This is a genomic window from Desulfitobacterium sp. LBE, from assembly GCF_007830365.1.
Classification (GTDB): Bacteria; Bacillota; Desulfitobacteriia; order Desulfitobacteriales; family Desulfitobacteriaceae; genus Desulfitobacterium; species Desulfitobacterium hafniense.
Window position 1 is genome coordinate 4,695,027 of the sequence record NZ_VLKD01000001.1, and the last position, 49,633, is coordinate 4,744,659.

57 protein-coding genes (1 of these 57 running past the window's edge) are annotated in these 49,633 nt (G+C 49.7%); all 57 read left to right on the plus strand.

Annotated features, from left to right (window positions below; genetic code table 11):
• Positions 1 to 225: the 3' portion of a chemotaxis protein CheA gene (locus DESLBE_RS22105; protein ID WP_144678220.1), read on the plus strand. Its footprint begins 1,965 nt before the window's first position; 225 of the gene's 2,190 nt are visible here — the last part of the coding sequence; its start codon lies beyond the left edge, outside the window; it ends in the stop codon at positions 223 to 225.
• 65 nt (positions 226 to 290) lie between these two features.
• Positions 291 to 734 (plus strand): chemotaxis protein CheW, encoded by a 444-nt coding sequence (locus tag DESLBE_RS22110; RefSeq protein ID WP_014795285.1) that lies wholly within the window; start codon positions 291 to 293, stop codon positions 732 to 734.
• Positions 721 to 1,899 carry a chemotaxis response regulator protein-glutamate methylesterase gene (locus tag DESLBE_RS22115; protein WP_018212569.1) on the plus strand — a complete coding sequence of 393 codons (1,179 nt, stop codon included), beginning with the start codon at positions 721 to 723 and terminating at the stop codon, positions 1,897 to 1,899. Before DESLBE_RS22110 ends, DESLBE_RS22115 begins: the two co-directional genes overlap by 14 nt.
• A 5-nt stretch (positions 1,900 to 1,904) precedes the next feature.
• The gene (flgC, locus tag DESLBE_RS22120; protein ID WP_144678221.1) at positions 1,905 to 2,435 is read left to right on the plus strand and encodes a flagellar basal body rod protein FlgC; all 531 of its coding nucleotides are present in this window, start codon (positions 1,905 to 1,907) and stop codon (positions 2,433 to 2,435) included.
• Positions 2,436 to 2,442: 7 nt separating this feature from the next.
• A complete protein-coding gene (gene fliE / locus DESLBE_RS22125; RefSeq protein ID WP_144678222.1) occupies positions 2,443 to 2,787 on the plus strand; it encodes a flagellar hook-basal body complex protein FliE in 345 nt (114 codons plus the stop codon).
• 128 nt (positions 2,788 to 2,915) lie between these two features.
• On the plus strand, positions 2,916 to 4,517 hold the full coding sequence (gene fliF, locus DESLBE_RS22130; protein WP_172625479.1) for a flagellar basal-body MS-ring/collar protein FliF: 1,602 nt from the start codon (positions 2,916 to 2,918) through the stop codon (positions 4,515 to 4,517).
• A gap of 1 nt (position 4,518) precedes the next feature.
• The gene (fliG, locus tag DESLBE_RS22135) at positions 4,519 to 5,523 is read left to right on the plus strand and encodes a flagellar motor switch protein FliG (protein ID WP_011460758.1); all 1,005 of its coding nucleotides are present in this window, start codon (positions 4,519 to 4,521) and stop codon (positions 5,521 to 5,523) included.
• On the plus strand, positions 5,507 to 6,376 hold the full coding sequence (locus DESLBE_RS22140) for a FliH/SctL family protein (RefSeq protein WP_144678223.1): 870 nt from the start codon (positions 5,507 to 5,509) through the stop codon (positions 6,374 to 6,376). The genes fliG and DESLBE_RS22140 overlap by 17 nt, the downstream gene beginning before the upstream one ends.
• Complete coding sequence (fliI, locus tag DESLBE_RS22145) at positions 6,360 to 7,661, plus strand: flagellar protein export ATPase FliI (RefSeq protein ID WP_144678224.1); 1,302 nt, start codon at positions 6,360 to 6,362, stop codon at positions 7,659 to 7,661. Before DESLBE_RS22140 ends, fliI begins: the two co-directional genes overlap by 17 nt.
• An 18-nt stretch (positions 7,662 to 7,679) precedes the next feature.
• Positions 7,680 to 8,123, plus strand: a complete 444-nt coding sequence (locus tag DESLBE_RS22150) for a flagellar FliJ family protein (RefSeq protein WP_144678225.1) — start codon at positions 7,680 to 7,682, stop codon at positions 8,121 to 8,123.
• Positions 8,120 to 8,347, plus strand: a complete 228-nt coding sequence (locus DESLBE_RS22155) for a flagellar FlbD family protein (RefSeq protein WP_018212576.1) — start codon at positions 8,120 to 8,122, stop codon at positions 8,345 to 8,347. The genes DESLBE_RS22150 and DESLBE_RS22155 overlap by 4 nt, the downstream gene beginning before the upstream one ends.
• The gene (locus DESLBE_RS22160; RefSeq protein ID WP_018212577.1) at positions 8,332 to 8,760 is read left to right on the plus strand and encodes a flagellar basal body-associated FliL family protein; all 429 of its coding nucleotides are present in this window, start codon (positions 8,332 to 8,334) and stop codon (positions 8,758 to 8,760) included. Before DESLBE_RS22155 ends, DESLBE_RS22160 begins: the two co-directional genes overlap by 16 nt.
• 105 nt (positions 8,761 to 8,865) lie before the next feature.
• Positions 8,866 to 9,861, plus strand: a complete 996-nt coding sequence (gene fliM, locus DESLBE_RS22165) for a flagellar motor switch protein FliM (RefSeq protein ID WP_026183958.1) — start codon at positions 8,866 to 8,868, stop codon at positions 9,859 to 9,861.
• Positions 9,854 to 11,113, plus strand: coding sequence for a flagellar motor switch phosphatase FliY (fliY, locus tag DESLBE_RS22170; protein WP_144678226.1), 1,260 nt, complete (start codon positions 9,854 to 9,856; stop codon positions 11,111 to 11,113). Before fliM ends, fliY begins: the two co-directional genes overlap by 8 nt.
• A gap of 52 nt (positions 11,114 to 11,165) precedes the next feature.
• Positions 11,166 to 11,528, plus strand: a complete 363-nt coding sequence (locus DESLBE_RS22175; protein WP_018212579.1) for a response regulator — start codon at positions 11,166 to 11,168, stop codon at positions 11,526 to 11,528.
• A gap of 1 nt (position 11,529) precedes the next feature.
• A complete protein-coding gene (gene fliO / locus DESLBE_RS22180; protein ID WP_144678227.1) occupies positions 11,530 to 12,027 on the plus strand; it encodes a flagellar biosynthetic protein FliO in 498 nt (165 codons plus the stop codon).
• Complete coding sequence (gene fliP / locus DESLBE_RS22185; RefSeq protein WP_018212581.1) at positions 12,024 to 12,803, plus strand: flagellar type III secretion system pore protein FliP; 780 nt, start codon at positions 12,024 to 12,026, stop codon at positions 12,801 to 12,803. The genes fliO and fliP overlap by 4 nt, the downstream gene beginning before the upstream one ends.
• Before the next feature lie 17 nt (positions 12,804 to 12,820).
• Positions 12,821 to 13,093 (plus strand): flagellar biosynthesis protein FliQ, encoded by a 273-nt coding sequence (gene fliQ, locus DESLBE_RS22190; protein WP_005816214.1) that lies wholly within the window; start codon positions 12,821 to 12,823, stop codon positions 13,091 to 13,093.
• An 18-nt stretch (positions 13,094 to 13,111) separates the two neighbouring features.
• Positions 13,112 to 13,894, plus strand: coding sequence for a flagellar biosynthetic protein FliR (gene fliR, locus DESLBE_RS22195; RefSeq protein ID WP_005816212.1), 783 nt, complete (start codon positions 13,112 to 13,114; stop codon positions 13,892 to 13,894).
• On the plus strand, positions 13,891 to 14,943 hold the full coding sequence (gene flhB / locus DESLBE_RS22200; RefSeq protein ID WP_144678228.1) for a flagellar biosynthesis protein FlhB: 1,053 nt from the start codon (positions 13,891 to 13,893) through the stop codon (positions 14,941 to 14,943). The genes fliR and flhB overlap by 4 nt, the downstream gene beginning before the upstream one ends.
• A gap of 18 nt (positions 14,944 to 14,961) precedes the next feature.
• Entirely contained in the window at positions 14,962 to 17,028 is a 2,067-nt protein-coding gene (gene flhA / locus DESLBE_RS22205; protein WP_144678229.1) for a flagellar biosynthesis protein FlhA, read from the plus strand.
• Positions 17,018 to 18,256 (plus strand): flagellar biosynthesis protein FlhF, encoded by a 1,239-nt coding sequence (gene flhF / locus DESLBE_RS22210; RefSeq protein WP_144678230.1) that lies wholly within the window; start codon positions 17,018 to 17,020, stop codon positions 18,254 to 18,256. Before flhA ends, flhF begins: the two co-directional genes overlap by 11 nt.
• On the plus strand, positions 18,249 to 19,130 hold the full coding sequence (locus DESLBE_RS22215) for a MinD/ParA family protein (protein WP_144678231.1): 882 nt from the start codon (positions 18,249 to 18,251) through the stop codon (positions 19,128 to 19,130). Before flhF ends, DESLBE_RS22215 begins: the two co-directional genes overlap by 8 nt.
• Positions 19,131 to 19,135: 5 nt before the next feature.
• The gene (locus tag DESLBE_RS22220; protein WP_144678232.1) at positions 19,136 to 19,780 is read left to right on the plus strand and encodes a flagellar brake protein; all 645 of its coding nucleotides are present in this window, start codon (positions 19,136 to 19,138) and stop codon (positions 19,778 to 19,780) included.
• A 2-nt stretch (positions 19,781 to 19,782) separates the two neighbouring features.
• A complete protein-coding gene (locus DESLBE_RS22225; RefSeq protein ID WP_144678233.1) occupies positions 19,783 to 20,379 on the plus strand; it encodes a chemotaxis protein CheC in 597 nt (198 codons plus the stop codon).
• On the plus strand, positions 20,376 to 20,858 hold the full coding sequence (locus tag DESLBE_RS22230) for a chemotaxis protein CheD (RefSeq protein ID WP_018212587.1): 483 nt from the start codon (positions 20,376 to 20,378) through the stop codon (positions 20,856 to 20,858). The genes DESLBE_RS22225 and DESLBE_RS22230 overlap by 4 nt, the downstream gene beginning before the upstream one ends.
• A gap of 3 nt (positions 20,859 to 20,861) precedes the next feature.
• On the plus strand, positions 20,862 to 21,245 hold the full coding sequence (locus tag DESLBE_RS22235; RefSeq protein WP_144678234.1) for a hypothetical protein: 384 nt from the start codon (positions 20,862 to 20,864) through the stop codon (positions 21,243 to 21,245).
• Between the two features lie 26 nt (positions 21,246 to 21,271).
• Positions 21,272 to 22,018, plus strand: coding sequence for a FliA/WhiG family RNA polymerase sigma factor (locus tag DESLBE_RS22240; RefSeq protein ID WP_144678235.1), 747 nt, complete (start codon positions 21,272 to 21,274; stop codon positions 22,016 to 22,018).
• Between the two features lie 122 nt (positions 22,019 to 22,140).
• On the plus strand, positions 22,141 to 23,757 hold the full coding sequence (locus DESLBE_RS22245) for a flagellar hook-length control protein FliK (RefSeq protein ID WP_144678236.1): 1,617 nt from the start codon (positions 22,141 to 22,143) through the stop codon (positions 23,755 to 23,757).
• Positions 23,758 to 23,766: 9 nt separating this feature from the next.
• Positions 23,767 to 24,330 carry a flagellar hook capping FlgD N-terminal domain-containing protein gene (locus DESLBE_RS22250; RefSeq protein ID WP_144678237.1) on the plus strand — a complete coding sequence of 188 codons (564 nt, stop codon included), beginning with the start codon at positions 23,767 to 23,769 and terminating at the stop codon, positions 24,328 to 24,330.
• Positions 24,331 to 24,370: 40 nt separating this feature from the next.
• Positions 24,371 to 25,516 carry a flagellar hook protein FlgE gene (locus tag DESLBE_RS22255; protein WP_144678238.1) on the plus strand — a complete coding sequence of 382 codons (1,146 nt, stop codon included), beginning with the start codon at positions 24,371 to 24,373 and terminating at the stop codon, positions 25,514 to 25,516.
• Between the two features lie 86 nt (positions 25,517 to 25,602).
• Entirely contained in the window at positions 25,603 to 26,592 is a 990-nt protein-coding gene (locus tag DESLBE_RS22260; protein ID WP_144678239.1) for a flagellar hook-basal body protein, read from the plus strand.
• A 5-nt stretch (positions 26,593 to 26,597) separates the two neighbouring features.
• Positions 26,598 to 26,999, plus strand: coding sequence for a flagellar basal body rod protein FlgB (gene flgB, locus DESLBE_RS22265; RefSeq protein WP_144678240.1), 402 nt, complete (start codon positions 26,598 to 26,600; stop codon positions 26,997 to 26,999).
• 40 nt (positions 27,000 to 27,039) lie between these two features.
• Positions 27,040 to 27,795, plus strand: a complete 756-nt coding sequence (gene flgF / locus DESLBE_RS22270; protein ID WP_144678241.1) for a flagellar basal-body rod protein FlgF — start codon at positions 27,040 to 27,042, stop codon at positions 27,793 to 27,795.
• A gap of 18 nt (positions 27,796 to 27,813) precedes the next feature.
• Positions 27,814 to 28,269: a chemotaxis protein CheW gene (locus DESLBE_RS22275; protein WP_144678242.1), complete on the plus strand. Its 456-nt coding sequence runs from the start codon at positions 27,814 to 27,816 to the stop codon at positions 28,267 to 28,269.
• 19 nt (positions 28,270 to 28,288) lie between these two features.
• A complete protein-coding gene (locus DESLBE_RS22280) occupies positions 28,289 to 29,122 on the plus strand; it encodes a lytic transglycosylase domain-containing protein (protein WP_144678243.1) in 834 nt (277 codons plus the stop codon).
• A gap of 172 nt (positions 29,123 to 29,294) precedes the next feature.
• The gene (locus DESLBE_RS22285; RefSeq protein WP_282433893.1) at positions 29,295 to 30,341 is read left to right on the plus strand and encodes a sulfate ABC transporter substrate-binding protein; all 1,047 of its coding nucleotides are present in this window, start codon (positions 29,295 to 29,297) and stop codon (positions 30,339 to 30,341) included.
• Positions 30,342 to 30,351: 10 nt separating this feature from the next.
• Positions 30,352 to 31,200 carry a sulfate ABC transporter permease subunit CysT gene (gene cysT / locus DESLBE_RS22290; protein ID WP_144678245.1) on the plus strand — a complete coding sequence of 283 codons (849 nt, stop codon included), beginning with the start codon at positions 30,352 to 30,354 and terminating at the stop codon, positions 31,198 to 31,200.
• Between the two features lie 14 nt (positions 31,201 to 31,214).
• Positions 31,215 to 32,063 (plus strand): sulfate ABC transporter permease subunit CysW, encoded by an 849-nt coding sequence (gene cysW, locus DESLBE_RS22295; RefSeq protein WP_144678246.1) that lies wholly within the window; start codon positions 31,215 to 31,217, stop codon positions 32,061 to 32,063.
• Positions 32,060 to 33,133, plus strand: coding sequence for a sulfate/molybdate ABC transporter ATP-binding protein (locus DESLBE_RS22300; RefSeq protein WP_144678247.1), 1,074 nt, complete (start codon positions 32,060 to 32,062; stop codon positions 33,131 to 33,133). Before cysW ends, DESLBE_RS22300 begins: the two co-directional genes overlap by 4 nt.
• 54 nt (positions 33,134 to 33,187) lie before the next feature.
• Positions 33,188 to 34,423: an ROK family transcriptional regulator gene (locus tag DESLBE_RS22305; protein ID WP_144678248.1), complete on the plus strand. Its 1,236-nt coding sequence runs from the start codon at positions 33,188 to 33,190 to the stop codon at positions 34,421 to 34,423.
• A 60-nt stretch (positions 34,424 to 34,483) separates the two neighbouring features.
• On the plus strand, positions 34,484 to 35,224 hold the full coding sequence (locus DESLBE_RS22310; RefSeq protein WP_144678249.1) for a phosphoadenylyl-sulfate reductase: 741 nt from the start codon (positions 34,484 to 34,486) through the stop codon (positions 35,222 to 35,224).
• On the plus strand, positions 35,221 to 36,102 hold the full coding sequence (gene cysD, locus DESLBE_RS22315) for a sulfate adenylyltransferase subunit CysD (protein WP_144678250.1): 882 nt from the start codon (positions 35,221 to 35,223) through the stop codon (positions 36,100 to 36,102). Before DESLBE_RS22310 ends, cysD begins: the two co-directional genes overlap by 4 nt.
• Position 36,103: 1 nt before the next feature.
• Complete coding sequence (locus tag DESLBE_RS22320) at positions 36,104 to 37,900, plus strand: GTP-binding protein (protein ID WP_144678251.1); 1,797 nt, start codon at positions 36,104 to 36,106, stop codon at positions 37,898 to 37,900.
• 13 nt (positions 37,901 to 37,913) lie between these two features.
• On the plus strand, positions 37,914 to 38,162 hold the full coding sequence (thiS, locus tag DESLBE_RS22325; protein ID WP_018212604.1) for a sulfur carrier protein ThiS: 249 nt from the start codon (positions 37,914 to 37,916) through the stop codon (positions 38,160 to 38,162).
• On the plus strand, positions 38,159 to 38,968 hold the full coding sequence (gene moeB / locus DESLBE_RS22330) for a molybdopterin-synthase adenylyltransferase MoeB (protein WP_058491116.1): 810 nt from the start codon (positions 38,159 to 38,161) through the stop codon (positions 38,966 to 38,968). Before thiS ends, moeB begins: the two co-directional genes overlap by 4 nt.
• A 12-nt stretch (positions 38,969 to 38,980) precedes the next feature.
• Positions 38,981 to 39,397: a M67 family metallopeptidase gene (locus tag DESLBE_RS22335; protein WP_058491114.1), complete on the plus strand. Its 417-nt coding sequence runs from the start codon at positions 38,981 to 38,983 to the stop codon at positions 39,395 to 39,397.
• A gap of 3 nt (positions 39,398 to 39,400) precedes the next feature.
• Positions 39,401 to 40,273, plus strand: coding sequence for a 4Fe-4S binding protein (locus DESLBE_RS22340; protein ID WP_058491112.1), 873 nt, complete (start codon positions 39,401 to 39,403; stop codon positions 40,271 to 40,273).
• The gene (locus tag DESLBE_RS22345; protein WP_005816171.1) at positions 40,263 to 40,505 is read left to right on the plus strand and encodes a sulfurtransferase TusA family protein; all 243 of its coding nucleotides are present in this window, start codon (positions 40,263 to 40,265) and stop codon (positions 40,503 to 40,505) included. The genes DESLBE_RS22340 and DESLBE_RS22345 overlap by 11 nt, the downstream gene beginning before the upstream one ends.
• A gap of 248 nt (positions 40,506 to 40,753) precedes the next feature.
• Entirely contained in the window at positions 40,754 to 41,353 is a 600-nt protein-coding gene (locus DESLBE_RS22350) for an HD-GYP domain-containing protein (RefSeq protein ID WP_058491110.1), read from the plus strand.
• 167 nt (positions 41,354 to 41,520) lie between these two features.
• Positions 41,521 to 42,024: a hypothetical protein gene (locus DESLBE_RS22355; protein WP_242869899.1), complete on the plus strand. Its 504-nt coding sequence runs from the start codon at positions 41,521 to 41,523 to the stop codon at positions 42,022 to 42,024.
• Positions 42,021 to 43,124: a DUF362 domain-containing protein gene (locus DESLBE_RS22360; RefSeq protein ID WP_058491106.1), complete on the plus strand. Its 1,104-nt coding sequence runs from the start codon at positions 42,021 to 42,023 to the stop codon at positions 43,122 to 43,124. The genes DESLBE_RS22355 and DESLBE_RS22360 overlap by 4 nt, the downstream gene beginning before the upstream one ends.
• Positions 43,125 to 43,261: 137 nt before the next feature.
• Positions 43,262 to 43,843, plus strand: a complete 582-nt coding sequence (locus tag DESLBE_RS22365; protein ID WP_058491104.1) for an adaptor protein MecA — start codon at positions 43,262 to 43,264, stop codon at positions 43,841 to 43,843.
• Between the two features lie 575 nt (positions 43,844 to 44,418).
• A complete protein-coding gene (locus DESLBE_RS22375; protein WP_058491101.1) occupies positions 44,419 to 45,693 on the plus strand; it encodes an LCP family protein in 1,275 nt (424 codons plus the stop codon).
• Positions 45,694 to 45,729: 36 nt separating this feature from the next.
• Positions 45,730 to 47,526: a FapA family protein gene (locus tag DESLBE_RS22380; RefSeq protein WP_058491099.1), complete on the plus strand. Its 1,797-nt coding sequence runs from the start codon at positions 45,730 to 45,732 to the stop codon at positions 47,524 to 47,526.
• 37 nt (positions 47,527 to 47,563) lie between these two features.
• Positions 47,564 to 48,778 (plus strand): gephyrin-like molybdotransferase Glp, encoded by a 1,215-nt coding sequence (gene glp / locus DESLBE_RS22385; protein WP_026183963.1) that lies wholly within the window; start codon positions 47,564 to 47,566, stop codon positions 48,776 to 48,778.
• Positions 48,779 to 49,270: a molybdopterin-guanine dinucleotide biosynthesis protein B gene (gene mobB, locus DESLBE_RS22390; protein ID WP_058491097.1), complete on the plus strand. Its 492-nt coding sequence runs from the start codon at positions 48,779 to 48,781 to the stop codon at positions 49,268 to 49,270.
• Positions 49,271 to 49,633 lie beyond the last annotated feature (363 nt).

Here is a 49,633-nt window from a genome sequence, read left to right on the forward strand (position 1 = left end):
GCGGAAGAAGTCTTTGTCGTGGTCGTAGGGTTGGGAGATAAGGCACTGGGGCTGATTGTAGACGGATTGCGCGGTCAACAGGAAGTGGTGATTAAATCCTTAGGTGACTTCCTTAATAACTTACCGGGTATTGCCGGAGCAACCATCTTAGGGGATGGCAAAGTTACCCTGATTCTCGATATCGGCAGTTTGATTCAGGATATCCTTGTAACGAGGAAGGGCTAAATAGGTCAAGGCAGCTTGGTATGGAATAATAAGCTACGAGCTGATTTATGAAGGAGGAGACTAAGATGGCGGAAGAACAATTGGTAACCTTCGGTCTGGGTTCCGAGGAATTTGGTGTGGATATTATGTGTGTACAGGAAATTATTCGTATACCGCCTATTACCCGGGTGCCTAAGGCCCCCGAATATGTAGAGGGAGTTATTAATCTGCGGGGCAATGTCATCCCCGTGGTGAGCCTGCGGACTCGCTTTGGGATGGAACGGGTGGAAGAAAGCGATTTAAGCCGGATTATCGTGCTGCAAGTCCAGAATAAAGTTTTTGGCATCCGGGTGGACGCGGTAACGGAAGTTCTGCGTTTGGATACCGAGTCCATCGAACCGCCGCCGCCTGTTGCGTTAGGAATGGATTCCCATTTTATTCGTGGAGTAGGCAAGATAGGAGAACGCTTGCTGATTCTTCTCAACCTTGATCACATTATGGGTGGAGAGATGAATCATGAATCAGCCTAAATCCCCAATCACCGTTTTGATTGTGGATGATTCGCCTTTTATGCGGTTAACATTGCAAAAAATATTAAGTCAGGATCCGGAGATTAAGGTACTGGATACGGCCCGGGATGGCAAGGAAGGCATAGAAAAGCTTCAAGCCCTCCGCCCCCAGGTAGTGACCATGGATATTGAGATGCCCCAGATTGACGGGCTCCAAGCCCTGGGTGAAATCATGCGCTGGCAGCCTACTCCCATCATTATCCTTAGTGCCTTGACCACAGAGGGAGCACAGGCCAGTGTTAAAGCCTTAGAGGCAGGAGCTTTCGATGTGGTTGCCAAACCTTCCGGGGGACCGGGTGCGGATATTCAGGCTTTAGCCCGGGATTTAATCGATAAAGTGAAAGCAGCTGCACAGGTGAATCTGGGACGATTGGGTAAAAAAGGGGCCGTAAGCAGAGTTTCGCCTGCTTCAGGAAGCCGGCCTCCCTGGACTGCCGGGGCTGCCAGTGAAAACACTAATCGATTATCCTCTCCGGGCAGTACGAGCTCAACCTTAGGAAGTGCGAAAGGACGTTCTTTGGATAGCGGAGAAGCCTTGCCAAAGTATCCTGTCGAGATTGTAGCGATTGGTACTTCCACCGGAGGACCGTCGGCTTTGCAAGCGGTCTTAACCCAGCTGCCGGGAAATCTCCCTGTGCCGGTATTGGTGGCGCAGCATATGCCGCCGGGGTTTACAGCCCCCTTGGCTCAGCGCCTTAATGGGATGTCCCCCCTCACTATCCGGGAAGGAGTTCATGGCGAGGCTCTGAAAGCAGGCACCATTTATTTTGCGCCTGCCGGTAAACAAATGCAGGTGCAGAGCCGTGGCTCCCAGCTCATTCTGCATATTGGCGATGAATCCCCGATTACCACCCTCTATCATCCGTCGGTGGATGTTATGTTCATGTCCCTGGCGAAGGAAGTCGGTAAAGGCACGTTAGGTGTGGTGATGACCGGAATGGGCAATGACGGACTTAGGGGAATGCGGGAGATCAAGGAACGGGGAGGCTATGCTATCGCAGAGGCTGAAGAAACCTGTGTGGTTTATGGTATGCCCCGGGCCATTGTGGATGCGGGGTTAGCCAATCGGGTGGCTCCTTTGGGAGAGATCGCCCGGCATATTGTTGAATGTGTGCAAAGGAGGTAGGGACTATGGGTATATTTGGGTCCATGGATATCAGTGCGTCGGGATTAACCGCTCAGCGGCTGCGGCTGGACGTTATATCCAATAATATTGCCAATATCAATACGACACGAACGGGACAGCTGACCGAAGCGGGAAATCAAATCCCCTATCAGCGTCAGGTGGTCGTGTTTAAAGCCAGAGGTACAGAGTCCAGCTTTTCCGAGACCTTGAATCAGGCTCTGCAAGGCAAGACGGTGAGCACCACGGCCTTGCTTCAGGGACAAACCACTTTAGGTGCCACCGGCAACGGTGTGGAAGTCCAGGCAATTGCCGAAGATACTCTGCCCTTTCGCTTGGAATATAATCCGGATTCCCCGGATGCGGCACAAACGACCGAGGATGGGATTCCTGCCGGTTATGTACGGATGCCCAATGTGAATATCGTGACCGAAATGGTGGATATGATTTCGGCCTCCCGGGCTTATGAAGCCAATGTGACCGCCTTGAACGCTTCCAAAGCCATGATGAGTAAAGCGCTTGAGATTGGGAAGGGGTGATTAAGTCATGGCTATTAATCCGATTGTACCTATCCATCCTTTAATGCTTCAACAAACCCTGAATCCCATTCAGGAAAATAACCCTGTTGAAGGAAATGGGTCGCAAACTCCTGCCGGAGCGGCCAAAGCAGGCGCAGATTTCGGGCAGTTTTTGCAGGAAGCCCTGCAAAAAGTAGACAACCTTCAAAAGGAAGCCGATGTAGCCAGTCTCGGCTTGGCCACCGGGCAGATTCAGGATCTTCATACTGCAGTACTCGCTATGGAAAAGGCAGGACTATCTTTATCCTTAACGGTGGACGTCCGCAATCGAGCCTTGGATGCCTATCACGAAATCATGAGGATGCAAATATAAGGATGTACAAACATAAGGGTATACATTAATAGTGTACGGTTTTTCACGAAGGAAATTGGGGGTTTCATGTAAATAGTATCTAAACATATAAACCTGATGATTAATGTTTGAGGAAAGGAGGAGCGATATTGAATTTTTCGTGGGCTGAAATTAAACAATCCATTCTTAAATTTTGGGGCAAACTCTCCCGCCCACAGAAGATCATTACCGTTGCCGCTCCTCTGGCTGTAGCAATTGCGCTGATCTCATTGCTTTACTGGGCAAGCAATCCCAGTTATGTAGCCATTTTTACGGAATTGACAGATATTGAAGCCGGAGAGATTACTTCGGAATTGGATGAATTGAAGGCAAACTATAAATTGGGAAGTAATGGTTCCGCTATTTTGGTTCCTGAGAAAGAGGCCGCAGCGATTCGTCTCAAACTGGCTAGTGCAGGTCTGCCTAAAGGGAGCGAATTCAGCTGGAGTGAGAGCTTAAACAAGACCCGCGTTGGGGAGACGGAATCTGACCGGCGGCTGCGTTACAACCTCGGTTTACAGACTGAGCTGGAGGCTACCCTGAAGACCTTAAGCAATGTCAAAGACGCCCGGGTCCATTTGAACATACCTGAAGAGACCTTGTTTATCGAGCAGCAGGAAGCCACAACGGCTGCAGTAACACTGACTCTTAAAGAAGGCAGCTCCATTACGGAAGATCAGATCCGGGGAATCGCCAATTTATTGGCCGCCTCGGTAAAAGGGCTGAAACTTGAAGATGTGACTATCCTGGATTCCAATGGCAATACTCTTTCCGATGTTCTGAGCGAAGACAATCAGCCGGGAAAAATGACCGCTACCCAAATTCAGCTTAAGCAGCTCACCGAAGAAAATACTCGTAAATCTGTGCAAAGCATGCTGGACAAAGCATTTGGAGCAGGGAAAACTATCGTCAGGACGAATGCCACCTTGAATTTTGATCAAGTTACCACAGACACCGTAACTCATGGTCCCGGCGCGGTGCTCAGTGAATCCCATACCACAGAAAATACGACCAATACTTCCCCTGGAGGAACCGCTCCGGGAGTCAACACCAATGTGCCAGGCTATTTAGCGCCGGACGGGACCTGGATTACTTCATCCTCTGAAAAAACTTCGGACACGCTCAATCATCAAGTGGATACGACCCAGGAACAACGGATTAAGAGCCCGGGCGATATTGCCCGACTCTCTGTTTCCGTGCTCCTGGATGCCGACAGCATCAGTGCCGATCAGATAGAACAGATCGAAGCCATCGTCGCTTCCGCTGCCGGAATTGATCGCGACCGCGGCGATGAGATTCAAGTAGCTGCTTTGCCTTTTGATAAGACAGGCGCTCTGGAACAAGAGCAGGCCTTGGCTGAAGCGGCTCGCAAGGAACGGCTGCGCACCTATATCGAATGGGGTGTGGGAGCACTTTTAGCCTTAGTATTCTTATTCGTTCTTTTCCGTATGCGCTCCAAACGCAAGCAAGATGCAGAGTCCCTGGAGCTTGGTCAAGCACTTCAGCCTGTTCCCCTGGCAGCAACGGAAGAGCTTCTGCTTGCTCAGCAGGAAGCTGAAAGGGAAGTTGAGCTTAAACTTGCCCAACAAAAGCAGAAATCTGCTGAAGAAATCCAGCGCCAGAAGATCAAGGAATCTGTGGATATCTATGTGCAGAACAATCCTGATGAAGTGGCACGTCTTGTTAAAACTTGGTTAGCGGAGGAAAAGTAAGATGAGCCAGCAGCTTACCGGGATTCAGAAAACAGCCATCCTGATGATTGCCTTAGGGCCGGAAAAATCAGCCAGGGTGGTACAGCATTTAGCCGAGAATGAAATCGAACAGTTGACGCTGGAAATGGCCAATGTGCGTAAGATTTCAGCAGAACAGCGGGATAAGGTCGTCGATGAGTTTTACCAGATGTGTGTGGCCAATGATTATATCGCCCAGGGCGGCATTGATTATGCCCGGGAGGTTTTGGAGAAAGCGCTGGGTGAACAGCGGGCCTTTGAGATCATTACCCGCCTTTCGTCTTCCCTGAAGATGCGCCCCTTTGATCTGGTGCGGCGCACAGATCCTAAGCAGTTATTATCCTTTATTCAAGGAGAGCATCCCCAAACCATCGCCTTGATCATGACCCATTTGCCACCGGATAAAGCGGCCATTCTCTTATCCAGCTTACCCCAGGAAAGACAGGCCGATGTGACCAAACGGATTGCTTTAATGGGCAGGACAAGTCCTGAGGTTCTTAAAGAGATCGAGAAGATACTGGAGCGTAAAATATCCAGTCTCGCTCCTACGGATTATACAACATCCGGTGGGATTCAAAGTGTGGTGGATATTCTGAACCGCAGCGACCCGAGCACCTTGAAGGTGGTCATGGATTCTCTGGAAGTGGATGACCCCGAACTGGCCGAGCAGGTTAAACGTCAGATGTTTGTCTTTGAAGACATCGTTATGCTTGATGACCGGGGAATTCAGCTGGTGCTGCGTGAAGTGGATATGAAAGATCTGGCCCTGGCCCTTAAGGGCTCCAATCCGGAAGTGGGGCAAAAGATTATGGCCAATATGTCGTCACGGGCATCCCAAAACCTGCGGGAGGATATGGAATTTATGGGCCCGGTCCGCTTGAGGGATGTGGAAGAAGCGCAGCAGCGTATCGTCAAAGTAATTCGCCGCCTGGAAGAAACAGGTGCAATCGTCATTTCAAGAGGTGGCAGTGATGAGATTATATACTAGGGCGAGAGTGGTTAAAAGCAATGTGGTAGAGGTCAGGATGCCCCGTATTGTGGAATGTCGGACGGAAGAATTTCAACTCTTGGGCAAGCATCTTTCCGTAGTCCATGAACGGAGTGAAAGCCTGCCTCAAGAAGATGAATTTCCCCGGCTTGAGGGTGAAGAAAAGTGGGAACCTTCAACTGTCGCAGTCGATGAAGCAGAGCATGAGAAAGCAAAGGAAATCATTGCCGAGGCCGAAGCCATCCGTGCTCAGGCCCAGATAGAGCTTGAAAAAGCTCGGGTAGAATCTGTGGAGATTTTGGAAAAAGCACGGGTGGAGGGGGAAGAAGCCGCCCTTAGGCTTCGCGAAGAGGTCTCTCACCAGGCTTATGAGGAAGGGTATGCCCGAGGCTTGGCCCAAGGACTTCAGGAAGGCGCAGCTCAGGGCGAACGGGAAGCTGAACGTATGAAAGCAGAAGCCCGGGATATCCTGGCCTTAGCTCAAAGGGCTGCCCATGAGGAATGGAGTAAAGTGGACGAGACATTGCTCCGATTGGCTTTGAAGGTTGCTGAGAGAATTCTTCGTGTCCGTATATTGGAACATCCTGAGCAGTTGCTGCAACGTATTCGCGCTTTGTCCCTGCTCCCTGAAGAACGGGAAGGCTGGAAGCTTCATGTATCCACTGCAGATTATCGATGGCTTTCTCAATGTTCGGATGAGATTGATATCCCCTTGCTGGAAGATCAAACCTTAACCTCTGGAGATTGTTTCCTCGAATGCACCGAAGGCATTTTTGATGCTCGCGTCGAGGTACAGCTGGAACGCTGTGAACAACTCCTGAGAGAGGAGCTAAGGCATGACCGATTGGAATAATATGCTTCATAAAATGAGTGACTTGGATTTGATCGTCTCCCATGGCCGGGTGGCCAAAATCGTCGGACTGATGATTGAATCCGATGGCCCGCGGGTCAGTGTAGGGGAATATTGCCGGATCCATACTCAGCAAGGGAAAGAGATTCCGGCTGAGGTGGTGGGCTTTCGCAACTCCACTACCTTACTGATGCCTTTAGCGGAATTGGAAGGAATCGCTCCGGGGGATCGGGTGGTCCCTCAGCAGCATAAACTGGAAGTCGGAGTTGGCCAGGCCCTTCTGGGCAGAATTCTCGACGGGTTGGGCAGACCTTTGGATGGGCGTCCTATGGTTACCCATAGGGATTACCCATTGCAAAATGCTCCCCCCAGTGCTTTTCTAAGGCCAAGGATCAGGGATCCCCTCAGTGTGGGAGTGCGCACGGTGGATGGGATACTGACCATTGGCAGAGGGCAGAGAATTGGGATCTTCGCCGGTTCCGGAGTGGGCAAGAGCACCTTGCTGGGCATGATGGCCAGAAATACCACAGCCGGAGTGAATGTGATCGCTCTGGTGGGGGAACGGGGTAGAGAGCTCCGGGACTTCATCGAGAAGGATCTGGGCCAAGAAGGCTTAGAGCGCTCCGTACTGGTGGTGGCGACCTCCGACCAACCCGCCTTGGTTCGCCTTAAGGCTGCTTTCACAGCCACGGCTATTGCGGAATACTTCCGGGACCAGGGACAGGACGTGCTCTTAATGATGGATTCCGTGACCCGTTTTGCCATGGCTCAACGGGAAGTGGGCTTGACCGCCGGGGAACCCCCGGCAACCCGCGGCTATCCCCCTTCAGTATTTGCGATGCTGCCCAAGCTTCTTGAACGCTCCGGGATGAGCGAGATCGGAAGTATTACGGGTATTTACACCGTTCTTGTGGATGGGGACGATCATAATGAACCCATCGCCGACACAGTCCGGGGCATCCTGGACGGACATATCGTCTTGACCCGGGAACTGGCCATGCAGAACCACTATCCCGCCATTGACACCCTTCAATCCGTAAGCCGGGTTATGAATGACATCATTGCCCCGGAACACAAGGAGCTGGCCGGAAAACTCCGGGAACATCTGGCAGTCTACCATGATGCCAAGGATTTAATCGACATCGGAGCCTATGTGACAGGCAGCAATCCCCGCATCGATGCCGCCATCCGGCATATTGAAGGAATCAATGGTTTCCTTCGCCAGGATGTGGAAGAGAAAGTTTCCTTCGACCAAATGCTCCAGCAGCTTCAGCAGGCCCTTAGGTAAGATAAGGAGGCGATTCGATTGGCCAAATTCAGATTCCGCCTCGAGGCAGCCTTAAGGCTGGCCGAACGCAGCCTTGAAGAGCAGCAGCGGCTTCTTGCTCAGGAGATCCAAAAGCATTTTTCTCTCCAAAAGGCCCGCCAGGCTCAAGAGAGAGTGTGGCAATTTGCCTTGGAGGGTCAAGAGGAGGCTTGCCGAACCTCACCCCAGGATCTGGGTCTATGGCAAAGTTTTACCCAAAAGCAGATCGAGCTTCTGCGTTATATAGCAGAGGAAGTATCCCAACAGGAAAAGGTGGTCACACAGCAGCGGCAAAGGCTTCTTGAAGCCCACCAGGATACTGAGAAGTTGAAGAAGTTGAAGGAGAAACAAAGGGCGGTATTCAACCTTAAAGAGCAGCGGCGTGAACAAGCTGTCCTGGATGAAGCAGGCCAAATAATGTTTGGACGGAGGAGTAGCTTATGATCGAAGTCACCCGCATCAATGGTAAAAAGCTGGTTCTTAATTCGGACCTGATCGAAAGCATGGAAGCAACCCCGGATACGGTCATCACCTTAACGGGTGGAAATAAATACGTTGTCACAGAAACGACGGAAGAGCTCATTCGCAGAGTGACGGAATATAAAAGGCATTGTCATCCGTTATTTCGAGAAGAAGGGGAGATGTCAGAGCAATGGACCGAAAGTTAATTATTGCAATTTTTCTTGCCGGATTTTTAGGATCGACGATTGGTGTCGTCGGCACCTTGGGTGCCCAAAAGCTGTTCTTCTCAGACAGCCCCAGCCCTACAGGACAGGCCGTGATCAAGAAGGAAGAGGGCCCCGTTATATCCGTTGGAGAATTTACCGTCAATCTTCAGGGCGGGGCTTTTCTTAAGACCTCGATAGCTCTTGAAGGAATGAACGAAAAATCAGAAGCTGTGCTTACAGCTAAGGATGCCTTTATTAAGGATCGGATTAATACCGTTCTTTCCAGCAAGACCTTAAAGGATATGCAACCCGAGATCCGTGAAGATCTGAAGCACGAACTGATTACCCAACTTAATGAAGTCACAGGCAACCAGGTTCAGGGAATTTTCTTCTTATCCTTTGTTTATCAGTAAGCATTCCAGCTGGAAGATACTGCTTAACCGTGAAAAATACTGTTATTTATGACATACCTGCATTACTATAGTACATAAACAAGAATGTTTGAGAGGGGGGATCTTATGGGAGAGGTATTGTCACAAGACGAAATTGATGCCCTACTAAACGCGCTTTCTGATGGTCAAGTCGATGCTGAGGAAATTAAAACCACGAAAGTACAGAAGAAAGTCCGAGTTTACGATTTTAGACGACCGAACAAATTTTCCAAAGATCAGATTCACTCCCTCCAGAATATTTATGAGAATTATTGCCGGTCCTTGACGACCTACTTGTCGGGGCATCTTCATTCGGTTATTGAGACTAAAGTGAGCTCCATTGAGCAGATAACCTATGATGAGTTCATCCGTTCCTTGCCCAATCCGACGATCCTCAGTTTATATACTTTGAATCCCCTGGAGGGAACACTGCTGATGGAGATGAGCCCGGCCTTGGCCTTCGCGATCATTGACCGGTTGCTGGGAGGGCAGGGACAAGGCTCGGAGAAGAATCGGGATCTGACGGAGATTGAGCGAACGATTATTTCCCATCGGGCGCAACAGATGATTAATCTGATTGGTGAGGCTTGGTCTGAGGTTATTCCTAATGAGCCGGAGTACATAGTTCTGGAAACCAACCCTCAGTTTACCCAAATTGTTGCACCCAATGAAATGATCATTCTCGTCACTTTAGAGGTTCAGGTGGGAGAAATGGTGGGAATGGTCAATATGTGTCTGCCTTATCTCGTGCTGGAGCCTGTCTTAGACAAACTTAGTACCTTGTTCCTCTTTTCTACTCAGGCCAAAGTGACCTCCAAGGAACAGGTGAACGCCATTCGCCGGAAGATCGAATGGGCCAAAGTGGATATGACCACCTTGCTGGGACATTCGGAGATTTTAGTTCGTGACCTTTTGGAATTGGCACCAGGGGATGTGATCCCGCTGATGCAAAATGTTAAAGAAGCGCTCCCTGTTTATGTTGGGAATTTTAGAAAGTTTAAAGGAATTCCTGGTCTGCATGGGGAACATCTCGCTGTTCAAATAACAGAAATCGTTGAGGAAGGAAGGGATCAGGATGGGTAACGGGATGCTTTCCCAGGAAGAAATCGATGCCCTGCTGGGAGGGAATCAGCAAACGGATCCCCCAGCGCAAAAGGAGCCGGCGGTAGAGTTCAGTGATATGGAAAGGGATGCTATAGGAGAAATTGCCAATATCTCCATGGGAACAGCAGCGACAACCCTATCCCAGCTCTTAGGAAAGAAAGTTGAAATCACCACCCCTAAAGTGGATATGGCCAGTGCAGAGCAAATCCGCAAGGATTATCCCATTCCCTCGGTGATCGTCGATGTCCGGTATAAAGCGGGAATTGAAGGGTCTAATCTTCTTATTCTATCCCAACGGGATGGAGCGGTTATCGTGGATCTCATGATGGGAGGAACAGGGGAAAATCCCCCGACAGAGCTCTCAGAGCTTAGCATCAGCGGCATCTCGGAAGCCATGAACCAGATGATGGGTTCGGCGGCTACCTCCATGTCCACCATGTTTAATTCTGTCGTGGATATTACGCCACCCCAGCTCGTCTTAAATGATATGTCACCCCAAGATGACGACATCATTACCAATGTGCTTCAATCCCACGAAGAACTAGTGCGGATTTCTTTCCGGATGGTGGTGGAGGATGTCATTGACAGCATTTTAGTTCAAGTGATTCCCATTCATGTAGCGAAAGGGATGGTTGGCAAGCTTCTGGGTTCGATGGGAGGAAGCGGTTCGAAACCGGAGCCCAAACCCGCCCCTACTCCTGCTCCTGCTCCTTCTATCCAGATGGAACAACCTCAGGCACCTGTCAGCGGCTATGGGCAGCCAGCGGCCCCGGCACCGGCCCCCGGTCACTTCATGCCTCAGGCTCAGCCGGAATATCCTCCTCAGCAGCAGCAAGGATATGGCGGACCTGCTTATGGGCACAATCAAGGCGGTTATTATACTCCGGGCTATGGGGTTCCGCCAACACCGGTACAACCGGCCCAATTTGTTCCCTTAAAGCCTGGCGATCCCCTTCATGGGCAGGAGAACCTCGAACTTATTCTGGATGTTCCCTTACAGGTCAGCGTGGAGTTAGGCAAGGCCAAGAAAACCATCAAGGAGATCCTGGAATTGGGACCCGGCTCAGTCATTGAGCTGGATCGCCTGGCTGGAGAACCGGTGGATATGATTGTCAATGGTAAACTTATCGCCAAATGTGAAGTCGTTGTCATCAATGAGACCTTTGGGATACGCATTACCGATATTGTGCAGCCCAGCGAACGCATGACAAAGGCCATAGGGTTTCAATAAAACCCCGGTAAAGATTTAAGATTTATCCCGTTTTTAATAAGGAGGAAAAATTGTGGGTGCTAATGTTTTAATTGTTGATGATGCTGCGTTTATGCGGATGATGGTCAAGGATATCTTAACCAAAAACGGCTTCACAGTGGTTGGTGAGGCTGAAAATGGGGCTGTGGCCGTGGACAAATTTCTTGAATTGACCCCGGATCTAGTGATCATGGACATTACCATGCCTGAAATGGATGGACTGCAGGCCGTTCGCGAGATTCGCAAGAAGGACCCTCAAGCCAAGATCATTATGTGCAGTGCCATGGGCCAGCAAGCGATGGTTATCGATGCCATTCAATCCGGCGCCAAGGACTTTATTGTCAAACCCTTCCAAGCAGATCGGGTGGTTGAGGCTGTAAAAAAGGCGCTGAAGTAAAATGCCAAATATCCAAGTGAGTATAGATGAAAAGACGCCCTTTCAACCTCAGATGACGGGTGAAGTTAGTAGAAGTGTATCCGATCCCTCCTACTGGGGGGGGATCATCGGGACGATTCTCGTCTTTCTCCTTATTCTGATAGTTGCTTTATGGGTCATCCGCAAGATGAACCAGGCTTCTTTCCGGGGCATGCAGGCGCCTTGGGCGAGAGTTCTGGATCGGCAAATGCTCAATGCCAGCCAATCCCTCTATTTGGTGGAAATTGCCGGAAAGCTCCAGATCCTGGGGGGAACGGATCATCATTTGACGAAGATCGATGAGATCAATGACCCTGAACTGGCGGCTGAGATCCTGGATGAGCTGGCCCACCGGCCCACTGAGCGGGTAGAAGGCATTCTATCCGGAATTGCCCAGCGCACCTTTGGCGGTAAACGACGCCGGGGGAAAGAACCCTTTGCCGATGAGCTTGAACGTTTGCTTGAGGAGGTGGACCAATGACAGCCACCGTGAAGGCATTGGGTTCAGCAAAGAAGCGAAACGTGAAAGCTTTGCTGCTGTTCTTCTTGATTTGGGGCGGGATACTGGTCAATACGGATGTGGTTTTGGCCGCCGGATTAACCCTTGATTTCGGGACGACAACGGCTGAGCAAACCAGCTCAACCCTGCAAATCCTGCTTTTATTGACCGTACTCTCCATCGCTCCGGCCATTCTTGTGCTGATGACCTCTTTTACCCGGACGATTATTGTCCTCTCCTTTGTGCGCAATGCCCTTGGTACACAGCAGCTGCCGCCCAATCAGGTACTTATTGGTCTTTCTTTATTCTTAACTTTTTTCGTCATGGCGCCCACTTGGAACGAGATCAATACCCAGGCCCTCCAGCCCTATATGCAAAATCAAATAACTCAGGCCGAGGCTCTGCAGCAAGCGGAGGCCCCTTTAAGGCAATTTATGTTCGAGCAGACCCGGGAAAAAGATCTTACCCTGTTTGTCGGTCTGGCCAGAATGGAGCAACCCCAAACTTACGGCGATATCCCCACCTATGTCCTCATTCCTGCCTTTGTGATCAGTGAGCTGAAGACAGCCTTTCAGATGGGCTTTGCCATCTTTATCCCCTTTATGGTGATCGATATGCTGGTGGCTTCTGTGCTGATGTCCATGGGTATGATGATGCTTCCCCCCATGATGGTTTCCTTGCCCTTTAAGATTCTTCTGTTTGTCTTGGTGGACGGTTGGCACCTTGTCGTCCAGTCACTTGTCACAAGCTTCTACTAACCTAAGGATGTGTATGAATGAATCAAAGTGACGTACTTTATCTGGCCAAAGAAGCCTTGATGACAGCCTTGATGATCGGAGGTCCTGTATTGGGTGTGAGCTTGCTTGTGGGTTTACTGGTCAGTATTTTTCAGGCCATGACCCAGATTCAAGAGCAGACCCTGACCTTTATTCCCAAAATCCTGGCCATTGCACTGGTCATGCTTTTATTGGGTCCGTGGATGCTCAATGTGATTACAGGTTTTACGACCAATCTTTTTAACGATTTGGCCATTTTTGGTAAATATTAATCATCGCGGAGGAGAGACATGGGCTTAGCAGAATTTTTGCAATGGAATCTCACGCTGTTCCTCCTTATTCTCTCACGTTGGGCAGGCATGATTATGCTGGCCCCGGTGTTTGGAGCCCGCGGGGTTCCCGCCATGGTCAAATTGGGCTTAGCGGTAAGCATTTCGATCATCCTCTATCCGCTCATCATGGCCGCCGGACCCCAGATTCCCAGCGAAACACTGCCCTACGCAGCATTATTAATCAAAGAAATTGTGGTTGGCCTTGTGATCGGCTTTGTCATTTATGCCATCACTGCCGTATTAGAAGGGGCAGGTCAATTGATTGACATGCAGATGGGCTTTAATATGAGCGGAGCCATCGATCCGATTTTTGGTGTGCAAAGTGCGATGATGGGTAATTTTCAAATGATTTTGGCCATTATGCTCCTCCTGGCTACCAACTCCCACCATTATCTTATTGCGGCTATGGTCAAGAGCTATACTTATGTCCCGATCAATCCGGGGGCTCTCCCCCAAGGACTTAATTATTATATCTTTCTCATTCGGGAAATCTTCACCTTATCCGTACAATTGGCCCTCCCCGTCATCGGTGCGTTGGTTCTCACAGATATCGGCGTGGGGCTCTTGATGCGCACCGTGCCCCAGATGAATATTTTTACGGTCATCTTTCCCGTAAAGATCATCTTTGGCTTTACTATTCTTTTTTTGGGAATCGGCTTTTTTGGCGAAACAGTCAACATGCTCTTTGAGCGGGCCATGACCTGGCTTTTAGAGCTGTATAAAGGGTGGCAGGGAACATGAGTGAAAAAACGTTTCAGGCCACGCCCAGGCGCAGGCAGGAAGCACGTAAGAAGGGCCAGGTTTTTAAGAGTACGGAAATGGTTTCCGCACTTATGCTGGTCAGCTTTATTGGGTTGTTAAAGTTCTATGTGCCTACCATGGTGGAAAAAATCAGTCAGATATTTCCTTATGTCTATGGGCTATCTGCAGAATGGACGGCCCGCTCCATTGCCAGTCTGATGGTGGATCTTCTCTGGCTGGGCGTTCAAATCGTTGCCCCTTTGTTTGTGGTGGGGGCTGTCATCGCCACCGGTGCCAATTACCTTCAGGTACGCTCTCTTTTTACGGTGGAGCCTTTAAAGCCCCAACTGAGCCGGATTAGTATGATTAGCGGTGCTAAACGGATGTTTGGCATGAAAGCCTGGGTGGAGCTGATTAAGTCTTTGCTCAAGGTCATTTTCATTGGCTATTTTGTTTACGCCACTATCCGGGATAATTTCGAAATCTTTCCGGTCATGGCTCGTCTCACAGTCGGCGAGGGGGCGATATTTATCGGTGGTTTGATCATCGAGATGGGTTGGAAAATCGCTCTGTCCTTCTTCATCATTGCGGCCATCGATTTTCTCTACCAGTGGTGGGATTATGAGAAAAATCTTAAAATGTCCCACGAAGAGTTGAAGCAGGAATATAAGCAAACAGAAGGGAATCCTCAGCTTAAAGGGGAAATTAAAAGAAAACAAAGGGCCATGTCCATGCGCCGCATGATGCAGGATTTAAAGACTGCCGATGTGGTGGTGACCAATCCCACCCACTATGCTGTAGCCCTGCGCTATGATCCCAAAGAAAATTCGGCCCCGGTGGTGGTGGCTAAAGGCGCCGATGAAATTGCCCAACGGATTAAGCAGCTTGCCAAAGACTATGGCATCATAACCATGGAAAATAAACCGCTGGCCCGGGCCCTTTTCGCTCAAGCGGAAATCGGACAAGCCGTGCCTGCGGATCTCTATAAAGCCGTGGCAGAGGTTCTCGCCTTTGTGTACCGGCTTAAGCGCAAGAAATATACCGGGTAAGAAAGGAGGAATCCACTCATGGCCACAAACGTCAACCGCCGTTGGTACAGCAATATTGACGTGCTCGCAGCTATTTTCATCGTGTCTATTGTTGTCATGATGGTTGTACCGATTCCTCCCCTGATGTTGGATATTTTATTGACCATAAGCATTTCTGCGGCAGTGCTGACTTTGATGATCTCGGTCTTTACCAAAGACCCCTTGGATTTTTCGGTGCTTCCCTCCCTGATTCTGATTTTAACTTTGTTTCGTCTCTCCCTTAACGTGACGACGACCCGTTTAATTCTCGGAGAAGGTCATGCGGGTGAAGTCATTCAGCAGTTTGGAGAGTTTGTCGTTAAAGGCAGTGCGGTAGTCGGTTTTATCATCTTTGCCATCCTGGTTGTCGTAAATTTTATCGTCATTACCAAGGGTTCGGAACGGGTATCTGAAGTAGGGGCCCGCTTCACCTTGGATGCTATGCCGGGAAAACAAATGAGCATTGATGCCGACCTGAATGCCGGAATGATTACTGAAACCCAGGCCCGGGATCGCCGGCAAAAGATTCAAGCTGAGGCCGATTTTTATGGGGCCATGGATGGAGCCAGCAAATTCGTCAAAGGGGACGCCATCGCCGCTATTATCATCCTCTTTATTAACATTATTGGGGGATTTGTTACCGGAGTCGTTGTCCGGGGTATGGACATCATGGAAGCTTTGCATACCTATACTCTATTGACCATTGGGGATGGACTTGTGACACAAATTCCAGCCCTTTTGATGTCTACGGCTACAGGTCTGGTGGTCACCCGGGCCGCCTCGGAAACCAACCTGGGTGAAGACCTCTCCAGGCAGCTTTTCCAGACGCCGAAGGCCCTTTACATAACCGCAGGGGTAGCCATGATCCTGGCCTTGTTCGGACTCCCTCTTTTGCCCTTGTTGATCGTTGCTATTGTCCTTGTGGCGCTGGGCAGAGTTATGGATAAAGGCAGTCAGAAAGCAGTGGTGGAAGAGAGCGCGGCGGCACGGGAAACAGCTCTTGAAGAAAGTAAAAAACCGGAGAATGTCCTTAATCTTTTAAATGTGGATAATATGGAATTGGAGTTGGGGTATGCCCTGATCGCTTTAGTCGATGTCCAGCAGGGGGGCGATCTCTTAGACCGTATCGTCTTAATCCGGCGGCAGGTAGCCAGCGAGTTGGGCTTTATCGTGCCGGTGATTCGCGTCAGGGATAATATGAATCTGCAACCCAATCAGTATTCAATTAAAATTCGCGGTGCCGAGGTGGCCGGTGGAGAAATCCTGGCCGACCACTATCTGGCCATGAGCAGCGGCCTGGGGGACGATAATATTCCGGGCATACCCACCAAAGAGCCTGCTTTTGGGCTGGATGCCAAGTGGATTAATGCTGTTTACAGAGAAGAAGTCGAGATGAACGGCGGGACTGTGGTGGATGCGCCCACCGTCTTAGCGACCCATTTGACAGAAGTGATTAAGAGCAATGCCTGGGAAATCTTAAGCCGTCAGGATGTGAAGACTCTTCTGGATCATGCTCGGGAGCAGGCACCGGCGGCAGTGGATGATGCCATGGAGCATTTGGATCTGGGGCATCTGCAAAAAGTTCTTTCGAATTTGCTGAGAGAACGGGTTTCCATCCGGGATATGGTGACCATTTTGGAAACATTAGCCGATTATGCCTCAACCACAAAGGATTTGGACCGCCTAACGGAATATGTTCGTCAGTCTTTAGCCCGGCAGATCGTTCAACCTCTTCTGGGCATGGACAAACAATTGCCGGTGCTTACCTTGGATCCGAAGCTGGAGCAGCTGATTCTGGACAGCATCCAGCCTTCGGATTTTGGAAGCTATATGACCCTGGATCCCCGTGTATTGCAGGAACTTATGCAATCCTTAGTCCGGGAAATAGAGAAAATGGTCCTCAAAGGATATAACCCTGTCCTGGTCTGCGCTCCGGTAGTAAGGATTAATCTAAAACGGGTAACTGAGCGTCAGTTGCCCCAGCTTATGGTTCTATCTTATAACGAACTTGTACATGGTGTGCAAGTTCAGGCAGTAGGGATGGTGACGACTGGAAATGCGAGTTAAGCGTTTTGTTGGCGATACGGTGGCCGAGACCATGGGCAAAGTAAAGAAGGAATTGGGTGCCGATGCGGTCATCCTTCAGACACGGCAATTTAAGGAAGGCGGAGTATTAGGTTTTTTTGGCAAGCATAAAGTGGAAGTGATGGCGGCTATTGAAGAAGAACCTGTGAGCAAAGAACAAGCCCCTGTCAAATCGTTATACCCAGGGAACCCTTATGGGGTTCGGAAGGAAAGCCCTTTGCCTATGGAGCGCCCCGCTTATGCTTCAGGAAAGGGAGCGGAGCCCCCTGTGCTGGAAAGGACTCCCCGGGTTGAGGTAAGCACTCCAAAGGGGGCGGAACTCAATGCTTTAGAGGCAGAACTGCAATCCATGCGCAAATTGCTGGAAAGTATGAACCGCCAAATTGAAGGTTTGGACGGAGAGCAAAGCGTATGGCCTGTGCCTTTGCAAAAATGGGCCGATCTGCTCAAAGAGCGGGGCATAAATCCCAAGCTGATCAAGAGAATACTTCGCTCAGTTCAGCAAAATGTCCGTGAAGAGGACTGGGGGGAGGATCATCGGGTCAGGGCCTGCCTCAAGGAAACCATACGCCGGATCTGCAGCAATACGGCGGCTATTCAGCCAGGAGTCCGCAAACCGAGGATAGTGGCGTTAGTCGGACCTACAGGGGTGGGAAAAACCACCACCATTGGTAAATTAGCGGCAGGCTTCAGCATCGTGGATAAACGGCGGGTTGCTTTAATCACTGCAGACACCTACCGGGTCGCTGCCGTGGAGCAGCTAAAAACCTTTGGGGAGATTATTGGCGTGCCTGTAGATGTGGTCATGACTCCCTCCGGTCTTCGGGAGGCGATTCAGCGCCATGAGGACAAGGAGCTTATTTTTATTGATACGGCCGGACGCAGTCCTCACCATGATCTTCATATGTCTGAATTGAAGGCGTTTCTGGAGAAGGCTCAGCCGGAGCTGACCATGCTCGTTATGAGTGCCGCCACTCAGGCCGCGGATCTGGCCAGGATCTATGAGCGCTTCGAGCCTTTGACGACCCATCTGATTTTTACCAAACTGGATGAAACAATCGGCGGGGGCACTATGCTTAATCTTTTGGAAAGAACCGACCTGCCTGTTGCATATATTACCAATGGGCAAAATGTTCCGGATGATATAGAAGTAGCAACCCCAGAGCGTTTGACTCGTTATATTCTGGGGGAGGGGGAGCGGCGTGAATGACCAGGCAAAAGTATTAAGGCGTATCGCCGCCCGGCATAAACCTGACCTTACTGCCAATTCGAACTCCCAACACGATCTGCGTGTATTGGCTGTGACCAGCGGGAAGGGCGGCGTGGGCAAGACCAATTTCAGTGTGAATTTGGGCTTGGCATTGATTGATTTGGGCTATCGGGTCATTCTTCTGGATGGCGATCTGGGACTTGCGAACCTGGATATAGCCTGCGGCGTTACACCCCGTTATACTTTTGAGCACCTTCTCAATGGTGAAAAGGATATCGAAGAAATCCTGATCTATGGCCCGAAAGGGATAGGGATATTACCGGGGGGATCAGGTGTCCAGGATTTAGCCAACATCGAGAGGGAGCGGCTGGAAGAGGTCGTCAGAAATCTGGGACGCTTAGAGTCCCTGACAGATATTATTATCATTGATACAGGTGCAGGATTAGGGCATACGGTGCTCAATTTCTTAAGGGCGGCAGATGATATCATCCTGGTTACCACCCCGGAGCCAACCGCCTTAACCGATGCTTACGGCCTGCTCAAGGCTTTGCAAAAGGTTAAGGATGGCGTTACGGTCAATGTAGTGGTGAACCGGGTACATAGGGAATCGGATGCCAAAGACACCTATGAACGCCTGGAGAGCGCCGCGAAGCGGTTCCTGAATGCTCCCGTCAATTTATTGGGGTGGGTCTATGAAGATATATCCGTGGGCAGAGCCATTATGAAACAAGAACCCATCGGAGTATCCTATCCGCAAAGTTCAGCTTATCAATGTATTCAATGGATTGCCGGTTCGGTGTCCGGACTTTATCTTAGTCCACCGAGACAAGCAGGGGGAATTCGTGGCTTTTTAAAGAATCTTTTGCGGGGGTGAAGGCAGTGCAATACCTTGATAAATTAGTTTCCGGATTAGCTGTTGAGTTGCATGTTCCGGAAGGGGACTATGAAGGAAATTATAAGACACATGTCGATGAAATCGGCAAAACACGACTATCTGTATATGCACCCCATTACCAAGGGATGATCATTCCCCTGCAGGAGGGTACTCTTGTGGAGGTTACTTTTTGGGATGACGTGGCTTCCTACTCTTTTATGTCATCGGTTCTTCAGCGTATCGCAACACCCATACCGATGTTTGTCCTGAAGGTGCCGGATAGTATTAGAAGGGTCCAAAGGAGGAACTATGTGCGGGTTCCCGTCTCTTTCCCTATAACCTATCAAGTGGTGGAAAGGGAAGGGTTGGGGGACCTGCAGAAGGGGAATATGTTGGATCTGAGCGGCGGCGGAATGCGTTTTCAGGCCAAGGTCAAGTTGGACAAAGGCTCCATTCTCTATGCCAATCTTGAATTACCCTGCGGAACCATCGGAACTCCGGGCCGGGTATGTCGGGTAGAGCCTATTAAAGACACCAAGTACTTTTCCGTGTCCGTAGATTTCTATCAAATTTCCGAACGTGATCGCGATCGCATCATCCGATGTGTTTTTGATATTCAAAGAGACTTGCGTAAGAAAGGATTGATCTAAGCATGGAAATTAATCAAATGCAATTGGATGCGTTGCGAGAGATCGGAAATATTGGCTCAGGACACGCCGCGACAGCCTTATCCACTATGCTCAACCGCCGCATTGAAATGTCCATTCCCGAGGTTAAAGCCATAGAATTTGAGAAGGCTCCTATGGTGATCGGTCATCTGGAGGTTCCCCAAGCCGTCATCTACGTTAAAGTCGAAGGGGACGCTTCTGGCAAGGCAGTGTTCTTCTTTCCTCTGGAAAGTGCGGAAATACTGGTACAAGCCTTATTTGGTTCCAATGAATCCTTTAACCTCTTTGATAATGAGATGGCTCAATCGGCTCTTAAAGAAGTGGGCAATATCATGGTAAGTTCATTTCTCATCGCTTTAACTGAGTTTTCAGGAGTCCCTCTTCAACCTTCTGTGCCTGCTTTAGCCGTGGATATGGTGGGGGCAATTTTTGATGCGATTCTCCTGGAAGATGGAATACTTGAGGATACGGTTCTCTTTATTAATACTCAGCTTACCGGGATACCGCAAATTGAAGGAAAGTTCGTATTCTTACCTGATGAGGGATCATTGATAAAACTGCTGGGAGCTTTGGGACTATGAGCAATGTAATTAGTGTTGGTATGGCTGATTTGAAAACGACAAAAGCGCCTAATATTTTAATGACGGCAGGATTAGGCTCTTGTATTGGTATATGTGTTCATGACCCGATTCAGAAGGTCGGGGGTATGGCTCATATTATGCTGCCCACGGCGGGGAGTGCCCCTGGTGGAAACCCTGCTAAATATGCCGATACAGCGATGGAGCTTCTGGTGACGGAAATCCTTCGTTTAGGTGCCTCCAAATCCCGCCTGCGCGCCAAAATGGCCGGAGGCGCCCAAATGTTTTCCTTTCCGGGAAAACCGCCCGTGTTAAAGATAGGGGATCGCAATGCTGAACAAGTGATTGTGGAGTTAAAGCGTCTGGGTATTCCCCTCCTCGTCTCCGACGTCGGGGGAAGTTTTGGACGAACCATCCATTTTGATGTGGGCACAGGGGATCTTAAGGTTCGAACCATTAACCATGGCGAAAAGGTGATTTAATAGATGATGGATAAATTACGGCTTTGGACATGGTATTTTGCACTTGTCGTTTCAGCTGTCTTAGCATTGATTAGCTTTTATAGTGGGGAAAACTTTATTTTTGTTGTCCTTAGTGCCATTATCGGTTTTACCCTTATCTATGGTATATGCATGGCCAGTATCATTATTTTTGAAAAGACCGGCATAGAAATGGAGCTGATTGAGCCGGGTAACCTTTTAGACATTGCCGTGGGGCAAGAAGATAATCTGAGTTTCGGTGGCGAAAGGCCGGAGGGCGGCCAAATTCCAGCCACCAGAGCGGGGCAATTGAATCAGGAGTTTGCCGAAGGGGAGCCCAGCGTGGAGAAGCAAGCGGAAATGGTGAGAAGAATGGGTTGGGGTGACTAGGATTGTAAGGAAGGGGGGCCAACAAGATGTCGAATCCTTATGAAGCAGCCAATCGAGGATCATGGAGAGTCGAGCAAATTGAAAAGTATTTGCCGTTAGTCAAGCGGATCTCCGGCCGGTTGCTTATTTCCTTACCTCAACATGTGGATGAAGACGATTTAATCGGCTACGGTGTGTTTGGATTGTTGGATGCCTTAGAGCGTTTTGACCCTGTTCGGGGAGTGAAATTTGAAACTTACGCTACGCTGAGAATCCGGGGAGCGATTATCGATGGCTTGCGGACGATGGATTGGGTACCTCATTCGGCACGGCAGAAAATCAAGCGCATCCAGGATGCCTTTGCCGAAGTGGAGGCACGGCATGGCCGTCCTGCCAGCAATGAAGAAGTAGCGGTTTTGCTGCGGATGGAACCGCGGGACTTGGAAGCTGCCCTGCATCAAGGGCAAATGCTGACCTTGACCTCCCTTGATGAAGTAGCTGTTGGTGAGGAAGGGGAAGCCTATACCCCCAGGACACAGTTGATGGACCCCATAGCCCAGGAAGCCTTTCAGGAAGTTGAACTTGATGAGCAAAAAAAGATCCTGGCCGACGCTATCGAAAAGCTTCCTGAGAAGGAAAAACTGGTCGTGGCCTTATATTATCAGGAAGATCTTACCCTGAAAGAAATCGCTGCGATTATGAAACTTTCAGAATCAAGAATCTCCCAGCTTCATTCCCAAGCCATTCTGCGCCTAAGAGGCCGCCTCAGCCGCCAAAAGAAGAATTTATTCTAATGGGTGAAAAATGGGGACAGGTACCGTTTTTCATATGATGCTTATTGTTGTAAAAAAAACTAAAGTTTTACCAGGTTTTTGCCGATAAGCTATATAGATTCAGTATTGGTGGAGGTGATGCCATGACAGGAATTAATGCCCTATCCACTCGGGGAGCCATCACAAGCACTGAAGATGGATCTCCCTTTACAAGTGGTTCACAGTCAGGTGCAGATTCAGCTGCGATGATGTTTGCAGCAATCTTTGGCGGTTGGCTGAACCAAGTCGGTGGACAGGGACAGGACTCTGGCAACCAGAGTCAGGAACCGGCAGGCAAGGATGCCAATTCCGGACGTCACGCCTTATTGGGTTTGGATGGGTTACAAGGACTTTTGGGGATACTTCAGGGAAACGAAGGTTTCCAAGAGGTTTTCGTACAAGGCTTACAAGGAGAAGGGAAACAGGGAGTCAATTCTGAGCAACTGAAGACTCTCATGACCCAGCTCGACGCACTACGGAACCAAGCCCTCCCAGCAAACTATTCAGGCATATTAGAGGATGTACAGCTGTCAGGGATGACAGAACAGCCTCAGGGGAAGACTTCCCCCCAGTCGGAGTTGGATTTATATAAGAACGTGATATCCAATTTACTTAAAGAAATGTCAGGGGAAATGAAGCTTAAGCAGCAAAATCAAGCTGAGGCTAATCCTTTAGCTCAGCAGAAATCAGAACTTGCTGCTCAGCGCTATAACAGTGGTTTATTTATCACCATGGATGGCGAAGCGCAAGAGCCCAGTGTAATGGTGACTCAGGCCAAGACAGATACGGCACTTATGAATACAGTGCCAACTGACATGACTCTGACAGATACAGCAAAAACAACAGCAAATACGTTTGTCCAGGTTAATCAGGGGACATTGCTGGCAGCCTTATCAGGTAAATCGAAATCTGATCCTGATGGAACAGGATCGGATGAGACCGAATTAGGTGAGAATCAGGTTAAGCCTGGAGCTGGTAATGGGCCTGAAGGAAGGCCGGCTAAGAACCCGGAGATTCTCAGCTTGAATCAGGAGAATTCCGAGGATAATATGCTCCTGAAACAGGAAGCAGCAAAAGGCACTCCATCACCCCATGGTGTATTGGAAGAAAAGTTGGCAGAAGGCGGCTTGGTTTCTGCGAAAGGGACAGTTGCCAAAGGGCTTCAGGATAATGAACAGCCTATAGAAGCAAATAAGGGGAATAAATCTGCCTTACTCGATGTTGCAGCAGGCAATCTAACCCATCAAGCCAAAGATATCGCTCAAGTCCAAGGGAAAGTTGCTGACAAAAGCGATCAGCCCATCTGGACCCAAGTAGCCCGGGACATCTTTGACAAGGCTTATCTGGCCCGCCCCCAACTTCGCGAACTGACCATCCAATTGCACCCCGCTCATTTAGGAACGATTAATATCTCCATGAGCTGGGATGAGGGACAAGTTCATTTGCGCATGGTGGCTGCGGACGGGGGAACGGGACAGATCCTCCAGCAGAATCTGTCTGAACTGAGAGACAATCTGACTCAGTTAGGCATCCAATGCGGACAGATGGAGATGGGAGAGCAAAAAGAAGGGGCTCAGGAACATCAGGGCCGGGAAGGCTCAGGCCGCTCTCAGGAGAGCGGGGATGACGCTTTAGAGTCGCTTAACAGTGAAGAACTTGAGAGAATACTGAACAATGATGAAGTGATCCCAGGCGCTAATCGGATTAATATCAAGGCCTAGGAGGAAACTATGGGGAACACAATTGATACAAATTATAGTAAATACTCTTCCACCTCAGAATCCAAACAAAGCAGCGCAGTCTCTGACGCTACAAAAGAGGTTCTGGGTAAGGATGATTTTCTGAAGCTGTTGGTTGCTGAACTGACCAATCAGGATCCGCTTTCACCTATGGATAACAAAGATATGATCACCCAAATGGCTCAGTTCAGTTCCCTGGAGCAAATGAATAATATGTCCAAGAGTATGGAAAACCTGCTCAGTGCTTTTGGAGCCCTATTCCAGAATTCTCTGCTCAGCCAAGGGGCCGCCATGATCGGCAAGTATGTGGCGGGATTGAACACGGAGGGAAAGATTGTGGAAGGCCTTGTGCAATCAGTCCAATGGCTGGACGGTAATCCCCAACTGGTTGTGCTCCTTGACGATGGCAATTACAGTGCCATTGAAATGAATGAAATTATCTCCGTTTCCGATGAACCGAAACTGCCTGATCCCGGTGAGACGGACCCGGATAAGACAGATCCGGAAGATGGAACAGGGGATGATAATAACCTTGAAGATACAGATCACGAATGAATGTTAAAAGTTTAATTGAAAGAAATGGGGGAATACCTCGATGCTACGTTCTTTGTATTCAGCGATCTCCGGTTTAAAAAATCATCAGGTTAAGATGGATGTTATCGGCAATAACATTGCCAATGTCAATACTACAGGGTTTAAGCGCAGCCGGGTGACCTTTTCCACTATGCTGAGTCAGACCATGAAGGGTGCCGGATCTCCTTCGGCTAATCAGGGGGGAACCAACCCGTCCCAAATCGGCTTAGGTTCCATGGTGAGTTCCATCGATCAGATCATGACTCCCGGAAGTTCTCAATCTACGGGAAAAGATACGGATATGATGATTCAAGGAAAGGGATTTTTTGTCCTGCAAAATAATGGCGAAACGGTTTATAGCCGGGCAGGAGCTTTCACTCAGGATGACGACGGTACCTTGACCGAGCCCGGGACAGGGGCGAAGGTTATGGGGCATATGTATGGAATGGAAAAATCGGTTGACCTCATAAGCACAACAGATGAGGATGAGTCTAAGATAGATTGGACGACACTCGAAGCAATTAAGTTTAATATTGGAGAAAATCCGCCCTATGTTCTGTCGGAAGCAACAAAAATTCCCCCTGATGCTTGGGTTAAGTCAGGAGACGAATGGGTGTATTCTAATCCCTCATTAATTGGGGTAAATGCGACAACAACTGCCCCTAGTGCTACTTTTGATGCGACACGTGGAACCATTACAGTGACAACCGATCCGACAAAACCTGCAAGTGATGCTGATATATATACATTTACTATTACTAATCTTGACGGAAAAGATACGGATGGAAAAGATATTCCTCTGGCAACCTTAACAAGCTTTTCGGTTGACTCCAAAGGAGCCATTACCGGAGTCTACAGCAATGGTGAAGCTTCAGCGTCCCGTGTAATCGGGCAGGTTGCTATCGCCAGTTTTTCTAATGATGCTGGTTTACAAAATCTGGGGAACAGTTTTTATGCAGCCTCCAACAATTCCGGTCAGGCCAGTATTGGCGGGGCAGGTGAAGACGGCCGCGGAAACATCGTTCCCAGTACCGTAGAGATGTCCAATGTGGACCTTTCTCAGGAGTTTACAGATATGATCGTCACCCAGCGTGGATTCCAGGCCAATTCACGGGTCATCACCGTATCGGACTCCCTGCTGCAGGAGCTGATCGATCTTAAACGCTAAGCCATAGGCTGAGGACTTGGGTATAAGGGTAAAACCTTATGTCAAAGTCCTTTTCGGCATTTCTTTTCGGAGAGGAGGCACAGAATTTGCGTATTCTGAATACGGCTGCTACAGGGGTCCGGGCTCAGCAGACAGCTTTGGATATACTGGGCAATAATATGGCCAATGTCAATACACCGGGATATAAGGCTCAGCGGGTGAATTTTGCCGAAGCTTTGGCCGCGGAAATGCGGCCGGCTGAACGTGAATTTAATGGACAGCCTGTGGGAGAGCGGATCGACGTGGGGGCCGGTGTGATTTATCCGACCATAGACACGGATTATCGGCAGGGAATCATCCGGGAGACGGAGAACCCCTTTGATCTAGCTATTGACGGGGAAGGCTTCTTCCCTGTGCGGACAGCCAATGGGGAAAGCCGCTATACCCGGGTGGGCAACTTTGAATTGGACGGTCAGGGCAAATTGGTCAATTCCGACGGTTATATTCTTGAAGTAAAGATTCCAGCCGACGCTATGGATTTGTATGTCGATGAAGCAGGCAATATCACGGGGTTTATCGATGACGAGGAAAGAGTTTTGGGCCGGGTTATCGTCAATGACCCGGAAGGAGAAGGGTACCCGGTAGGACCGATTGATATGGATGAATCGGGCCGCCCCTTGGATTGGAATGGAGATATTTTACCCACAGCCTTTGCCGTTCCGGAAGGGGCTGAAGACGTTCAGATCAGCACGGAGGGTGTTCTTAGTGCCACTATTGATGGAAGCCGTCAAACTTTGGGGCAGATCAATATAATTACCTTTGCTAACCCGGAAGGGTTAGTCAGGGACGGGGATAATCTCTATTTTGCTCCCGACGCGGCCGGAGTGACCGGGGACGAATTGGTCGGCACGCCGGGTAGCCAGGTGGAAGAACGGACCTTAGGTAAGCTCAGGACCCAATCCTTGGAGGGATCCAATGTGAATCTTGCTTCAGCCATGACGGAGATGATCCAGGTGCAGAGGGCCTATCAGCTCAATGCCCGCATGATTACCAATGGGGACCAAATGTGGAGCATGGCCAACTCCTTAAGGAGGTAAATTAGATGTCGGATTGGTTGAATACACCAGTTATGAATATTTTGGAAAAAGGTCTTGATGCGTCCAGTCTGAGGTATAAAGTCCTGGCGAATAATGTTGCCAATGACGATACCCCGGATTTTAAACGTTCTGATGTGGATTTTGACCTGCTCCTTGGCGAAGCCATGGGCCAGACCGGCGGGGAGCTTCCCCTTAAAGTGACATCAGAACGCCATCTCCAAAAGACTGGATTTAATTCCAGTGGGGTTGTGCAAGATCAAGGAACGACCTATCGAAACGACGGCAATAATGTGGATATTGATAAGGAAATGGTCAACGTGGCTGAAAATGGGATTTACTATAATTCCGTCACCCGGGCAATTTCCGCTCAATTGTCCCATCTGCGCACCGTGATCACCCAAAAGTAAAACGATTTCTGCTATAGAAAGATGATGAAGGTGACGATCCATGATTAAAGGATTATATACAGGGGCAGCGGGAATGCTTGCTGCTCAAACCCAAAGCGAGATTATCGCGGATAACGTCGCAAATATCAGGACTCCGGGTTATAAAGGGGAGGAGGCCAGCAATAAAGCCTTTCCCGAAATGCTCATGATGAGAACAAGCACGGAAAACGAAATCCCGGGCAATACACTAATCGGCGGTATAGGTACCGGGGTTGTTGTCGATCAGATCACGCGGATGAATGTTCAGGGAGTTCTGCAAACCACGGACATTCCTACGGATCTGGCCCTCACTGCTGAGGAAGTTTTCTTGGTGGTGGATACCCCCAACGGTGAGCGCTACACCCGTAATGGACAGCTGCAACTGAATTCTGAAGGAATGCTGCAAACAGCCGATGGCTATCCTGTTCTTGGTGAAGAGGGGCCCATTGGACCGTTAAGCAAGAATTTCCAGGTGGATGCTCAGGGGGGAATCACCGATCAGGGGGTCACTATGGACCGCTTGCGATTGGTGCAAATCCCGGCGGTCGGCCTTCTTCGTGAAGGGCAGTCCCTGTATGCCTCTAATCAGCCGGTACAGGAGTTTGCCGGTAACGACGCCGTGCTTCAGGGTACTCTGGAGGGCTCCAATGTGAATTTGCCAAGCCAAATGGTTAAGATGATCACGGTGATGAGAGCCTATGAAGCCAATCAAAAGGTGATTCAAACCCATGATGCAACCTTAGAAAAGGCTGTTAATGAAATTGGTAGAATTGTATAAAGTGAGGAAGTGGCTGTCATGGGAAATCAAGTGGTCATATTTGGACTAGGTCAGGAAGAATATGGAATGCCCATTGAGATCGTCAGAGAAATTACCCGGTTGGGGGATATTCGCCCGATTCCCAAGGCACCTGATTGTGTCAAGGGATTAATCAATATACGGGGGTCGGCGATTCCATTGATTGATTTACATGTTCGTTTTGGTGTGGAAAAGAACCGGACCGTTGCCAAGGACGCGGAAGCCGCCAAGGAAGACTTTGCCTTGATTACAGAAGTCAATGGCGAACTGGTGGGATTTGCAGTCGACCAGGTGAGAGAGGTTCGTATCTTAGACAATATAGCACCACCGCCTCCCTTAGTTACAGCTCCATTTATTGGCGGTATCGTGAATCTTCCCGACCGTATTATCATGGTGTTGATTCCTGACCGGATCTTAGCTAAAGATGAGCTTGAGGGAATTGCTAAGCTCGTCTGATATCAGGAGGGGATAATCGGTGAATACGGCAGAACTAGTGCTGCTTTACCAGCTTCAAAGCATGAATCAGGCCTGGCAGGATACTTCAAGGAGTGAGTACGGAAACAAGGATAGCTCCCAAGCTCTTCTCTTTGCCACATTGCTCCAGTCCGCCCTTTCAGGAAATAATGGCTTCGGTACAGAATTGATTTCAGAAGCTCTTGACGAACAGGGAGCAGAGTTCGAATCCGCTCAAGGGTCCTTGTCGGCGGAAAGTTCGCAATTTCTTGCCGGATTATTATTAGGGAGTGTTCTCTCTGGAAACAATTCTCTTTTGACAGAGAGTATGTTTTCATCCATGAACTCTGCCGGCATGGGCCAAGATCCATGGCTTCCGGCATATAACCCCTATTCCGGTATATTGAACTCTCTAAATATGAACTCATTGAGTTCTCCGCTAAGTTCGGAATATCGTGCTGACCAACCCGTTATAGAACAGCTTATCGCGGAAGTAGGGCAGCGTCATGGAATAGATACGAACCTGATCCGGCAAGTGGTGATGGCTGAATCCAGTTTTAACCCCCATGCGGTATCGTCAGCGGGAGCTATGGGTTTAATGCAGCTGATGCCTGGTACGGCAAAGACTTATGGTGTGACCGATCCTTTTGATCCGGCTCAGAATCTTGATGGGGGAACCCGTTTTTTAAAGGATTTGTTGGTGCGGTTTAAAGGAAATGTCGCCTTTGCCTTAGCGGGCTATAATGCAGGCCCAGGGGCTGTAGATAAATACAATGGGATTCCACCTTACAAGGAAACGCAAAACTACGTGAAAAAAATACTTTCAGCATTGGGGAAAGTAGATACACAAGCATAAAAAAATCAGGCGCATGAGGATCATGCGACCTGATTTTTTTATATCTTATAATCAAGTAAACAGATAGAAATTGTTATATTTTTTCAAAAACCTATTGACTTGGTTGAAAGTCCCTATTAAAATTTAACAAAACCTATAGGAGTACTATATATTAATAAAGTCTAAGGGGGAAGTGAAAGTGAAAAAATTCGGAAAAGGTGTTCTGATTGCGGCGTTGATTGTTGCTCTGACCGGATGCGGTGGCAAGGCGACGCCTGCCGATACAGTCGCCGGCAGCAAATCGCCGGTATCCCTGCTCAATGTCTCCTATGATCCCACCCGTGAGCTTTATCAGGAGTATAATACGGCTTTCAGCAAGTACTGGAAAGAGAAAAGCGGCCAGGATGTGACCATCCAGCAGTCCCATGGCGGCTCGGGCAGCCAGGCCAGAACGGTTATTGACGGCAATGAAGCGGATGTGGTCACTTTGGCACTGGCCTATGATATCGACTCCATCAACTCTCAAAAGAGCCTGCTCAATCCGGAATGGCAGAAACGTCTGCCCAACAATTCCACGCCCTACACCTCCACCATCGTCTTTCTGGTGAAGAAGGGAAACCCTAAAAATATTAAGGATTGGAACGACCTGGTGCAGCCGGGAGTATCGGTGATCACTCCCAACCCGAAAACCTCCGGGGGTGCCCGTTGGAACTACCTGGCAGCCTGGGCCTATGCCTTGGAACACAATAATAATGATGCTCAAAAAGCCAAAGAATTTGTTGAAGCTCTCTATAAAAACGTACCAGTACTGGATTCAGGGGCTCGGGGCTCCACCACAACCTTTGTGGAGCGGGGGATCGGTGATGTGCTGCTGGCCTGGGAAAATGAGGCCTTTCTCTCCTTAAGGGAATTCGGGGAAGATAAATTTGAAATTGTGGTTCCTTCCCTCAGCATCCTGGCCGAGCCGCCGGTGACGGTAGTGGATTCCGTGGTGGACAAGAAAGGCACCCGGGAAGTGGCGGAAGCTTATCTGGACTATCTCTACAGTGATGAAGGCCAGGAAATTGCCGCCAAAAACTTCTACCGGCCCAGAAATGAGGCTGTGGCCCAAAAATATGCCGCGCAGTTCCCCCAAATCAATCTCTTCACGATTGATGATGTGTTCGGCGGCTGGGCCAAAGCCCAGCAGGAGCATTTCGCCGACGGTGGCGTCTTTGATCAAATTTATGTAGAAAAGTAAAGGTGAAACCATGCGGACATCATCCTCCCGCTTCAGTCTGAAACAATACAGCGTTCTGCCGGGATTCGGGATCACCATGGGTTTGTCTTTGATGTATCTCAGCCTCCTGGTTTTCATCCCCATTGCTATGGTGTTCCTGAACAGCTCTCAGCTGGGTTGGGGGAAATTCATGGAGATTGTCCTATCACCCAGGGTCCTGGCCTCCCTGAAGGTATCCTTTGGCACCTCCTTCTTGGCGGCCACTGTCAACGCGGTCTTCGGGCTGCTGTTGGCCTGGGTTCTGGAGCGATATACCTTTCCGGGCAAGAGAATCGTTGATGGCTTGATCGATCTGCCTTTTGCTCTGCCTACGGCTGTAGCCGGTATTTCCCTGACCACTCTTTATGCCCCTAACGGCTGGATCGGCCGGCTTTTTGAGCCTCTGGGACTAAAGATTGCCTATACCCCTTTGGGAATTACCATCGCCCTGATTTTTATCAGCCTGCCCTTTGTGGTGCGGACGGTTCAGCCGGTTCTGCAGGGCATGGACCGGGAAGTGGAAGAAGCGGCGGCTTGTTTGGGGGCTACCCGGTTTCAAACCTTTTGCAAAGTGATTTTACCGGTTCTGTTGCCGGCGGTCATCACCGGCTTTGCCCTGGCTTTTGCCCGCTCTCTGGGGGAGTACGGCTCAGTGGTCTTTATTTCCGGCAATATGCCCATGTATACGGAAATCACCCCTCTGCTGATCCGGACCAAGCTGGAACAATACGATTATGCCGGTGGCACAGCCATTGCCGCTGTGATGCTGGTGATCTCCTTTCTCATGCTGCTGGTGATCAATCTCATTCAGTGGTGGGCAAGCAACCGGGATAAGGGCTGATAAGGAGAGAGAAGATGAAGAGTAAGAAAAACAGAATTCCCGGGTCCCACGCCCCAGGGATTCAGTGGCTGCTGATCGGCATTGCGTTGCTGTTTTTTATCACCATGCTGATCTTACCCCTGATCCTGGTGTTCACCAAAGCCTTTGAAAAGGGGGCGGGAGTCTACCTGGCCGCCATCCAGGACCCCATGGCCCTGAAAGCTATTCAGCTGACCCTTCTCACCGTAGGGATCGCGGTGCCTGTCAATACAGTTTTTGGCTTGGCGGCCGCCTGGGCAGTGGCCAAGTTTCAGTTTAAAGGCAAAAATCTGCTCTTGACCCTGATCGATCTGCCTTTTGCCATTTCCCCCGTGGTTGCAGGATTGATTTTCGTGCTGCTGTTCAGTACCACCCATGGCCTGCTGGCTCCGTTTTTGACGGCTTGGGGACTGAAGATCATTTTTGCCCCCCCCGGGATTATTCTGGCCACCTTATTCGTTACTCTGCCCTTTGTGGCCCGGGAGTTGATCCCGTTGATGGAGGCCCAGGGAACGGCGGAAGAGGAAGCGGCTTTGACCCTGGGGGCCAGCGGCTGGCAGACCTTTCTGCGCATTACCCTGCCCAATATCAAATGGGCTCTGCTTTATGGCATCATTCTGACAGCAGCCAGAGCGGCCGGGGAATTCGGGGCGGTCTCCGTGGTCTCCGGTCATATCCGGGGGCTGACCAATACCATGTCCCTCCACGTGGAGATTCTGTACAACGAATATCAGTTTTCCGCGGCTTTTGCGGTGGCTACCCTGTTAACCGTGATCGCTATCATCAACCTTTTGGTCAAAAATATTGCCGGCTGGAAAATCAAGCGGATGGAGGAAAAAACATGAGTATCGAAGTTAGCCAGGTCAGCAAGACCTTTGACACCTTTACGGCTTTGCATGAACTCAATCTCAAGATCCATACCGGTGAACTGGTGGCTCTGCTCGGTCCCTCCGGTTCCGGCAAAACTACTTTGCTCCGGATTATCGCCGGCCTGGAACCCCCGGACACCGGCAGCATTATTTTCGACGGGGAAGACAATACGGAAAAAAGTACCCAGGACCGCAAAGTGGGCTTTGTGTTTCAGCATTATGCCCTTTTTAAAAACATGACGGTCTTTGAAAATATCGCCTTTGGTTTAAAGGTCCGACCGGCCAAGCTCCGCCCCGGTAAAGAAGTGATTCGCCAAAAGGTTCAGGAACTGCTGGCCCTGGTGAAGATGGAGGAACTGGCCAACCGCTATCCGGCTCAGCTTTCCGGTGGTCAGCGCCAAAGAATCGCTTTGGCCCGGGCTCTGGCGGTGGAGCCCAAGGTTTTATTGCTGGATGAGCCCTTTGGAGCCCTGGATGCCAAAGTCCGCAAAGATCTGCGGCGCTGGTTGAGAAAGCTCCATAACGAATACCCGATCACCAGTGTGTTCGTGACTCATGACCAGGAAGAAGCTCTGGATGTGGCCGATCGCATCGTCATTCTCAATGAGGGAAAGATCGAGCAGATTGGAACCCCGGAAGAGGTTTATGACAATCCGGCCAATCCCTTTGTCTACAACTTCCTGGGCAATGTCAATTTGTTTCACGGCCGGATGCACGACGGCAAAGTGGAGCTGGGTTCCCTGCAACTGGAGGCGCCGGAGCATGCCGGAATCGGCACCGCAGACATTGTCAGCTATATCCGCCCCCATGACATTGAAATATGTCTGGAGGATGAAGGCAAAGGCTTTATTGCCGCAGAGATTTTCTTTATCCGGGCGGTGGGACCCATCGTCAACCTGGAATTAAAGCGCCTGGATAACGAGGAGTATATCGAAGTGGAAATCAGCAAAGAGGTCTATAGAAGCCTGAAGCTGAAGGCCAAGCAGAAAGTCTATCTCCGGCCCCGGGATTTCAAGGTGTATGTTCCTGAAGATTATGTTATTTGATATATTTTTTTACGGACTTGTTGCTAATTCGGTTAAAAGTTCTGGAGAAAAGAGATGAGGGCAGGAGTGCTGATTTATAAAGATGTTTTAAGCAGCTTGAGTCCAGAAGCTAAAAAGATATTGGGCCTGATCCTGCATAAGGGAGCGATGACCAAAAGTCAACTGGCCAAAGTGGCGGGATTAAAGCTTACCACCTTGAACCGGATGATGCTCCCACTGGAGAAGGAGGCTCTTATCCTCCCCACGGAAACCGGTGAGTCCACCGGCGGTCGGAAGCCGGTCATTTATGATGTAAATCCCCGCCGCTATTATGTGATCGGGATTGATATTTCCCGCCTCTACTCCCAAGTTGTTTTGACCAACCTGAAAATGGAGCTGCTGGAGAAAGACCGCTTTGATATGGACCGGAATTCTTCGCCGCAAGCTACTCTGAACCGGATTCTGGACTGGATAGGAAGGGTTCTGGAAAAGCGGGAGCAGGGATATGTGATCGGCGTTGGGATCGGTACGGTGGGGCCTTTGGACCGTCAAAGCGGCATCATCCTCAACCCGGAAAACTTTGAGGCCCAGGGTTGGGAAAATATTCCCCTCAAAGCTATCGTGGAAGAACGAACGGGCTTGCCGGTCATCATCGATAACGGTGCCAATGGGGCGGTTCTGGCAGAAACCCGTTACGGCAGCGGCAAAGGGATGAAAAGCGTGATCTATTTGAATTGCGGGGTGGGAATCCGAACCGGCGTCATCTCCTCAGGAACTCTGGTCAGGACAATCAATGATGCAGATGATACCTTTGCCCATATGGTGATCGATGTCAACGGTAAACCATGTCATTGTGGCAATCAGGGCTGCGTTGAGCGCTACTCCTCGATTTACGCTATTATGGAAGCCCTTGCTGAGGAAATGACCCCTGAGGAAATGCCCCAAGGGAAGGACCGCCGAAATCACAAGGCCGATCGCCCGGTCTCCTATCTGGAGCTCTGCCGGGAGGCTGAGGAGAATGACACCACCGCCCGGCAAGTGCTGCAAAATGCCGCTGTACGGATGGGTACGGGGTTGGCTAATTTCATCCAGCTGCTCAATCCGGGGCTTGTGGTTCTGAGCGGACCGCTTATTTTGCATTCTCAGCTCTTCTATGAGGTCTGTGTAGAGGCCGCCAAGCGAAGAAGACCTTGGGATAAAGGGGGGCACCTGGTGTTCAGCCGGGGCGGAGCCTTTGAAGAGAATGCCATCTCCATCGGTGCGGGCGCTCTGGTGGTGGAGCATTATTTGGAACCGGAGACTTTTGGGTGAAGAACCGGACAGCTTTATGGTTGGCTGGGGGAAATACAGAAAGAGAGAGGGAGAAATGAAATGGACAGATCGGAACTCGATTTGGATCTTGATGAGATAAACCGAGCCTTTGCCGGGGAAGACCCCCGCAAACTTTTGACCCATGTAATGGAAAAAATCGGTCCGGCGCGGATTGCTCTGGCTTCCAGCCTTTCCATTGAGGATCAAGTGCTGACCCAGATGCTATTAAAGATCGATGCCCGGGCCCGGATCTTCTTTATCGATACGGGACGGAATTTTCAGCAGACTTATGATCTGATGGAGGAGACCATGGGCCGCTATAAGTTTCATTATGAGGTATACGCGCCGGAGAACTCGGAGCTGGAGCCGTTTCTGGCGGAATATGGCCCCAACGCTTTTTATGACAAGGTTGAACTGCGTCAAAAATGTTGTGAGCTGAGAAAAGTCAGGTCCTTGCAGCGGGTCTTATCTACTGTAGACGGCTGGATTTGCGGACTGCGCAGGGAGCAGAGCCCCACCCGCCAGGAAATCGGTTTACTGGAATGGGATTCTCACCACGCTATCTATAAAGTGAATCCTCTGGCCGCCTGGAACGAAGAGCAGGTTTGGGCTTATATCCGCCGGGAAAACATTCCCTACAGCTCCCTGTACAACAAAGGTTTCCGCAGCATCGGCTGCCGGCCTTGCACCCGGGCGGTAGCACCCGGGGCGGATGTACGCAGCGGCAGGTGGTGGTGGGAAGACCCCGCTAAAAAGGAATGCGGGCTGCATCCGCCTGCAAAGGGGGAGGGAAAATCATGAACCATCTTGATCGACTGGAGGCCCAGAGTGTCTATATCCTGAGGGAAGCTTATCGTGAATTTAAAAATATCTGTATGCTTTGGTCCATCGGCAAGGACAGCACCGTCCTGCTATGGCTGGCCCGCAAGGCTTTTTTCGGGCATGTACCCATTCCCTTGGTGCATATTGACACCCACTATAAAATACCGGAGATGATCCGTTACCGGGACGAATTGGCCCGGCAATGGCGGCTGACCATGATTTACGGGGAGAACAAAGAGGCCTTGGACGGGGGCAGGACCTTTCCAGACGGGAAAACGGACCGGATCAGCTGCTGCCAGGCGTTGAAAACGGAAGCCTTAAAAAATACCCTTTCCGGGGAATGGCCCCGCTATATTCTGGATCTGGAAACCGGCCAATATCGGCCGGATGGCAACCGGGAAAAGTACACCGGGGTGATTGTGGGGGTACGGGCGGATGAGGAAGGAAGCCGTTCCAAAGAGCGGTATTTCTCCCCCCGGGATCAGGAAAATGACTGGGATGTAGGGGATCAGCCCCCGGAATTCTGGAACCAGTTCAAAACCGACTTTGCCCCCGGCACCCATATCCGGATTCATCCCCTTCTGGACTGGACGGAGCTGAATGTCTGGGAATATATCCAGCGGGAGAAGATCCCGGTGACATCCCTTTATTTTGATCAGGGGGAAGGCAAACGCTACCGTTCCCTGGGCTGTTATCCCTGCACCTTGCCGGTGGAATCCCCGGCCCGCAATGTGGAAGAAATTATTGAAGAGCTGCGCAGCGGCAAGTTTGCCAACATCGCCGAACGGTCGGGACGGGCCCAGGATAAGGATGACGGGGGCGGACTGGAAACCCTGCGGAGAGGCGGGTATATGTAAGATGGACAACAGAGAACAGATGAACATCGTGATTGTGGGCCATGTGGACCACGGTAAAAGTACGGTGATCGGCAGGCTGCTGGCGGATACCGGTTCCCTGCCCGAGGGCAAGCTGGAGGCAGTACAGGAGTACTGCCGCAAGAATGCCCGGCCCTTTGAGTATGCCTTTCTGCTGGATGCTTTAAAAGACGAACAGGCTCAGGGGATCACCATCGATACGGCCCGCAGTTTTTTTAAAACCGGCAAAAGGGACTATATCATCATCGACGCCCCCGGTCATATCGAATTCCTGAAAAATATGGTGACGGGAGCTTCCCGGGCGGAGGCCGCTCTGCTGGTCATCGACGCCAAGGAAGGAATCCGGGAGAACTCCAAACGTCACGGCCATATTGCGGCTATGCTGGGCATCCGGCAGGTGGTGGTGCTGGTTAATAAAATGGATCTGGTGGATTTTGACCGGCAGACGTTTGAGACTATCCGCCGGGAATTCGGTGAATTTTTGCATAAACTCAACATCCAGCCGGTTAATTTTATTCCCCTCAGCGCCTTTAACGGTGACAATATCGCGGTCCGCTCCCAGCGCACCGCGTGGTATGAAGGGCCGACCGTCCTGGAACAGCTGGACAGCCTGAGCAACCGCAAAGGCAACCAGGAACTTCCTTTGCGGATGCCGGTTCAGGATATCTATAAATTTACGGCGGCCGGAGATGAGCGACGCATTGTGGCCGGAACGATCCTCAGCGGCGCTATCCGCAGCGGGGATGAAGTGGTCTTTCTCCCCTCCCGGAAAAGAAGCGTGATCCAGAGCATCGAAGGATTTAATGCCCCTCAGCGGGATATGGCCTATGCCGATGAGGCTGTGGGGCTGACTCTCAAGACCCAGATTTATATCAAACCCGGGGAATTGATGGTCAAAGCCCAGGATAAACAGCCTCTGATGGGGTCCCGTTTCAAGGCCAATATTTTTTGGGTGGGCAAAGCGCCCCTGATTAAAAACAAAACTTATAAGCTAAAAATCGGGACCCTGAAAATTGGGGTGAAGATGGTGGAAATTCTCAACATCATTGATGCGGCGGAGCTGAATATCGACACCTTCAAAGACCAGGCGGAAAAGCATGATGTGGCGGAATGCATTTTTGAGACCGCCAAGCCCATTGCTTTTGATCCGGTGACGGAAATGGAGCAGACCGGGCGCTTCGTGATTGTGGATAATTACGAAATCTCCGGCGGGGGAATTATCCTGGAGCAGGCCGATGATGACCGCAGCAGCCTGCAGGATCATGTGCGGCAGCGGGAGACCCAGTGGGAAAAGGGACTGATTCAGCCGGTACAGCGGGCGGGGATCTATGGACATAAAGCCAAGTTCATTGTCCTGACCTCCGGCAGTGCCGACTATGGCCCGGTGATCGAAACCATCGCCCGGGAACTGGAACAAACCCTCTTCCGGCTCAATTACAAAGCCTATTATCTGGGGGTCAGAAACCTTTTGCACGGTTTGGCGTCGGAAGAGACTATAAAAGACTGGAGCAGGGACCGGGAGATCAGGCAGGTCGGTGAACTGGCCAGAATCCTCACCGACTCCGGGCAGATCTTTATCACCACGGTCTTTAACCTGGAGGATGATGAAGCGGAAAAATTAAAGCTGCTTAACCAGCCCAGTGAGATACTGGTCATCACTATTGGGGAATCGCCATTCTATTCTTTTCAGCCGGATGCCAGCCTTGAGGTGGAGGGGGCTGTGGCGGCTGTAGGCAGCCTTTTGCAGAAGCAGGAGATTATTTTGGATTATTATTTGTAGGGGAGGTTTCATGATGAAGATTACGGTAAATGGGCAGGATGTGCTTCTGGAGAAAGAGCTGACAGTAAAGGAGCTTCTGGTCGCCCAAAGGGCGGAGATGCCGGAATATGTAACAGTGGGAATCAATGAGGAGCTGATCGAGCGGGAGGATTTTTCCGGTCGGAAGATCAGAGAGGGAGATAGTGTGGAGTTCCTTTATTTTATGGGAGGGGGTACCCTTGAGGAAGACGGGACCGCCGGGAAAGAAGGTGCCGTCGGATGAGTTTCAGTGACGAACAGCTGGAGCGGTATTCCCGGCATATCATCCTTAAAGAGGTTGGGGTTAAGGGTCAGAAAAGGCTGCTCCAGTCCAGAGTCCTGATTATCGGTACGGGCGGGCTGGGAGCGCCGGCGGCTATGTTCTTGGCGGCTGCGGGTGTCGGTACCATCGGGCTGGTGGACTTTGACGGAGTGGAGCTTTCCAACCTGCAGCGGCAGATCATTCACCAGACCAAGGATGTGGGCAAGCCTAAAGTGATATCGGGCCGGGAGACCATTGGGGAAATGAACCCGGATGTGGAAGTGGTGCCTTATCAGGAATGGGTCAACTCCGGCAATATCCAGGATATTATCCGGGACCGGGATTATGATTTTATCATCGACGGCACGGATAATTTTCCGGCTAAGTTTCTGATCAACGACGCCTGTGTTCTCAGCGGGAAGCCTTTTTCCCATGCCGGGATCATCCGCTTCCAGGGACAGACCATGACTTATGTGCCCGGACAGGGGCCATGCTACCGCTGCATTTTCAAAAATCCCCCGCCGGCCGATAGCGTGCCAACCTGCAAACAGGCAGGGGTGCTGGGGGTTATGGGAGGGATCATCGGCACCATTCAGGCTACGGAAGCCATCAAATATATTCTGGGCCTTGGGGACTTGCTGACCGGCACCCTGCTGACCTATGACGCCCTTAAAATGGAGTTTCGGAGAGTTAAGCTGCCCCATAATAAAAAATGCCAGGTCTGCGGGGAAGAGCCCTCGATCACAGAACTGATCGATTACGAGCAGGCTGCCTGCGATCTGAATTGAGGAGGTCCGGCTATGATCACCCTGACTAAAAAGCAAATGGAAGAGATGCTGGATCATGCCCGCCAAGCTCTGCCCAATGAGGCCTGCGGACTGCTGGGAGGCCGTAGGGATGGAGATGACCGGTGGGTGGAGCGGGTTTACCCCCTGAACAATCTGGATCAGAGTCCGGAGCATTTCAGCATGGACCCCCGGGAACAATTAACGGCGGTCAAAGATATGCGGAAAAACGGCTGGGTAATGCTGGGCAATTTCCACAGTCATCCGGCAACCCCGGCGCGGCCCTCGGCGGAAGATAAAAGGCTGGCCTTCGATTCATCCCTGAGTTACCTGATCATCTCCCTGGCCGAGCCCCAAAAGCCAGTCTGTAAAAGTTTTTTGATCAAAAAGGATGGGGTAGACGAAGAAGAGATTATTCTGAAGGAGGAGTAAACTGTGGCAGAGGTTGATTACAGGGCTTTAAAAAAAGGCGGCTTTATGCAACAGGTGCAAAAGGATCATTTTGCCCTGCGGCTGCGCATCGCCGGCGGCCAGATCCAAGCCGACCAGCTGCAGAAAGTAACGGAGCTGGCCCGGATCTATGGGCAGGGTTATATTCATATGACCTCAAGGCAGGGTATCGAAATTCCTTTTATCCGGCTGGAGGACGTGGAGGCCGTTTTAAACGAACTGAAAGAGGTCGGGCTGGAGCCCGGCGCCTGCGGCCCCCGGGTCAGGACGATTACAGCCTGCCAGGGGGCGGCGATCTGCCCCAGTGGACTGATCGACACCACCCGCTTGGCTGGGGAACTGGATAAACGGTATTTTGCCAGGGAACTTCCTCATAAATTTAAACTGGGCGTTACGGGCTGCGGCAATAATTGCCTGAAAGCGGAAGAAAACGATCTGGGTATCAAAGGGGGCGTCAGGCCCAGCTGGCAGCAGGACCAGTGCATTTATTGCGGTTTATGCCAAGCGGTTTGCCCGGCCAAAGCCATCGAGGTTCACAGACAAGAGGAAACCCTCAGCCTGGACAGTCAGCTGTGCACTTATTGCGGCAAATGCGCTAAATCCTGCCCGACTTCGGCCTGGGAAGGGGAAAGAGGGTTTTTGCTTTCCTTTGGGGGGCTGTTCGGCAACCGGATTGCCATCGGTAAGGGCATCCTGCCTCTGGTCATTACCGAGGCTCACCTTTATCAGGTGATCGATAAAACTTTGGAGTTTTTCCAGACTCACGGCAAACCAAGCGAACGGTTCAGGAACACCCTGGATAGAGTTGGCTGGGAAACCCTTGCTAAAGAATTGGAGGGATTAGATCATGAACGCTAAAAAAGCGGATCGGGTGGTGGATATCACCAGTGTTGTCTGCCCCATCACCTTCGTGAAAGTTAAAGTTGCTCTGGAGGAACTGGAACCGGGGCAGTTGTTGGAGATTCTGATGAAGGATGGGGAACCCATTCAAAACGTTCCCCGAAGCTTGAAGGACGAAGGCCATAAGCTGGTTCAGGTAGAAAACAATGGGAACGGAACCTATACTGTTTTCGTAGAGAAGGGCAATTAAGCTAAACATTGGCTTTGAGCCAGAGCTGGCGTATCTTCCAAGGAAGATGCGCCTTTTTTGTGTCCCTTCGGTTACCCATGGAGATGCTGCCGGTTGAAGATAATGGTTCTAATTTCGAAATTAATTTTTTAGATTGTATAAGTTGTTTCTATCACATATAATAATAGTGAAAATAAGAATATTTAATACTTGCCTAGATAAAGATAAGCAAGTTTTTCCTTCAATATCTATATAAAGGAGGAAAAAGGATGAAAGCAGAGTGGGTTGAATTGAATCAGGAATGGCAGTCTACCCAATGGGTTGTAAATCGATATCTGTCGAAAAATCACAGCCTAAAAAGACATTCGCAAAGGGTCTCCTCTTTGTGCCAAAATATGGGTGAGATTTTGGAATTAAGTGAAGAAGAAGCTGCACAATTGGAAAAGGCGGCTCTGCTTCATGATATTGGCAAAGCCTTTATTGATGACCGTATTATTAATAAACCGGACCGGCTTAATGAAGAGGAATGGGTGGTAGTCAAAGGCCACCCAGGGAAAGGTTTTGACATACTTTGTGCTTTTGAGAATATGGGGATTACGGCACGGCTCATTTTAGCACATCATGAGCGATGGGATGGGAAGGGTTATCCCCGGGGATTAAAAGGGGAAGAAATCCCTCTCCTAACCAGGATAATCTCCATCGCGGATACATATGATGCTATGACGAGTTCGCGCAGCTATCGGAAGCCCTTATCAAAACGTAAGGCCATTGAAGAATTGAGACGCAATGCCGGGACGCAATTTGATCCTGATTTGGTACATATCTTTGTTGATAAGGTTATCGTGGGTGAAATAGAGAGAGTTCAATAAGAAAGGTATGGGAAACAAGAAGTTTATAGATTTTAATTAGTGAAAGACCGATCATATACTTTGATCGGTCTTTTGCATAACAACCGGATCACAAGTATTGTTTGACCTTAAATGAAAGAGAATTTATAATAGCTCTAATAGAAGAACTTTCTGCCACAGGGGGAACAATGGGAGAATATTATCAGTATTTATGGAAGACGACGTGGATTGAGGCTTTAGGGATTCTTTTACTGGGTTTATTTATCTTAATCCGCACTATTTGGAAAGTCTATACTAAGGCACAAAAACCCTTAAGGCGCAAGGATAAATTGATGCTGGCCGGCAAAGGGTTGGGTTGGCTTTTAATCTACGGGACTTATCTGCTGATCTTCAATGCCAGCGAACCGGATTGGTTTGCTAAGCCTGTTCAGGTACAGGGTGAAATACAAGGGAAGAGTATGGCTTCCGACATCCGTCAGCCTTATAGTGTTGAGATTGAATGGGATTCAGGAAGAGAGACACTCCATTTGGATCCTTATACATATCGCGAGCTTGAAACAGGGCAGAGAGTGAATGTGACTTTTCTCCCCTATCGTTTGCAGGTTATATCTTGTGAAATTCTGCCGCCAGATAAGGATAAGAAAGAAAAAAGCGTTACTGAGCTCAGTCAAGAGAATGGAGGGGGATTATGATTCCGGAAGTCTATTTTACCAGTATGAAAATCAATCAAGGGCAAAGCCTGCTGACGAAACTGGAAAAGCTTATCAATCGGTCAGGAATCTTGAAAGGAATCGAGAAGAATGACATGGTTGCCCTTAAAGTACACTTTGGGGAACGGGGCAATTTAGCTTATATCAGACCACAATTTGTGCGGAGAGTCGTGGATCAGGTCAAGAAAAGAGGCGGCCGCCCCTTTTTAACCGATGCCAATACCCTTTATGTGGGCTCTCGCTCCAATGCCATCGACCATTTGGAAACAGCCATCGAAAACGGTTTTGATTATTCTGTGGTGGGGGCCCCCCTGGTGATTGCCGATGGCCTAAATGGGAAAGACTATGTATCAGTGCCTGTAAATTTGAAGCATTTTCAAGAAGTTAAGATTGGCAGTGCGGCGGTCCATGCGGATGCCCTGATTGCTGTATCTCACTTTAAAGGCCATGAAGCAACCGGTTTTGGCGGGACATTGAAGAACCTTGGTATGGGGTTAGGCAGCCGGGCCGGCAAGCAGCAGCAACATTCGGATATCCTTCCCCAAGTCAATGAAGAGCGCTGCACGGCTTGCGGGAAGTGTAAAAACTGGTGTCCTGCCTCTGCCATCACGGTGGTCAGCAAAGCCCGGATTGATGAGAAGCTCTGTATCGGGTGTGGAGAATGTGCGGTGACCTGCACCTTCAAAGCCATCGCCGTCAATTGGAAGACTACACCGGATGTGATTCAGGAAAAGATTGTGGAATATACTGTAGGTGCTTTGAAGGGGAAGGAAGGCAAGAGCGGGTTTATTACCTTTGTTAATAATGTCTCACCTCTCTGTGATTGCGTGAGCTGGAATGATGTCCCCATCGTTCAGGACATTGGTATACTTATCTCCCAGGATCCTGTAGCCATCGATCAAGCGGCTGTGGATCTGGTGAATCAGGCCCATGGTAATCCTCATTCCGTTTTGGGCGAGCGTCATCATGAGTCAGACAAGTTCCGCGTGATTCACCCTGAAGTAGACTGGTCCGTTCAGCTGGAGTACGGGGAAAAGATCGGCTTAGGGTCACGTCAATACAAGCTCATTACTATGGATTAGCAGATGGCTGTAGGCAGTACTGCCCAGCATTTGTAAAAACCTACAAAATATTCTCGCGTTTTAGCAACACAGAAGTGTCGTAATATGATATCATAAGAAATAAACTAGTGATATGACTGGAAAGAAGAGGTGGGGTTATGCGCATTCAAAAAGTCAACGAAAATACGATCCGCATCTTCATCTCCTTTGCCGAACTTGCCGACAGAGATATTACCATGGCTGATTTATTTCAACGTTCGCAAAGAAGTGAGCAATTGTTTTGGGAGTTAATCTCTCAGGCAAGGGAAGAAGTGGAGTTTAACCTAGATCAACCCTTCTGGATACAAGCCACCGCATCATCCAATGAGGAATTTGTGATTACTGTCATCAAGCAAGAAGACACAACAGAGGTCATAACTAAAGAGAAGGAAAGCAAACGGCCAAGCCGGTCCAAGGTTATGGAGTGGGTTTATGCTTTTGCCGATATTGAGGATGTCTTAGCCGTTGTCAAGCGTGTACCCGATTTTTCCCGTGTGCGCTCCAGTCTTTTTGAATTTGATGGGGAATATTATCTTGTGGTCAGTCATTTAGGTACAGGTAAGAAAAAACAGGTGGCAGAGGCTTTATTCGACGAGTATGGCGAGTTGGTGGATGTAGCTAAGCTCTTCTTGGAAGAGCACGGAAGAGTTATATTGAAAGAGCGCGCCCTGCAAACTTTGAAGACCCATTTTAAGTTCTAATTGGAAGTATAAAAGGAAGTCGCAGGACTTCCTTTTTCCGTCTTTCGTAACTTTTCTAAGGGAGAATTATGTGACATAATGAGAGGGGACAGAGAACAATTCAGGAATATTCTGCAAGCACTCGGAACAAACGGTTTTTCCTTTGAAATTTTGTAAGAGAGAAGTTGTGTTACAAAAAATGCAGTGCTGAGCCTTTTTTTGACGCTTATAGGAGTCAAAGAAGAGGATTTTCCCTTGATTGGAACTGCTTTTTTGTTTTATGGTATTTTGAAGTGGCAAAAAACTGGAATGCATCGACATTCGTACCTCCTGTTTAACGATAGTGCTATAATATGCTATAACGGGTGTCGAAATCCTAAAAAGTCTGCGGGAGGATTATCAGAGATTCAGTCGGGAAATGGATAGTGTTTGTCATGAGGTGTGGACAGGAAATAAGAGTACAAAGCCTGGTTAAAACACTTGTCCCATGATTTAGGAACTAAAGATTCGAAAAAATCAGTCCAATAATGCCGAATAAAAGGTATAATAAATTGTGAGACGAGATTTTTTTAATTAACTACTTGTGGAGTGATAGTGTGCGAAAAAAATCTGCTTTCAAAAGATTGGGTTTAACCTTACTGGTTATGGTACTTCTTGTGGGAGGAATCGTTCTCGGCTTCAGTGGACTCAGTATGTCCAAATCAAAACCCCTGCCGGGTGAGCAAAGTGGCCCTATGACTGAAGAGGAGCTTAAGAATCGTATCAGTGTTCTTTTAATCGGTGCGGATCAGCGGCCTGAGGAACAATCATTCAATACGGATACCATCATCTTAGCGACCATTGATCCTAAAAGCGCCCGGGTCAGCTTATTGTCCATCCCCCGCGATACCCGTGTTTCTATACCCGGACACAAGGATATCAAGATTAATGGAGTAGCCCCTTTGACGGATTTGGATAACCTGGTGGATGTGGTTTCTGATCTGGTGGGCATACCTATCTCCGGCTATATTCAGACTAACTTTAATGGTTTCAAACAAATCATCGACACTCTAGGTGGGATCACCGTGGATGTGGAGAAGGATATGTATTATGAGACCGGAGATGATGAAGACGGTTATATTAATCTGAAAAAAGGCCTTCAGAAACTGGATGGCTCCAAAGCATTGCAGTATGCACGTTTTCGCAATGATGGCTTGGGAGATATTTCACGCACTGCCCGGCAGCAGATTGTTCTCAAGGCTGTAGCCGGAGAAATGCTCAAACTGGGCACCCTGCCTAAGCTGCCTTGGCTGATTCCGCAGTTGAATGAAGCGGTCAATACAAACCTTCAATTAGGTGATATGTTTAAGATTGCCAAGACCGCTGTTAAATTTAAAGATGTGGAGATTTATACCCAAACCTTGCCGGGGAGTTTCCATGATATGAATGGCATCAGTTATTGGGATGTGGATCCTGAGCAAGTGAAAGAGGTGGTCAGCAACCTTCTGCGGGGAATCACCACCGATAAGGTTATCGGGGACACGATTATCGATTTGCTTGAACCGGTAGAGCCCAGTATAGAAAACCCTCTGCCCCAAGTACCGGGAAGCCCCGGTGATCCTAATGGAACGAAATCTCCGGATTACCACATAACCGATCCTGACGATGAAGGCAACCCTGCTGAAGGGGAGAAGCCTGTGGACGACGGGACTGAGAATGAGCCCGGTAAGAAGCCGGGAGATGAACCGGGAAATGAACCGGGAAATGAACCGGGAGATAAACCAGGAAATGAACCGGGAGAAGGTACGGGAGAAGAACCAGGGATACCTGAGGAACCCAGTGCACCGGAGGAAGCAGGGGGTGGAGAAGCTGTCAACGATCCCAGTGAGTAAGCACAAAGAAGATGGAGGGAAATTCCCTCTTAGAGGATGAGTGAGGTGAAGGATATGTCGGAAATGACAGATAATAATTCATCCAATGTCTGCCCGGTAATCTGGAAAGCAGAAGACAATAAATTTCTTATCAAAATGGGGAGTTCTGTAAAGTTTGTTGTGCCTTTCCCCATGGCAGGTATACTTTCCTATAAAGGTCAAAGTCAGGAGACTGCCTTTAAAGTGGATGCCGGTGATATTCTTGAGTTTTATCCGGAGTTCTTTCCGGGAGAATTAACCTGGGAAATTGAAATCCGGGATCAGGGATTAACTGCGGTGGCTAAGGTCAATCATCTGAAACCGGGATTCTATGTTCTTCCTGAAACCCTCGACGATAATATTACCATCCGCTTCCAGGACCTCCTGATTTGGCAGGATACCAAGCCTCAAGGCCCCTACTGGGATCAGAGGAAGTTCCTTGGGGATCTGCAAGCTCATGGAATTGTATTTGGAGTTTTGCCGGGGGCATGGTATAACATTTCCATGGTCCAGGGTAAGAGAGAAGTGGTTATTGCCCAGGGGAAACAGCCCACTTTATCCGTTGCTGCTCAGCTCGTTGATCTGCTGACCAAAAAGGAGACTGCACTCAAAGAAGATCAACGGATTGATCATTTTGCTTCAAAGTTAAAATTAGTCAATGCGGGGCAGGCTTTAGCACGGAAGATTCCCGGTGTGCCGGGAACTCCCGGGAGAAATGTTAAAGGGCAGGAGATTCCGTCACAAAAGCCCCGGGATTTCCAATTTAAACTGAAAAAGAATGTCCGATTATCTGAGGACGGTTTGGAGGTTCTGGCCACAGTGGCCGGATTGCCACTGCGCATGGATGAATTGTCCTTTGGGGTGGAGCCTGCGTATATTCTCAATCAGGATTTGGATTTATCTACAGGCAGCATTGAATTTCCGGGAGATGTATTTATTTCCGGAGATGTTCATGATGGTTTGCATATTTTCTCTGAGGGAAAGGTGGAGATTCGCGGCTCCACTTCCCGGGCGGAGATCCGGGCGGAAAAGGGACTGACCATTTATCGTAATGTTTTGGCTGGCAAGCTGGTGGTTGGAGCACGCTATGTGGTCCGCTCCAAGCTTCTCCATGATTTGCAGGCCCTTCATGATGATTTGGTAGCTTGCTTAATGATTACAGAGGATTTCATTAGTTCGCCTCATGGCAAGGATCTGAAGGCGGGCCAATGTCTTAAATTGATTATAGAACGAAGGTTTCCCAGCTTGCCTAAACAGGCCAGCGATCTTGAGAAGTTCCTTCTGGCCACCAAGGACGAATTGATTCAGCAGGACTTAGTCATTTCTGTGCGCAGTGCCAAGCGTTTTTTAGGCGGATTAGGGCCACTTGATCCTCAAGCTCTTCCTCTGCTTGGACGGGTAAGTCAGGCTTTTGAGCAAATCATCGGCAATATCACCCTGGATGTTCCAGAAAAGCTTGAATGTCAAGTGGACTATGTTCAAGGTGCTTTAATTGAATGTGCGGGGCATTTTTCCTGCCGGAAGGGGACCTATAATTCGATCATACAAGCTGCCGGGGACGTTAGGATAGAAGGGGTATGCCGGGGTGGCAGGATTATTTCCGGAGGCAATGTTGAAATCAAGGAACTGGGAGGTTCCGGAATCACGGCGACCACCGTACAATTCCCGGGAACCAAGCGTTTGAAAGTGGGCTATTGTTATGCTAATGTAGTTATTGTTGTAGATAAGGAGATCATAACGATTGATGAGCCCTATAAATCTCTCGAGATTTACCGTGAACATGGCAAGGTGGAGGTTGAGCGATTAAAGGGTTAAAATGTCACGGATGAGATCTCGATAAGAGGTGAAAGCTATGGAAACTATGATTTCTCTTGAACGGGCTTTGGAGGTTATCCTCCATAGGATAGAGCCCCTTGGTGTTGAAGAAGTGGGCTTGGGACAGGCTTATAACCGAGTGCTGGCCAAAGATGTTCAGGCAGCAATTGATATGCCGCCCTTTGATCGTTCCCCATTGGATGGGTACGCTTATTGTGCCCAGCCAACGGATAAAGCTCCTCTGACCCTTGATATTGTCAGTGAGATTCCTGCAGGGACATGGTCTGAGCGGGAAATTCACCTTGGGGAGTGTGCGCGGATTTTTACCGGGTCACCACTTCCTAAGGGAGCAAATTGCGTGGTAAGACAGGAAGATACGGAGCGCTCGGCTGACCAGGTCACGATTAATCAGCCGGTTAAGCCCCAGGCCAATATAGTTTATCAAGGGGAAGAAACAAAATGCGGCGATATCGTCTTAAAAGCGGGAGAATATCTTTCCCCTGCCGCGGTAGGTTTGTTGGCTTCCTTAGGTGTTGAGGCGGTGGAAGTCTATCGCCGCCCCAAAGTGGGGATTTTATCTACAGGTTCTGAGCTTCAGGATGTAGGCAGTCCTTTGTTGCCCGGAAAGATCTATAACAGCAATACCTATACCCTCAAAGGCCTCCTTTTGGAGGCAGGGTGTGAGGTGAAGGCTGCTCCCTTTGTGGGGGATGATCTGGAGGAAACCATCGAGGCATTAAAGGCCTTGGAAGATACGGATCTTGTGGTTACTACCGGAGGAGCTTCGGTGGGCGACTATGATCTGATTCGCGATGCCCTGGTAGGCGCGGGGTGTGAGCTTCTTTTCTGGAAAGTGAATTTTAAACCCGGAACCCCGGTCGTTCTTGGTGTTAAGGGAGAGAGATTATATTTCTCCTTGTCAGGAAACCCTGCGGCGGCAGTGGTGAATTATGAACTCCTGGTCCGCCCTGCCTTGCGCAGGCTTAAGGGCAGAACAGCGCAGGAACGGGTTTTTCCCGTCTATATGGATGGTGATTTTGGGAAAGCCGGCAAGCAAAGAAGATTCCTGCGGGCCCGGGCTGTCTTTCGTAACGGAGAGATCTGGGCGGATCCCAGCTTTGCCCAAGGCTCCGGTGTTATCCGCTCCATGAGGGGAAGCCATCTTCTGGTGGATGTTCCGGGCGGGCATGGACCGGTTCAGAAGGGCGAGCGCCTGCCAGGCCGCTGGATCAGTTCATGGGAGGAAGACTAAATGGTTCCTGTGGTATCGATCGTTGGACAGCGCTCCAACTCGGGTAAAACCACTTTGCTGGTTAAGCTGTTAGCAGAAGCCAAACGACGGGGCTGGCGGGTTGCTGCGGTTAAGCATGATGTTCATGGCTTTGAGATGGATAAACCGGGCAAAGATACTTGGCGGTTTGCCCAGGCCGGGGCGGATGTGGTCGTTATATCCTCCCCTGAGAAGATGGCTATGATTGAAAAAGTTCAGGAGGAGCGGACCTTAGAGCAAGTTTTGGAGCGCATAAGGGATGTGGATCTCATTTTTACCGAGGGATATAAGCACGGCAACCAACCCCGGATTGAGGTTTTTCGCTCGGAGGTCCATCAAGAGCTCCTATCCAATCCGGAGCAGCTGCTGGCCATTGCCAGCGACGTCCGATTTGAGCTGGGGGTACCTTGCTTCGACCTGGATGATGCTCAGGGCATCTGCGATTTTCTGGCAAATCGATATGGATTAAAGTGAAACAGGGGGCATCCTGTCTCACTTTTTTAGGGAGGCTCCGGAGCCCTTTGCTAAGGAATTTCTGGGGGCATTTTCAGGGTCTTTCCTCAGAGCAGCTGGTCATGTAGCTCAAATGGCATCAGTGGAAAGGGAAAACGTGTTGTCCGGGTTGTGTAGCTTTACGCCCAACGCCTACTCCATAGCTCCGGGGCTGGTTCACTCGCTTTCTTAACAGACGAGCCAAACCTCAGGGTAATACCTGATGTGAACCGGTGGCTCGTCTAAGTTAAGAAAGCCTCGTTCACCCGACCGCCCCTCCGCTAAATTCGTCTGCTTTTGTGCGTAAAGCTACACGTTGCGGGTCTTTTTCAGCACAGCTGACCT

Bases quoted from the DNA above. Each gene is read 5' to 3' on its own strand.
- DESLBE_RS22110 (WP_014795285.1), top strand. From the start codon at position 291: ATGGCGGAAGAACAATTGGTAACCTTCGGTCTGGGTTCCGAGGAATTT.
- DESLBE_RS22115 (WP_018212569.1), top strand. From the start codon at position 721: ATGAATCAGCCTAAATCCCCAATCACCGTTTTGATTGTGGATGATTCG.
- flgC (WP_144678221.1), top strand. From the start codon at position 1,905: ATGGGTATATTTGGGTCCATGGATATCAGTGCGTCGGGATTAACCGCT.
- fliE (WP_144678222.1), top strand. From the start codon at position 2,443: ATGGCTATTAATCCGATTGTACCTATCCATCCTTTAATGCTTCAACAA.
- fliG (WP_011460758.1), top strand. From the start codon at position 4,519: ATGAGCCAGCAGCTTACCGGGATTCAGAAAACAGCCATCCTGATGATT.
- DESLBE_RS22140 (WP_144678223.1), top strand. From the start codon at position 5,507: ATGAGATTATATACTAGGGCGAGAGTGGTTAAAAGCAATGTGGTAGAG.
- fliI (WP_144678224.1), top strand. From the start codon at position 6,360: ATGACCGATTGGAATAATATGCTTCATAAAATGAGTGACTTGGATTTG.
- DESLBE_RS22155 (WP_018212576.1), top strand. From the start codon at position 8,120: ATGATCGAAGTCACCCGCATCAATGGTAAAAAGCTGGTTCTTAATTCG.
- DESLBE_RS22160 (WP_018212577.1), top strand. From the start codon at position 8,332: ATGGACCGAAAGTTAATTATTGCAATTTTTCTTGCCGGATTTTTAGGA.
- fliM (WP_026183958.1), top strand. From the start codon at position 8,866: ATGGGAGAGGTATTGTCACAAGACGAAATTGATGCCCTACTAAACGCG.
- fliY (WP_144678226.1), top strand. From the start codon at position 9,854: ATGGGTAACGGGATGCTTTCCCAGGAAGAAATCGATGCCCTGCTGGGA.
- fliO (WP_144678227.1), top strand. From the start codon at position 11,530: ATGCCAAATATCCAAGTGAGTATAGATGAAAAGACGCCCTTTCAACCT.
- fliP (WP_018212581.1), top strand. From the start codon at position 12,024: ATGACAGCCACCGTGAAGGCATTGGGTTCAGCAAAGAAGCGAAACGTG.
- fliQ (WP_005816214.1), top strand. From the start codon at position 12,821: ATGAATCAAAGTGACGTACTTTATCTGGCCAAAGAAGCCTTGATGACA.
- fliR (WP_005816212.1), top strand. From the start codon at position 13,112: ATGGGCTTAGCAGAATTTTTGCAATGGAATCTCACGCTGTTCCTCCTT.
- flhB (WP_144678228.1), top strand. From the start codon at position 13,891: ATGAGTGAAAAAACGTTTCAGGCCACGCCCAGGCGCAGGCAGGAAGCA.
- flhA (WP_144678229.1), top strand. From the start codon at position 14,962: ATGGCCACAAACGTCAACCGCCGTTGGTACAGCAATATTGACGTGCTC.
- flhF (WP_144678230.1), top strand. From the start codon at position 17,018: ATGCGAGTTAAGCGTTTTGTTGGCGATACGGTGGCCGAGACCATGGGC.
- DESLBE_RS22225 (WP_144678233.1), top strand. From the start codon at position 19,783: ATGGAAATTAATCAAATGCAATTGGATGCGTTGCGAGAGATCGGAAAT.
- DESLBE_RS22230 (WP_018212587.1), top strand. From the start codon at position 20,376: ATGAGCAATGTAATTAGTGTTGGTATGGCTGATTTGAAAACGACAAAA.
- DESLBE_RS22235 (WP_144678234.1), top strand. From the start codon at position 20,862: ATGATGGATAAATTACGGCTTTGGACATGGTATTTTGCACTTGTCGTT.
- DESLBE_RS22240 (WP_144678235.1), top strand. From the start codon at position 21,272: ATGTCGAATCCTTATGAAGCAGCCAATCGAGGATCATGGAGAGTCGAG.
- DESLBE_RS22245 (WP_144678236.1), top strand. From the start codon at position 22,141: ATGACAGGAATTAATGCCCTATCCACTCGGGGAGCCATCACAAGCACT.
- DESLBE_RS22250 (WP_144678237.1), top strand. From the start codon at position 23,767: ATGGGGAACACAATTGATACAAATTATAGTAAATACTCTTCCACCTCA.
- DESLBE_RS22255 (WP_144678238.1), top strand. From the start codon at position 24,371: ATGCTACGTTCTTTGTATTCAGCGATCTCCGGTTTAAAAAATCATCAG.
- flgB (WP_144678240.1), top strand. From the start codon at position 26,598: ATGTCGGATTGGTTGAATACACCAGTTATGAATATTTTGGAAAAAGGT.
- flgF (WP_144678241.1), top strand. From the start codon at position 27,040: ATGATTAAAGGATTATATACAGGGGCAGCGGGAATGCTTGCTGCTCAA.
- DESLBE_RS22275 (WP_144678242.1), top strand. From the start codon at position 27,814: ATGGGAAATCAAGTGGTCATATTTGGACTAGGTCAGGAAGAATATGGA.
- cysT (WP_144678245.1), top strand. From the start codon at position 30,352: ATGCGGACATCATCCTCCCGCTTCAGTCTGAAACAATACAGCGTTCTG.
- cysW (WP_144678246.1), top strand. From the start codon at position 31,215: ATGAAGAGTAAGAAAAACAGAATTCCCGGGTCCCACGCCCCAGGGATT.
- DESLBE_RS22300 (WP_144678247.1), top strand. From the start codon at position 32,060: ATGAGTATCGAAGTTAGCCAGGTCAGCAAGACCTTTGACACCTTTACG.
- DESLBE_RS22305 (WP_144678248.1), top strand. From the start codon at position 33,188: ATGAGGGCAGGAGTGCTGATTTATAAAGATGTTTTAAGCAGCTTGAGT.
- DESLBE_RS22310 (WP_144678249.1), top strand. From the start codon at position 34,484: ATGGACAGATCGGAACTCGATTTGGATCTTGATGAGATAAACCGAGCC.
- cysD (WP_144678250.1), top strand. From the start codon at position 35,221: ATGAACCATCTTGATCGACTGGAGGCCCAGAGTGTCTATATCCTGAGG.
- DESLBE_RS22320 (WP_144678251.1), top strand. From the start codon at position 36,104: ATGGACAACAGAGAACAGATGAACATCGTGATTGTGGGCCATGTGGAC.
- thiS (WP_018212604.1), top strand. From the start codon at position 37,914: ATGAAGATTACGGTAAATGGGCAGGATGTGCTTCTGGAGAAAGAGCTG.
- moeB (WP_058491116.1), top strand. From the start codon at position 38,159: ATGAGTTTCAGTGACGAACAGCTGGAGCGGTATTCCCGGCATATCATC.
- DESLBE_RS22335 (WP_058491114.1), top strand. From the start codon at position 38,981: ATGATCACCCTGACTAAAAAGCAAATGGAAGAGATGCTGGATCATGCC.
- DESLBE_RS22345 (WP_005816171.1), top strand. From the start codon at position 40,263: ATGAACGCTAAAAAAGCGGATCGGGTGGTGGATATCACCAGTGTTGTC.
- DESLBE_RS22350 (WP_058491110.1), top strand. From the start codon at position 40,754: ATGAAAGCAGAGTGGGTTGAATTGAATCAGGAATGGCAGTCTACCCAA.
- DESLBE_RS22355 (WP_242869899.1), top strand. From the start codon at position 41,521: ATGGGAGAATATTATCAGTATTTATGGAAGACGACGTGGATTGAGGCT.
- DESLBE_RS22360 (WP_058491106.1), top strand. From the start codon at position 42,021: ATGATTCCGGAAGTCTATTTTACCAGTATGAAAATCAATCAAGGGCAA.
- DESLBE_RS22365 (WP_058491104.1), top strand. From the start codon at position 43,262: ATGCGCATTCAAAAAGTCAACGAAAATACGATCCGCATCTTCATCTCC.
- DESLBE_RS22380 (WP_058491099.1), top strand. From the start codon at position 45,730: ATGAGTGAGGTGAAGGATATGTCGGAAATGACAGATAATAATTCATCC.
- glp (WP_026183963.1), top strand. From the start codon at position 47,564: ATGGAAACTATGATTTCTCTTGAACGGGCTTTGGAGGTTATCCTCCAT.
- mobB (WP_058491097.1), top strand. From the start codon at position 48,779: ATGGTTCCTGTGGTATCGATCGTTGGACAGCGCTCCAACTCGGGTAAA.